The organism is Streptomyces sp. WAC05374, assembly GCF_004353505.1.
In the GTDB taxonomy this organism is placed as follows: Bacteria; Actinomycetota; Actinomycetes; order Streptomycetales; family Streptomycetaceae; genus Streptomyces.
This window is the reverse complement of the sequence record NZ_SMNQ01000013.1, coordinates 1-57,671: the sequence shown is the minus strand read 5'-3', so window position 1 is coordinate 57,671 and position 57,671 is coordinate 1. Positions and strand designations below refer to the sequence as shown.

At 69.4% G+C, this 57,671-nt stretch carries 50 protein-coding genes and 3 pseudogenes; 45 read left to right on the top strand and 8 right to left on the bottom strand.

Annotated elements, in window-relative coordinates:
• The first annotated feature begins 87 nt into the window (after positions 1-87).
• The 3 genes from E2B92_RS22925 (at position 88) to E2B92_RS22915 (ending at position 2,208) form a co-directional block, all read left to right on the top strand.
• Positions 88-895 (top strand): IS5 family transposase gene (locus E2B92_RS22925; RefSeq protein WP_126888030.1). Its coding sequence is split into 2 segments (ribosomal slippage): positions 88-432 and positions 434-895, totalling 807 coding nucleotides; the frame shifts between segments, so codons are not numbered across the junction.
• A gap of 486 nt (positions 896-1,381) precedes the next feature.
• A complete protein-coding gene (locus E2B92_RS33490; RefSeq protein ID WP_235023934.1) occupies positions 1,382-1,732 on the top strand; it encodes a Tox-REase-5 domain-containing protein in 351 nt (116 codons plus the stop codon).
• Positions 1,733-1,827: 95 nt separating this feature from the next.
• Complete coding sequence (locus E2B92_RS22915) at positions 1,828-2,208, top strand: hypothetical protein (protein ID WP_126888028.1); 381 nt, start codon at positions 1,828-1,830, stop codon at positions 2,206-2,208.
• An 89-nt stretch (positions 2,209-2,297) separates the two neighbouring features.
• On the opposite strand, the pseudogene tpg reads toward E2B92_RS22915, so the two are convergent.
• Positions 2,298-2,850, bottom strand: a pseudogene (gene tpg / locus E2B92_RS22910) (telomere-protecting terminal protein Tpg).
• Between the two features lie 1,377 nt (positions 2,851-4,227).
• Here tpg and E2B92_RS22900 point away from each other — a divergent pair.
• The gene (locus E2B92_RS22900; RefSeq protein WP_126883720.1) at positions 4,228-4,506 is read left to right on the top strand and encodes a hypothetical protein; all 279 of its coding nucleotides are present in this window, start codon (positions 4,228-4,230) and stop codon (positions 4,504-4,506) included.
• 729 nt (positions 4,507-5,235) lie between these two features.
• Here the strand turns inward: E2B92_RS22900 and E2B92_RS22895 are convergent.
• The 3 genes and pseudogenes from E2B92_RS22895 to E2B92_RS34175 form a co-directional block, all read right to left on the bottom strand.
• Positions 5,236-6,195 (bottom strand): tyrosine-type recombinase/integrase, encoded by a 960-nt coding sequence (locus E2B92_RS22895; RefSeq protein WP_327437499.1) that lies wholly within the window; start codon positions 6,193-6,195, stop codon positions 5,236-5,238.
• 198 nt (positions 6,196-6,393) lie between these two features.
• Positions 6,394-6,600 (bottom strand): helix-turn-helix domain-containing protein, encoded by a 207-nt coding sequence (locus E2B92_RS22890; protein WP_126883722.1) that lies wholly within the window; start codon positions 6,598-6,600, stop codon positions 6,394-6,396.
• 1,349 nt (positions 6,601-7,949) lie between these two features.
• A pseudogene (locus tag E2B92_RS34175) lies at positions 7,950-8,375 on the bottom strand (helix-turn-helix domain-containing protein); the annotation flags it as partial.
• A 276-nt stretch (positions 8,376-8,651) separates the two neighbouring features.
• On the opposite strand from E2B92_RS34175, the gene E2B92_RS22880 reads away from it, so the two are divergent.
• From E2B92_RS22880 to rpsB, 3 genes and pseudogenes are all read left to right on the top strand, one after another.
• On the top strand, positions 8,652-9,845 hold the full coding sequence (locus E2B92_RS22880) for a hypothetical protein (protein WP_126883723.1): 1,194 nt from the start codon (positions 8,652-8,654) through the stop codon (positions 9,843-9,845).
• 140 nt (positions 9,846-9,985) lie between these two features.
• On the top strand, positions 9,986-11,002 hold the full coding sequence (locus E2B92_RS22875) for a caspase family protein (protein WP_160159775.1): 1,017 nt from the start codon (positions 9,986-9,988) through the stop codon (positions 11,000-11,002).
• 130 nt (positions 11,003-11,132) lie between these two features.
• A pseudogene (gene rpsB / locus E2B92_RS22870) lies at positions 11,133-11,909 on the top strand (30S ribosomal protein S2); the annotation flags it as partial.
• Between the two features lie 1,298 nt (positions 11,910-13,207).
• On the opposite strand, the gene E2B92_RS22865 reads toward rpsB, so the two are convergent.
• Together E2B92_RS22865 and E2B92_RS22860 are read right to left on the bottom strand one after the other, a co-directional pair.
• A complete protein-coding gene (locus E2B92_RS22865; RefSeq protein ID WP_126883725.1) occupies positions 13,208-13,693 on the bottom strand; it encodes a TrmO family methyltransferase domain-containing protein in 486 nt (161 codons plus the stop codon).
• 75 nt (positions 13,694-13,768) lie between these two features.
• Entirely contained in the window at positions 13,769-15,157 is a 1,389-nt protein-coding gene (locus tag E2B92_RS22860) for a Tat pathway signal protein (RefSeq protein ID WP_126883726.1), read from the bottom strand.
• 243 nt (positions 15,158-15,400) lie between these two features.
• On the opposite strand from E2B92_RS22860, the gene E2B92_RS22855 reads away from it, so the two are divergent.
• The 28 genes from E2B92_RS22855 (at position 15,401) to hemC (ending at position 45,925) form a co-directional block, all read left to right on the top strand.
• Positions 15,401-15,988 carry an ATP-binding protein gene (locus tag E2B92_RS22855; RefSeq protein ID WP_126883727.1) on the top strand — a complete coding sequence of 196 codons (588 nt, stop codon included), beginning with the start codon at positions 15,401-15,403 and terminating at the stop codon, positions 15,986-15,988.
• 50 nt (positions 15,989-16,038) lie between these two features.
• Positions 16,039-16,719 carry an HAD family hydrolase gene (locus tag E2B92_RS22850; RefSeq protein WP_235023932.1) on the top strand — a complete coding sequence of 227 codons (681 nt, stop codon included), beginning with the start codon at positions 16,039-16,041 and terminating at the stop codon, positions 16,717-16,719.
• Positions 16,716-18,566 carry a hypothetical protein gene (locus E2B92_RS22845; protein WP_126883729.1) on the top strand — a complete coding sequence of 617 codons (1,851 nt, stop codon included), beginning with the start codon at positions 16,716-16,718 and terminating at the stop codon, positions 18,564-18,566. The genes E2B92_RS22850 and E2B92_RS22845 overlap by 4 nt, the downstream gene beginning before the upstream one ends.
• Positions 18,563-19,519, top strand: coding sequence for a thymidylate synthase (locus E2B92_RS22840; protein WP_126883730.1), 957 nt, complete (start codon positions 18,563-18,565; stop codon positions 19,517-19,519). Before E2B92_RS22845 ends, E2B92_RS22840 begins: the two co-directional genes overlap by 4 nt.
• Positions 19,520-19,527: 8 nt before the next feature.
• Positions 19,528-21,246 (top strand): carbamoyltransferase family protein, encoded by a 1,719-nt coding sequence (locus E2B92_RS22835; RefSeq protein ID WP_126883731.1) that lies wholly within the window; start codon positions 19,528-19,530, stop codon positions 21,244-21,246.
• Positions 21,243-22,295: a glycosyltransferase family protein gene (locus E2B92_RS22830; RefSeq protein WP_185923511.1), complete on the top strand. Its 1,053-nt coding sequence runs from the start codon at positions 21,243-21,245 to the stop codon at positions 22,293-22,295. Before E2B92_RS22835 ends, E2B92_RS22830 begins: the two co-directional genes overlap by 4 nt.
• 96 nt (positions 22,296-22,391) lie before the next feature.
• The gene (locus E2B92_RS22825; protein WP_126883733.1) at positions 22,392-22,904 is read left to right on the top strand and encodes a topology modulation protein; all 513 of its coding nucleotides are present in this window, start codon (positions 22,392-22,394) and stop codon (positions 22,902-22,904) included.
• 31 nt (positions 22,905-22,935) lie between these two features.
• The gene (locus tag E2B92_RS22820) at positions 22,936-23,781 is read left to right on the top strand and encodes a class I SAM-dependent methyltransferase (RefSeq protein ID WP_126883734.1); all 846 of its coding nucleotides are present in this window, start codon (positions 22,936-22,938) and stop codon (positions 23,779-23,781) included.
• Entirely contained in the window at positions 23,778-24,539 is a 762-nt protein-coding gene (locus tag E2B92_RS22815; RefSeq protein WP_126883735.1) for a phosphotransferase, read from the top strand. The genes E2B92_RS22820 and E2B92_RS22815 overlap by 4 nt, the downstream gene beginning before the upstream one ends.
• Positions 24,536-25,192 (top strand): histidine phosphatase family protein, encoded by a 657-nt coding sequence (locus tag E2B92_RS22810; protein WP_126883736.1) that lies wholly within the window; start codon positions 24,536-24,538, stop codon positions 25,190-25,192. Before E2B92_RS22815 ends, E2B92_RS22810 begins: the two co-directional genes overlap by 4 nt.
• On the top strand, positions 25,189-26,025 hold the full coding sequence (locus tag E2B92_RS22805; RefSeq protein ID WP_126883737.1) for a phosphotransferase: 837 nt from the start codon (positions 25,189-25,191) through the stop codon (positions 26,023-26,025). The genes E2B92_RS22810 and E2B92_RS22805 overlap by 4 nt, the downstream gene beginning before the upstream one ends.
• Before the next feature lie 31 nt (positions 26,026-26,056).
• Positions 26,057-27,058 carry an NAD-dependent epimerase/dehydratase family protein gene (locus E2B92_RS22800; RefSeq protein ID WP_235023931.1) on the top strand — a complete coding sequence of 334 codons (1,002 nt, stop codon included), beginning with the start codon at positions 26,057-26,059 and terminating at the stop codon, positions 27,056-27,058.
• 24 nt (positions 27,059-27,082) lie between these two features.
• Positions 27,083-28,204, top strand: coding sequence for an adenosylhomocysteinase (locus E2B92_RS22795; RefSeq protein WP_126883738.1), 1,122 nt, complete (start codon positions 27,083-27,085; stop codon positions 28,202-28,204).
• A gap of 4 nt (positions 28,205-28,208) precedes the next feature.
• Positions 28,209-28,775: an NUDIX hydrolase gene (locus E2B92_RS22790; protein ID WP_126883739.1), complete on the top strand. Its 567-nt coding sequence runs from the start codon at positions 28,209-28,211 to the stop codon at positions 28,773-28,775.
• A 21-nt stretch (positions 28,776-28,796) separates the two neighbouring features.
• Positions 28,797-29,567, top strand: coding sequence for a 3-deoxy-manno-octulosonate cytidylyltransferase (locus E2B92_RS22785; RefSeq protein WP_126883740.1), 771 nt, complete (start codon positions 28,797-28,799; stop codon positions 29,565-29,567).
• A 507-nt stretch (positions 29,568-30,074) separates the two neighbouring features.
• Positions 30,075-32,075 (top strand): ABC transporter ATP-binding protein, encoded by a 2,001-nt coding sequence (locus tag E2B92_RS22780; protein WP_126883741.1) that lies wholly within the window; start codon positions 30,075-30,077, stop codon positions 32,073-32,075.
• Positions 32,072-33,469: an MFS transporter gene (locus E2B92_RS22775; protein ID WP_126883742.1), complete on the top strand. Its 1,398-nt coding sequence runs from the start codon at positions 32,072-32,074 to the stop codon at positions 33,467-33,469. The genes E2B92_RS22780 and E2B92_RS22775 overlap by 4 nt, the downstream gene beginning before the upstream one ends.
• Positions 33,466-34,803, top strand: coding sequence for a protein-L-isoaspartate O-methyltransferase (locus tag E2B92_RS22770; RefSeq protein ID WP_235023930.1), 1,338 nt, complete (start codon positions 33,466-33,468; stop codon positions 34,801-34,803). The genes E2B92_RS22775 and E2B92_RS22770 overlap by 4 nt, the downstream gene beginning before the upstream one ends.
• Positions 34,793-35,707 (top strand): NUDIX hydrolase, encoded by a 915-nt coding sequence (locus tag E2B92_RS22765; RefSeq protein WP_126883743.1) that lies wholly within the window; start codon positions 34,793-34,795, stop codon positions 35,705-35,707. The genes E2B92_RS22770 and E2B92_RS22765 overlap by 11 nt, the downstream gene beginning before the upstream one ends.
• Positions 35,704-36,582: a class I SAM-dependent methyltransferase gene (locus tag E2B92_RS22760; RefSeq protein ID WP_312846031.1), complete on the top strand. Its 879-nt coding sequence runs from the start codon at positions 35,704-35,706 to the stop codon at positions 36,580-36,582. Before E2B92_RS22765 ends, E2B92_RS22760 begins: the two co-directional genes overlap by 4 nt.
• Positions 36,579-37,961 carry a phosphotransferase gene (locus E2B92_RS22755; protein WP_126883744.1) on the top strand — a complete coding sequence of 461 codons (1,383 nt, stop codon included), beginning with the start codon at positions 36,579-36,581 and terminating at the stop codon, positions 37,959-37,961. The genes E2B92_RS22760 and E2B92_RS22755 overlap by 4 nt, the downstream gene beginning before the upstream one ends.
• A gap of 44 nt (positions 37,962-38,005) precedes the next feature.
• Positions 38,006-40,381 (top strand): methyltransferase, FxLD system, encoded by a 2,376-nt coding sequence (gene fxlM / locus E2B92_RS22750; protein WP_126883745.1) that lies wholly within the window; start codon positions 38,006-38,008, stop codon positions 40,379-40,381.
• Between the two features lie 8 nt (positions 40,382-40,389).
• Complete coding sequence (locus E2B92_RS22745) at positions 40,390-40,965, top strand: AAA family ATPase (protein ID WP_235023929.1); 576 nt, start codon at positions 40,390-40,392, stop codon at positions 40,963-40,965.
• Positions 40,966-41,140: 175 nt separating this feature from the next.
• Positions 41,141-41,938 (top strand): hypothetical protein, encoded by a 798-nt coding sequence (locus E2B92_RS33035; protein WP_235023949.1) that lies wholly within the window; start codon positions 41,141-41,143, stop codon positions 41,936-41,938.
• 11 nt (positions 41,939-41,949) lie between these two features.
• Entirely contained in the window at positions 41,950-42,717 is a 768-nt protein-coding gene (locus E2B92_RS33030) for a PIG-L deacetylase family protein (RefSeq protein ID WP_327437500.1), read from the top strand.
• A 95-nt stretch (positions 42,718-42,812) separates the two neighbouring features.
• Complete coding sequence (locus E2B92_RS22735) at positions 42,813-43,865, top strand: NUDIX domain-containing protein (RefSeq protein WP_235023945.1); 1,053 nt, start codon at positions 42,813-42,815, stop codon at positions 43,863-43,865.
• A 266-nt stretch (positions 43,866-44,131) separates the two neighbouring features.
• A complete protein-coding gene (locus E2B92_RS22730; protein ID WP_126883749.1) occupies positions 44,132-44,761 on the top strand; it encodes a M15 family metallopeptidase in 630 nt (209 codons plus the stop codon).
• A gap of 204 nt (positions 44,762-44,965) precedes the next feature.
• Positions 44,966-45,925, top strand: coding sequence for a hydroxymethylbilane synthase (hemC, locus tag E2B92_RS22725; protein ID WP_126883750.1), 960 nt, complete (start codon positions 44,966-44,968; stop codon positions 45,923-45,925).
• Positions 45,926-46,184: 259 nt separating this feature from the next.
• Here the strand turns inward: hemC and E2B92_RS22720 are convergent, their stop codons facing one another.
• Both E2B92_RS22720 and E2B92_RS22715 read right to left on the bottom strand, forming a co-directional pair.
• Positions 46,185-46,592 carry an acyl-CoA thioesterase gene (locus E2B92_RS22720; RefSeq protein ID WP_106517271.1) on the bottom strand — a complete coding sequence of 136 codons (408 nt, stop codon included), beginning with the start codon at positions 46,590-46,592 and terminating at the stop codon, positions 46,185-46,187.
• A 93-nt stretch (positions 46,593-46,685) separates the two neighbouring features.
• Positions 46,686-48,185 (bottom strand): helix-turn-helix transcriptional regulator, encoded by a 1,500-nt coding sequence (locus E2B92_RS22715; RefSeq protein WP_235023928.1) that lies wholly within the window; start codon positions 48,183-48,185, stop codon positions 46,686-46,688.
• A 1,068-nt stretch (positions 48,186-49,253) separates the two neighbouring features.
• Between E2B92_RS22715 and E2B92_RS22710 the strand changes: the two genes are divergently transcribed.
• The 10 genes from E2B92_RS22710 to E2B92_RS22665 all read left to right on the top strand — a co-directional run bounded on the left by E2B92_RS22710 (position 49,254) and on the right by E2B92_RS22665 (position 57,512).
• Complete coding sequence (locus tag E2B92_RS22710) at positions 49,254-50,141, top strand: helix-turn-helix domain-containing protein (protein ID WP_126883751.1); 888 nt, start codon at positions 49,254-49,256, stop codon at positions 50,139-50,141.
• A 2-nt stretch (positions 50,142-50,143) separates the two neighbouring features.
• A complete protein-coding gene (locus E2B92_RS22705) occupies positions 50,144-50,860 on the top strand; it encodes a zinc finger domain-containing protein (RefSeq protein ID WP_126883752.1) in 717 nt (238 codons plus the stop codon).
• A gap of 159 nt (positions 50,861-51,019) precedes the next feature.
• Positions 51,020-51,661, top strand: coding sequence for a WhiB family transcriptional regulator (locus E2B92_RS22700; RefSeq protein WP_126883753.1), 642 nt, complete (start codon positions 51,020-51,022; stop codon positions 51,659-51,661).
• A complete protein-coding gene (locus E2B92_RS22695; protein ID WP_126883754.1) occupies positions 51,658-53,331 on the top strand; it encodes a hypothetical protein in 1,674 nt (557 codons plus the stop codon). The genes E2B92_RS22700 and E2B92_RS22695 overlap by 4 nt, the downstream gene beginning before the upstream one ends.
• Positions 53,328-53,519: a hypothetical protein gene (locus tag E2B92_RS22690; protein WP_126883755.1), complete on the top strand. Its 192-nt coding sequence runs from the start codon at positions 53,328-53,330 to the stop codon at positions 53,517-53,519. Before E2B92_RS22695 ends, E2B92_RS22690 begins: the two co-directional genes overlap by 4 nt.
• Before the next feature lie 88 nt (positions 53,520-53,607).
• Entirely contained in the window at positions 53,608-53,844 is a 237-nt protein-coding gene (locus tag E2B92_RS22685; protein WP_126883756.1) for a hypothetical protein, read from the top strand.
• Entirely contained in the window at positions 53,841-54,458 is a 618-nt protein-coding gene (locus E2B92_RS33485) for a hypothetical protein (RefSeq protein WP_235023927.1), read from the top strand. The genes E2B92_RS22685 and E2B92_RS33485 overlap by 4 nt, the downstream gene beginning before the upstream one ends.
• On the top strand, positions 54,455-56,197 hold the full coding sequence (locus E2B92_RS22675; RefSeq protein WP_126883757.1) for a relaxase/mobilization nuclease domain-containing protein: 1,743 nt from the start codon (positions 54,455-54,457) through the stop codon (positions 56,195-56,197). The genes E2B92_RS33485 and E2B92_RS22675 overlap by 4 nt, the downstream gene beginning before the upstream one ends.
• Before the next feature lie 75 nt (positions 56,198-56,272).
• Positions 56,273-56,749, top strand: coding sequence for a hypothetical protein (locus E2B92_RS22670; RefSeq protein ID WP_235023926.1), 477 nt, complete (start codon positions 56,273-56,275; stop codon positions 56,747-56,749).
• A gap of 76 nt (positions 56,750-56,825) precedes the next feature.
• Entirely contained in the window at positions 56,826-57,512 is a 687-nt protein-coding gene (locus tag E2B92_RS22665) for a hypothetical protein (RefSeq protein ID WP_126883758.1), read from the top strand.
• The last annotated feature ends 159 nt before the right edge of the window (positions 57,513-57,671 follow it).

The window sequence follows — 57,671 nt, the reverse complement described above, 5'->3', positions numbered from 1 at the left end:
GCTCGCCTGTTGCTACATGAACGGACGAAGCTCTGGCGACCTCTTGAGACAACGTTTCTTATGGCGTGATCGTTCGTTGAACCGTGCATGACGGATCTGGTTGAGCGTTTGGTGCCGGACGAGTTGTGGGTGTTGTTCCGGCGGGCGGTGCCGCCCACGGAGGTCAAGCGTTCGCAGGGCGGGGGCCGGCGTCGGGCGGGTGACCGTGAGGCCCTGGCGGCGATCATCTTCGTCGCGACGTCGGGCTGCACGTGGCGGCAGCTCCCGCCGGTGTTCGGCCCGGCTTGGCCCACGGTCTACCGGCGCTTTGCGCAGTGGAGCCGGGCCCGGGTGTGGGCGAAGCTCCACCGCCTCGTCCTCGACGAACTCGGCGCCCGTGGCGAGCTGGACTGGTCGAGGTGCGCGATCGACTCCGTCAGCGTGCGGGCGGCAAAAGGGGCCACTGACGGGACCGAATCCGACCGATCGCGGCAAGTTGGGGTCGAAGATCCATCTGATTACCGACCGGAACGGACTGCCGCTGTCGCTCGGCATTTCCGGCGCCAACATGCACGACAGTCAGGGCCTTGAACCGCTCGTGCGCGGCATCCCGCCCATCCGCTCCCGTCGCGGACCGCGCCGCCGACGGCCCGGCAACCTCCATGCCGACAAGGGCTACGACTACGACCACCTGCGCCGTTGGCTCCGCAAGCGCGGCATCCGCCACCGCATCGCCCGCAAGGGCATCGAGTCCTCACAGCGGCTCGGCCGACACCGATGGGTAGTCGAAAGGACCGTGTCCTGGCTGGCCGGCTGCCGACGCCTCCACCGCCGCTACGAACGCAAACCCGAACACTTCCTCGCCTTCGTCGGCATAGCCGCAGCCCTCATCTGCCACCGCCGCTTCACCAACTGAAACGACGTCTAAAGACGAGGGCCCGGTGAGCATTACGAGATCGTCCATGATCGTCCATAACGCCCACACCACGCCCTTGAAAAGCCGCTGGTCAGCCGCCCTACTTAACCGGCTCCAAAATCGCCACGCACTCCACATGGTGCGTCATCGGAAACATGTCACGTTGCGCCGACGCAAGAGAACGTGCAGGTCAGGACAGGTTTAGGGGTCCCGCCAGGAGGCTGTTGAACGCCCGGAGCGTCTAATGAGCGTCACAGCCGCCGAGCGAGGAGGCCGCACGTCGGGCTGCTCAGATGCAGGGCTCCAGACATCGACCCTGCGCCCCTGGCGAAGCTTGAGAAGACAGTCAACGCCTCCGAGGACTTCGCCAAAACATGCCCCAGAAAGGCGAGGGCTGCAACCCAGGCCGCCCTCTCCACGGAGCCCGTCGGCGTTTGCTGGGCTGATCTGACCGGGCCGGGTGAGTGGAAGGCCGAGAACGAAAGCATGAAGGCATCTGCCCTGGCTTACCAGGTTCGGATTACTAGTGTTCCCGCCGGAATGGTGTACCGGCTCACGGCGGACACGAAATCGGGATGGGTGAAGTTCGACGGGTTCAAGAACGGGACCCTGCTCGACGCGAAGCATGAATACCTCGGTCTCATCGATCCCAAGACCGGAAATTTCTACAAGTGGTATAAGAGTGCTGCTGAAGAGGCTCAGAGGCAGAACAAGGCATTCGAAAGGCACGGCATACCGATCGTCTGGCACTGCTCTGAGGCCGACGCGGTTCCCGCGTTCAAGGCGATGCTGAAGGCCGAGAGGATCACCAGCATCACGGTCGTGTACACCCCGTAACAGGACGCCCGTCGGACACCGGGGGTGGTGATCGCCGCTTAGGGTGAGGCGGTCACCACCCCCGTTCGGTACACAGAAGGTGGAAGGTCACACGTATGGGATACGGGATTTCACTGCACCGGTTTGTCGATGGCGAGCCCGAAACCCTGGACGAGCCGGTAGCCAGGGAGGTACTGGCACATCACGCCGCGAACGCGGACCAGGACGCCGAGGAGATACTGATCCGGGCAGGCGACGGCGGAGAGGCGGAGGTAACCCTGAGTGCCGACGGCATCAGCGTCCACCGCTTCCCATCCGGTGGAGTCTTGGACATCGTCGCCGAACTGGCCGACCGCCTCGGTGCCGCCATCGTTGCTCCGGACTGCGTACTGGTGAGTAGTGACGAGCAGCTCGCGGACCTCCCGGACGGACTGCGGGACATGGCCACTGTCGTCGCGATGACGGGCCCGGCCCTGCAGGGGGCGCTCGAAGGGTGACGTTCACGCCCGCCCCGCTGAACGGGCCGGGCGTGAAACCACTGAGATTCCGTCGCCGCAGAGGCATGGGGTGCTGCGCATCTTCACTGTCAGTAGGAGACGTCGAAGTAGTCGATGTCGGTGAGGGCGACCTCGAGGCCCGCGGCGCGGCGTCCGCCGTCCTTGAAGTACACCTCCTGCAGTCCTTCGGCGACGATGTCCCGCATCTGCTGGTCGGTGGCGCCCTGCTGTTGGGCGCCGAACAGGCGGCGGGCGTAAGCGGGGGAAGGTGGACGGTCAGCCGGCGCATCCGGCCGTCGTCGCGGTGCCGATCGGCGCGGTGTAGCCGAACCGGGCCCTCGTTTCGACGGTGATGCCGGTGCTGGTGGCGGCCTGCTTACGGTGGCGCCCTCGGACCTTCGGCTGCCAGCGGCCGCGGACGGCCGTCTCGATTCGGTCGGCGATGGGCCCCGGCGGGTGTTTGCGCTGACCGGTGCGGTAGCGCTCCACCGAGCGCTGGGTGACGCCGAGCTCGGCGGTGACGGCCTTGGTCGTCTTCAGCGACCCCAACAGGAAGTTGATGCGAGCTTTGAGGCCCTTGGGGGGTTCGCGGGTGAACGCCTCGAAGTCGGCCCGCCGGATAGCGTCCTCAATCTCGCCCACTGGTCAGCTCCCGTCCGTGAGCGGGCTGTGGCCGTAGCGCTGTGGGGTCAGGCAGGCGTCGGCGGCCGGGGCGAGGTCCGCGACCAGGTGCTCGCCCACGCCGGAGGCCGTGGTGCGGTCGGGTGTGAGGTAGCCGAGGATGCGCAGCTCGCCGACCGCCTTGCGGAAGGCGTCGCGGCCCTCGGCGCCAGGCGCTCGTCACGGGTGAGGGAGTTCAGTTCGCTGACCGTGGGCTCCTGGCCGGGGATGAAGCCGGTGGCGAGTTCGGCCAGGATGCCGCGGGCGCGTCAGGCCAGGCGCATGTCCCGCATCGCCCGTCCGAGCAGCGCCGGGTCATGGGCAGGCGGGGTGGTGGGGATGGGCCACTGCGGGGGCGTGGCGTCGGGGGTGGTCATCGGTTACGGCTCCTTCGATGCGGTTGAGCGTGCGCGCCAGCCTTGTCGTGGGGACGGCGCCATGCCGGTGTCGCCGGTTACGGGTCCTACTCGCCCTCGTCGAGGACGGCGTCGGAGCGTCGAATGAGCGTCACGCTCGACGCGCCACCGGTCTTCCTGCAAGAGCGGCATGCACTGCCTGAGACCTGCCGACCGAGCCCGCACCAATTGCCTGAGTGAGTCGTTGCTCTCATGCGGGACGTCTGGGCGCCCTCGCAGCACTCCCTGCCCGAAGTCGGCCGCGGGGAGGACTCTCCGCTGCTCGGACGCGCATGGCCGAACAAGAAGCTAGGGAGCGCTTCGTCGCCAGCTCCGTACGCGAGGAGGGCAGAGGGGGCGCGCGGTCTCCAGTAGCACTATGGGTCGCCCCATGGACCAGCGACCACGGTCAGGGCCGTATCGACAAGCGTCAGGCCGTCCCTTCGCGTCGTCCCGGGGGAAGAACTACTTGACTGAGTCACAGGGGCATCAGGCATACTCGCCCCTCCAGCCTTGTCGCTATGGATGACCCTAACTGCGCGGAGTATCGGGTTTTTCGATCCTCCTAGCTGTCCCGCGGCACAGTCGACGAGCTCATCGCCGCCTTCGCCGCCGCCGGTCTTGCCGACCGCGTCGGCTTCGGCGTCCGCGGCTGACCCCAGGTACGTCTCGGGCCCGCACGCCGGACACGACCGGGCCCCGGCCGGCAGAGACCCGCCGCGGCTGTCGCCCGGCGCCTGGCCCCGCCCTCACCGCTGCCCCCCCTGCGGACACACACGACGCGTCGCTCGCCCGCGCCGTGGCCGAGGCCGACGCCCTCGTCGTGGCCACCGCTCGATAGCCGACACCCCGGCCTCCCGGCGTCCCGAAGGTACGTACACATGGGCCACCCGCCCCTCACTCCCACCCGAACCCCGGCCATCACCGCTCCGGCCCCGCTGTTCCCGCGGTGCAGAAACGCACCATGACCGTGCTGCTCATCTCCCAGGGCCTCAGCGGTGTCGGCCTCGGCGCCGGGGTCACCGTCGCCGGGCTGCTGGCCGGGCAGATGTTCCACGACACCTCGCTGTCCGGACTGCCCATCGCCCTGCTCACCGCGGGCTCCGCCGTCGCCGCCGTCGTCATGGGACGCGTCTCCCAGCGCCTCGGCCGCCGCCCGGGACTGGCCGGGTACCTCACCGGCGCCCTCGGCGGAGCCGGTGTCGTCGTCGCGGCCGCGCTCTGCAGCCCTGCGCCGCTCTGACACCATCTGCCCAGGGGAAAGACGGCAGGGGCGGCAGAGGACCGTGCGGGCAGAAGCACCACTCGCCTGACGCTCCGTCGGGATCAGCGTCAAGACGTTTCCCCTACGCCCCGCAAAGCAGGGACAACACGTCCACCCTCGCGCACGACGTTTGCGAAGCAGTCAATCCCTCTCCCGGGTCCCCCGACACGTTCACGTCGTGCACTGGTGGAAACAGGTCGGCAGCCGTGGAGCAGACTGAAGAACCGGAGGTAACCGCAGCTCAGCGCCCTACTTCACCGGCTCCAGGATCGCCACGCACTCCACGTGGTGGGTCATCGGAAACATGTCGCATTGCGCCGACGTGAGAGAACGTGCAGGTCAGACCGGGTTTGACGGTCCCGCCAGGAGGCTATCGGAGGCCCGGAGCGTCAAATGAGCGTCACAGCCGTTGAGCGGTGAGGCCGTACTCCGGACTGCTGGGAGGCAGTACCCCAGCTGTCGCGCTCGGCGGGGCCCAAGGCTGGGCTGCGGCTCCAGAAAGTGGGACAGGCGCAGGTCGAGCGCAGCGTGCCCGCCTTATCTTGGCGGTCCCTTCTCATCCCGTCTAGTGGAGCAGGAGCCGTGCAGTACGCGTTGACGGAGGCGCAGGCCGTCTTACGCGGTGGAGCCGATCGACCAGCCCGTGACCCGGGACTACACCGCCAAAAAGACTTCGCCCTGTCCGTGGCGGACAGGGCGAAGCATCGTTTATGCGGCGACGGTCAACTGAGCCTCCAAACGCTCCCAGGCTCCGAGGACGGCCTTGTGTGCGTCCGGCTGCAGGTGGGCGTAGCGCTGGGTGGTCTGGAAGCTCTCGTGGCCCAGAAGGTGCTGGACCTCGTAGAGCGAGACTCCCTTCTGGACCAGCCAAGAGGCGCAGGTGTGACGCATGGAGTGCGGCGGATAGTGTGGGACGAGCTGCTGCTCACCATCACCGTCGAAGTAGTAGGCCCCTTCTACAGCCGGCCACCAAGTCTGCCGACGCCAATTGCCGTCGTCGAGGAGACGTCCCGCCCGGCCCTTGGTGACGGTGGTGAACACCACGGCATCACGGTCAAGCCCATGGATGTGACGTTCAAGTGCCTCCAGGACGTGGGGCGGCAGTGGAACCTCCCGGCGGCTCTTGGAGCTCTTCGGGTACTCCTTGATACCGCTCTTGGTATTGACCTCCACCACGAACAGTCGCGAGCGACGTTGATCGATGCGGTGCCGGTGAAGGCCGGACAGCTCGCCCCAGCGCAACCCGGTGTAGAAGCCGAGCAGGCACATCGTCCGCCACACGGTGGGCAGTTCGTCCAGGATGCTCTGTGCCTGATCGAGCGTGAACCACTGCGGCGGCTTTACCGCGACCTGGGGCAAGTCGATGCTGCGGCAGGGCGTCACCGCTATCACGTCGTCGTCGACGGCCGCACGCATGATAGAGGACGTCAAGTTGTAGGCGCGCTTTATCGCTGCGGCGCCGGCGCCCTTCTCGACCAGGGCGCGGATCCAGCTCTGGACGTCCATGCGGGTGATGGCCCGCATTTCCCAATCCGCCCAGTAGGGCATGACGTGGTGGTTGATGCTGGATGCGTCGCCCCGCAAGGTGTGGGGCTCGACCACACGTGCGTTCCACCAGCGGTCGTGCCAATCGCGGAATGCTATCTCGCCAGCCCGCGGGTCGCGCATGCTTCCGCGAGCGAACTGGGTCTCCAGCTCGACGGCCCAGGCCCGCGCCTGGGCCTTGAGGGGGAATGACTCGCTGAACCGGTCTCCTGCCCGGTTGCGTACGGTGGCCTGCCATTTACCGGACTTCAGCTTGCGCAGGTACGCGGTACTACTCCTTTATCGGTGACGGTGAGGAGGGGCCGGGATGTAAGTGAGAGATCAGCGGCGGCTGCGCGGGGAAGCGACCGACCTCCTCGTAATGAACTCCTCCAGCCCGTCAGCAGGGATACGGACGCGAGAGCGGCCCGTTCCGGTGCGTAGGTCGACGATCGGCAGTTCGCCGGCGGCAATGAAGCGGTAGACAGTGCGCCGGTCGACGTCCAATACAGCGGCGACGGCGGGTACGGACAGCAAACGGGCAGGCATGGGTGATTCCTTGAGAACGAGGCAAGGGCGACCAGCGACGGTTCGGCCGACCTGTCGGGCGGGCAAAGAATTGCCGCCTCGCGACGGGGTAGCGCTGTTCATTGCACAAGGCCGCAGACGAGTGCCGCTTCTGTTCTCCTCTCAGACTCGCGGCGCGGCCTTGTGTCCGCGACGGCTCCACCGCCAAGCACAGCCGGATGCGAACACCCTCAATGGTCACCAGGATCGCCGGTTTGGCTAACCGGCGATCGTGGTCTATGTTGCGGTCGCAGCAGCCAAGGAGCTGACTATTGCTTGCCCCTCCCGACGCCAACCGGTACGCCCTCAGGTGGCCCGTGGTCTCTGAGTCCTCGGCCAATTGCAGCGCGTGGTGGAGGGGCTGGTGTGTCGCCGCTACGACACGATCCAAGCCGCCGACCTGAGCTGCGGTGACTCGGCTTGCCGAGCGGGATGTTGCCTGGCGACATAGGCGAGAATCAGAAAATCAAGGCGGCAAACGCCCACCAGGAGAAGAACCAGGGTGGACAGCCGCACAGACCTGGGTGAGCATGCCAAAACGAAAGACTCCCGATCATTCCAACCGGTGGGCCACTCGCCAGCCGCGTGCTTCCGGGGTGTTGTACGTTGACATAGCTGCGGAGAGCGATCCAGTCTTTCTAGGTGTTCTCTCGTCTGCCGTGGGCGAATGCCAGCCCTCATAGCCTGGACACGCTCAGCAAGGCGGCAGTATCGGAACTCCGCTGATCGCTCACGCCATGGTTGCCCCTGTTCCCGTGCAATGTGCATAGCGCAGTCGACACCCTGCTCGAGCACAGAGAAGCGGCCATCCGACGGGCCAATAGCGGACGAAGGCCATTATGGGCTGCAAGCTCGGATACCTCGGGTGCCCTCTACAGCGTTCCGTCCATGGCTAGGCACTGTCTGCAGCGACCGGCGGAGGGAGTCGACACTCGTGAGTTCGACACGGCCTTGGAGTAGGGCGTCGTCACAATCGCGGACCAGGGCGCCGACCGCAGACCCCATCCAACGGGCCAGCAAGCCAATCGGCGAACGTGGTATCGGGTGGTGACGGCACGGAGTTCTTCGGCTACGGACCGGATTCCGTCGCTCATGAGAGGGTGCACGGCGCTTACCTCGCGCCCGCCCTCCCATATACCGAGCGTCTCGGCGTACGGAAGGGAACCATGGATATCCCTCGGACCGCCAACGGGCTACCTGAAGGTAGCGCGTGCCGCCGGTGCCACAGAGGTAGCCCCGCGCGCCGGTGACCGCCGCGAGGTTGGCGAGTCGCTGTACGGCTCCGCGCGGGCCGGCATCTGGCTGCTGTACAGGATCCGGCCTTTCCCCCCACCACGGGCCGCCGCGGGGCTTCCGCGCAGGGCCACACCTCCGGACCCACCCGGCGACCTCGTCGTCGTCCCGCTCGACAGCGCGACGGGCCGGAACCTGGCAGGACCAGCCGATACGTACCAGAAGCTTCCGCACGCCCCGGATCGTGTAGGTCAGGTGGAAGCGCCGGCCGATCACCGTCTTGACCCGCGCCAGCGTCCACCGCTGGCCCTCCCAACCATGCACGGCCGGCCCCTTGGCCAGCTCCGCCTGCAACTGTGCGAACTGCTTCACGCTCAGCCTCGGCAACGACGGCGGCCCCTGCGACCGCAGAGCCCGCGGACCGCCCTCGTCCCATGTCCAACCACTCCGCCGCCTGGAGCCGTAGACCCCGCACGAAACTGCTGACGTTCGGCGGCCAGCCCGCCCCCTTGTGGATACCGCATGCCTCGGGTCATACCGCAACAGACGACCAGCCGTCAGCCCATGCGCCACCACGAGTTCAACCGCAGGGAGCTCCGGGGCACAATAAATCGTCGGCAAAGCGCTGCCGTTGCATCGAACATGACGATCATCGAGCGATTGTTGAAGTCGAACCCTTTACGCATCTGCGTTCCAGCTCAGCCGGTTAGGTTTGCCCGACTGATCAGATCGTCGTACGCTGAAACCGGGCATTAGAGAGACAGCCAACTCTACACGCTGATAGCTGATGAGGAGGGGACATGCCTTTGGTTTTTGTGCACGGCGTAAACAATCGGCGGTCAGACCCCGGATACGCTAAAAGCGTTAGAGCCAGAGACTCTCTCTTCCGAAAGTCGCTGCTTGCCGACCTGGACATTCCGGCACCCGTGCAAATCTTCAATCCATACTGGGGTGATGCGGGAGCGACATTCGCATGGAATTTGGCTTGCGTACCGACCGGAAACGATAAGCTCACCTCGCTGGGTATCTCAGAAGGGCTCGACTTCTCCTCAATCGCAGCGGTAGTAGGGACACTTGCTGCCGAGGGCGAAGAAGACAGCGTACTTACCCGGATCGCAAAGAGTGGGCGCTTCGTCGAGGCATTGGACCTACTCTGGTCTGCCGCACTTTACACAGCAGACGACGAGGCAATGGACGGCCTAGCCGAACTAGCAGCAGCATCTGCTCAATTGGGGGCAAGTGACCCAAGTCCTGACTGGCTAGCCAGGGTCAACAACGATGGCCAGTTCGTCGAGTTCCTGATCAGCGAAGTCACGGCGCATTTGGACGCCGGAGATTCGGTAGACACGCCGGCAGAACAAGTTCCAGTTCCTCTTGGTGCGCGCTTCGAGCTCTGGGACAGAGTACGCCAGGGCGCGACAAGGCTGCGCGTGGAAGTTGGGGCATTCATAGGTAAGAGCGCCTGGAACACCGCACGCGACCTGGCGGTGCCCACTTTGACCCGCTTCATTGGCGATGTTCTAGTTTACCAGGCCAACCCCCAGTCAATCTTCCGGAAGGTGGTCCCCTTTTTCCGGGACGCCGCAAGTATGCGGACTGATAACGATCCACTGATCGTGATTGGGCATAGCCTCGGCGGCGTAATATCTTGTGACCTTTTGACTGGTCCCCTTAAGCACGAGATCAGCGTGGATCTCTTTTGTTCCGTCGGGTCCCAGGTTGGACTCTTCGAAGAAATGAAACTTCTTCAGGCCAGTCAGCATGACATCCCTGGTCGCGGTGGCGCCAAGGTCCCTCTACCTTCGAACATCACTCACTGGATTAATGTCTTCGACTACAACGACATACTCTCGTACAAACTGGGTGCACTCGTTGATGGTGTTGTCGACTACCCCTACGAGACGGGAGAGCTTCTTCAGGCTCACGGCTCCTACTTCACGCAGCCTGAATTTCATCGGCGCCTTTCGCTTCGAGTACAGAAAGAGCTAAGGTAGGGCGCCGCGAAAGGGCGGCTATGGCTACCATAATCGACCGCAATCCCTCACCCCCTGCAACTCATGTTTTCGTGATTGGCGTCGGGCAATATCGGCACCTGCCTGGCGGATCGAAGAAGCCGACTGGAGACACTCTAGGGATGCAGCAAATTGATATGCCCCCTCGTTCCGTCAGGTCCTTCGTCGATTGGCTGGTCGCCGACTACAGGAACGAGGACGCACCGCTGGGCTCTATCGAACTCCTCGCCTCCTCTTCCCCTGGCCCATTCCAGTATCGCGTACCCGGCGGCACGGCAAAAACCGTCGAAGCCGCAACGACGCCACGCGTGATGGACGCTTTTGAGCGATGGTACGAGAAATGCAATAAGCACGTCAACAATGTTGCCATCTTCTACTTCTGTGGCCACGGCGTGAATCGAGGAGTAAACAGCTACCTGCTACTAGAGGACTGGGGAGCGCACGCAAATAACCCCATGCACGAAAGTATCGACCTGCTTAGATTTCAAGCAGGGATGAAGCAGTGTCGCGCACAGACACAGTTCTTCATTAGCGACGCCTGCAGGGTGGCCCCCTGGGCAATAATGACCAGCGAATCGCAACTCGGGCAGCCTCTGATAGTGCCCGACAGCAGCAAAAGCCGGAAGAATCAAAATTCCACGATTGTTTACGCAGCAGGTGAAGGGCTCTCGGCATTCGGCGAGAAGAGCAAACAGACCTACTTTACCCGCGCCTTTATCGCCGCCCTAGAAGGGGCGGCAGCTGAGCGCGATGTCGATCGAAATGGGTGGCGCGTTAATAGTTGGAATCTTGTCGAGGTAACCTCCAAACTGCTTCAGTGGCGCCTCGGCGGGATTCAAAGCGCCTCCTTGGGAGGGGACTCCCGGAACACGCTTTTCACTATGCTGCATAAGACGCCCATGGTTCCCGTCGACGTAAAGTGCGAACCGCCCGCCGCATCCCGGTTTGCCGCCCTAACGCTTGCTTGCCCGCATTATTCTTTTGGCCGCTCACCTGAGTTGGGTACGTGGGAGTTGACGGCACCGATCTGCAACGACTACCTACTTGCCGCTACGTTTCGAGCGAACCGTTATCGCTCCTTCGATTTGGAGGTAGGGGTCACACCGCCCCTTCAAATATTTACAGTTACCGCGCAGTGATCATGGAATCGGGCTACCCGCTCGCAAACTTGCGGAGGAAACTCCACACAGGTGCCCGCCATTCGCTACCGTCTACGAACCACCTGCCACACTGTCTTGATGAGATGAGCGAACCTGGGGAGGTAAGCCCGTGGCCGTCGTCACGATGCGGGAGCTGCTGGAGAGCGGCGTCCACTTCGGTCACCAGACCCGTCGCTGGAACCCAAAGATGAAGCGCTTCATCTTCACCGAGCGCAACGGCATCTACATCATCGACCTGCTCCAGTCGCTGCCGTACATCGACCGCGCCTACGAGTTCGTCAAGGAGACCGTCGCGCACGGCGGCTCCATCATGTTCGTGGGTACCAAGAAGCAGGCCCAGGGGGCCATTGCCGAGCAGGCGACCCGCGTCGGTATGCCGTACGTCAACCAGCGCTGGCTGGGCGGCATGCTCACCAACTTCTCCACGGTCTACAAGCGCTTGCAGCGCCTGAAGGAGCTCGAGGCGATCGACTTCGACGACGTCGCGGCCTCCGGCCTCACCAAGAAGGAGCTCCTGATCCTTTCCCGCGAGAAGGCCAAGCTGGAGAAGACCCTCGGCGGTATCCGCGACATGCAGAAGGTGCCCAGCGCCGTCTGGATCGTCGACACCAAGAAGGAGCACATCGCCGTCGGTGAGGCGCGCAAGCTCCACATCCCGGTCGTCGCGATCCTCGACACCAACTGCGACCCCGACGAGGTCGACTACAAGATCCCGGGCAACGACGACGCGATCCGCTCCGTCACCCTGCTCACCCGCGTGATCGCCGACGCCGTCGCCGAGGGCCTCATCGCCCGTTCCGGCGTCGCCGCCGGTGACTCGAAGCCGGGCGACAAGGCCGCCGGCGAGCCGCTCGCCGAGTGGGAGCGCCACCTCCTCGAGGGCGAGGCGACGCCTCTGACATCAAGCATGTGCTCGCTCGACATCTGGTTCACGGCCGCAGGGGTGGAACCTGGCGCGCTAATTTCGATCGATCTCGTTAACATCGATCGCACAGTCGTGAAACATGAGTTCATCCACTCTGACGAGTTGACATCCATACAGGTCGGGCATTCTGGTCGTTACGAGGTTCGGGCTTCTCTCCCGGATGGGCGCATGTTTGCAACCATAGCGACAGCGCCGCAATCCGATCCTGTCGCTCTCGGCATGCCCCAGAGGTCGCTGACGGTCGCGCCCGAAGATAGCGGAGCTAAGCCTTCGTCCCTCGGCGACCTGTGGCTGTGTCTATGGGCTTGGGAGAACGGATCTTGGCATGCGCGTAGTGTCCGGACGGCCAAAATCCGTGAACAAAATTCGCAACTCATAGTCCAACTCGACTTGCCGCCGTTCGTGATTCATGCGGCACAGGTTGGGGCATCGGGCATCCCGGCACGGTGTGTGGTTCTTCCACCAACACGTAACCCGACACTCAAGGTGGGGGTGGCCGGAGCTACGGGAATCTCAGCTGGCTTCAATGCAGGCATGAAGATCAGTGGCCATTCTAGTGACCCATATGCCGAAGCACTGTGCGCGTACCGAACGGCTGGGCATTTGCGAACCGCTCAAGCGCTGGCAGAAAGGTGGTTGGACCAACTTAGCCATGAGAGGGACTGGCTCCACCGCGATAATGCCGCTGCGGCGGTGGCGGCTGGATACTTCCTAGTCCGGACTAGCCAAATCGTAAGATTGCAGTCATGGGTCGAAGAGTTTGCTCACCAAACCCCGTGGCTACCAGACTCCTCCATTCTGCACGCGGCATGCCTTGCATCGGCTGACGAGGCAAGATCTGATGAAATCAGATCTCTAGTACGCCAGGCTCTAGAGGCCGGTATTCCAGTTCATTCGGATGGTCTCCGGCTTCTTCTTGACCTATTGAAGGGAACTCAAGGCTGGGCCCTTACGGAAGGCGTGCGCCAATTCGGTCGGCGTCGGCTAGAACCATACATCGGTGCCGCAGATCCGGAATGCACTTGGACCAGCTTTAGGGGGGCCCCGGACGAACCAGCCACGGCGGCAGGGAGCACAGCAGACGGCAGCGCACATCCTGACCTCGAACTCCGCTTTTCCTTTCATGAGTATGAGCATGAGCCTGCCGCCACCGCTTCCGCTCCGCTCGAACAGCACAGCGCGTCTGATGCTCTCTGACGCTGGCTCCCTGCGGTTGAACTCGTGCTGGCGCATGAGCTGACGGCTGGTCGCCTGTTGCCTCAGCGTTCGGCGGCGTCCCTCCAGTAGTCCTTCAGCATCTCGCTGGGCCACGCGGGCTGGGTGACCGTGCCACGCGGCAGAAACTCTTCGAAGACCGCCACAAGGTCCACCACCAGGGTGCCATCGTCGGCATCGAGGTCGGTGACGTGCAGGTCCCGTCCGTCGACGCGGAGCAGTCTGGGGAACGAGGTCGCGAGCCGGGCAGGACGTCGGTGGTTGTGGTGCACGAAGGTTCCCGTGGCCGGCCACTCCGGGTTGTCCCGCGGGCTGCGCGCGTGGAGAGCGACGTCCTCGGGGGAACCGAAGTTGAAGAACCAGGTGACCTGGAGATGGGAGAACTCCTCGATCCCCTGCAGCGTCTCCTCCGGGTACTCCGGGCGCAGCCGAATGATCGACTCCACACCGCCCTTGAAGTCGTCGAGCCGCCCCTTGTGGCCTCCGACCACCTCGGCGATCACCGGCACCTCGATGGACTTTGTGGACACGGGTTCCCCCTTCTCCGCTCGCGGCACGGCAAGGCGGTCAACCACAGCATGCCCGCCTTCACCACCATGGCGCCGTCAGGCTACTCGTTCGAGTACGGCCTTGGCGCGCTCGTCGATCTCCGCCGCCACGCTGATTCCCCGATTGCGGAAGGGGGACAGCACTCGGCGCATGTTCACGGCTGCCTCGCGTGCTCTGCCCGACTGCACGCCTTCCATCGCGTCCAGGGCCTGTGCCCACGTGTGGCACGCGGCCTCCACGTTCCCCTGACGTGCCTGCACAGTGCCCATGTAGCCCAACGTCACCGCGTGGGTCCGGCTGAAGGTGTCGGCCTTCCTCGTCAGCACGCTGTTGTTGAACTCTCTAAGCGCTCCGTCGAGATCGCCGAGCGTCCACAGGGTGCGGGCGGTCTCGTGGGCAAGGGAAGCCCGCTGGAAGAACCACACCCGACTCGGATCCTCGTCGCCGACGTCCGCCGCAGTGAGGTCGTCCTCAGCCCGGAGAAGCGCTGCAATCGCGGCGCGCTTTTGCCCGTCGGCGGCCAGGCTGCGTGCCTGGACCACTCCGAGCAGCGCCCTCTCGCGGGGGGTCGCCAGGGTGTACCGCTTGCGCGCCACGGAGGCCGTGGCGAGATCGACGGCAAACCGTGGGTGGCCGAGGTCCGTTGCCTGATGGGCCATCGCCCGCAGGATATGGCCGGCCAACGGAGCGTCGTCCGCTTCCGCCGCGAGCTTCAGGGCCAACGTGAAGTAGCGCCGCGCGGACTCGTGGTGTGAGGCGTCGAAGCTCATCCAACCGGCGACGTACACCGCCTCGGCCGCAGCGGCAAGAAGGGCACGACGAGTGTCGTCGCTGGCGAACACCCCGCCGATATACCTGGCGACGTCGTCGACGAGGTACTGGTAGAGCGCCGTACGGCCATCCATGCCGCCGTGGCGCTGGTCTCTCCGAGAGAAGAACTCCGTCATCTCACGGACGGCACTGACTTCTGCGACCCCGATTCTCCGGCTCGTCGCCGGGGGGCGGGACTTCGCCCGCTGGGGTGCCTCGTCCCACCACTGCTGTCCGGGCAGGGCCAAGCCGCCCACCGAGTAGGCGGCGCCGGCCAGCAGTCGGCGGCGTTCGAGGTCCACGTCGCTTCTCCCAAGGTCTACCAGCGCAGTCAGCGTATCGACGTTCCACTCCGATGCCGTGACTGCACCCGTGTCTGGCACGGAGAGCCCGATTTCAGCCGGAGTGATGGGGCGTTGGAGCCGCCGGGACAACGTCTCGCACAAGATAAGGGGCGCTCTGCCCGAGGGCTGTGTTCCCCCCACCCACATGGCGATGTGCGACCGGCTGGTGCCCAGCAGTTCTTGCGCTCCTACCTCGGCCGCGACCCTCACGAAGGCAGCCGCCACCTTTGGCTGCGACCAGCCTGTTTCCGCGATTGCGTCGGCCAGCTTCACATTCCGCTCGCGCGCCATCGTCTACCTCGGTTCACCAAAACGATCTTTGACGGGTTTGACGGCCCCGGCAGCCGCCCGGAGATACCGCCGCGATGTGATCCGCGGTTCGCTCGTGGTCAACGAAACCACCAACTGCTCTTGTCCGGGAGGAAACCGGTGAAGACCAGCCACACGACTGGCGCCGATGCCCGGACCTCTTCGGGCGACGGGCGAGCACCCGCCTCGACGTCCGGAGTTCGGCACTTCGACCAACCCCCGCCGATGGCCGAGCTCGTGCACAACCTCCGCCGCTTCGACCGCTCCGACAGATCCGCCGATCGAGTCCTCCACGGGCTCAAGCACCGTTGTGAGAAGGCGAACATGGACCGAATCGAAAGCCTGGGCAGCGTAATCAGCGCCCCTGAACACCAGAAGAGCCTGACGCTCGCCGCAGATGACAGGGCTCCGGGCAGGGCACGGTCCTTCACCCGCCAGGCGCTGACGGCGTGGGGGGTGGAAGACGTTCTGGACCAGGCCGAGCTGATCGTCAGCGAGCTCACCACCAACGCCGAGCGTCATGGCCGAACTCCCGACGCCGACCGAGTCCTTCTCCCCAGAACGGACGGCGAACCCGTCGATGAGATCACGCTGACGCTCGTCCTCCAGGCCGGCGTTGTGGGGATCGAGGTCGAAGACAACTCCCCGGAGCCCCCGGTGCCTCAGATTGCCTCGCTCTACGCCACAAGCGGGCGGGGCCTGCACCTCGTGTCGGCGACGGCTGACGCCTGGACTGCCTGCCCCACGGAAGACGGACGCGGCAAGAGGGTGATCGCCCTCGTGAGGCGCCCCGAGTCGCCCATCACCTCCTGACCAACTCCCCTTGGAGACCCGTGATGCCATCCCGGTTTACGCCCCCACCCATGCCGCCCTCCGGCGGAACGAGGCTGGGCTTCGGCACCGAAGCCGTACGTGTGCTGCTGCTCGACCTGGATGGCGTGCTCGTCGACACCCGCCCAGTCATGGAAAGCGCGTGGCGCCAGGTCCGTGAAGACCACTGCCTGGACGTGCCGTTCGAGGAGTACGAGCGCCACCTGGGTCGGCCCTTCGCCGACATCATGGAGCAGCTCGGGCTCGCTGACGCCGAGCCGATCCACCAGACCTACTCGAAGGCATCGACGGACGCTTCTCACCTCGCCCGACAGTTCGACGGCGTCGCGGAGGTCCTGCACGCCTTCGCCGCTGCCGATTGGCGGATGGGGATCGTCACGTCCAAGCCGTTGAAGCGAGCCACTCCTCTGCTGGCCCAGCTCGGCGTCCCGTTCGCCACGGTGCGCACTCCCAACGGGGTGGGGCGGGGCAAACCCGCACCGGACCCGATCATGCTCGCCCTGATCGACCTCGGCGCCGACCCGGCCGACGCACTGTACGTCGGGGACATGGCGGTCGACCAGGAGGCGGCCCGCCGCGCCGGCGTCTCGTACGTGCACGCGGGCTGGGGCTACGGCACCCCGAGCTCCCCGGCCCCCTTCGTCGCCGAATCGCCGAAGGACCTGCTGCGGCTCGTGGACACCGGCCCGTTCCTCGAAGGGAGCCTGGTATGACGCCGCCCAAGCGCAGCGCCCTCGGCATCGCCCGGGTCGAGGCCGATGGCAAGCCCCTCTGGGCGCTGGTCGGCGAGGGCGCGCTCGCGACCATGAAATCCGACCGGATAGCCACGTCCGAATTGGAGGCCCTTCCGTTCGACCCGGCGGGAGCGGAAGCACGTGTTGACCAGGTGATGGAGGCCCTCGAAGCGTACGGCGCTGACCTCGCGAGGACGCCGGGAGGCGCGGGGTGGTTGTACGTCCAGCACGTGCCGGCGCGGCGCCTGGTGGCGCAGGTCGTACGCAAGCTGGCGGCGCTCAGCACCTGGGGGCCGTTCGCCAAGGCTCCAGGTCCGCTGAGGCTCGCGCCGTACGAAGGACTCGTCGGGCTGCGGTCGAGCAGCTCGCGGGAGTACCGGGCCTACACCGTCACCTGGTCGGGCATCGCCTATCTGCTCGGTGCCGCGGGCCCTCACAATCCCCTCCGCTCCGCTCAGTTACGCAACCTCCCTCCTCTCCTGGCGGCCGCAGCGGTGCCGGGTCAGGCTCCCTCGGAGCTGCCGCTGAGTGAAGTGGTGGCGCTGTCGTGGTCCTCCCGTCACGCGGCCACTCTGCTGCCGGTGCTGGAGGAGCTGGCCAGGAACGGACGCCCGAGCCTCGTAGTGGATTTGGCGACCGACCCAGCGGAGCGGTGCCCGGCTTCAGAAGTCGCGGGGGTGAACCTGTGCTCGCCGCCGACCGGTCTCTTCGACCTCTCCGGCGCCGTGGACGGTCTGAGGCGGCGGGACGACGGCCGCGTCGTTCGGGTCGATGAGCACGAGGTTCGACTGGACCGGCTGGTCCGTCTCGTGTCCGTACTACTGGAGACGAGCGGCGGATGCACGCAGCCCTCGTGGCGATCGGTGGTCCGGGCGGAGACGTGGCTGGACGGCGTCCTCACCGCAGCCCGGCCGCACACCGTTCTGGTCAGCAACGACACCAGCCCGCTGGGTGCACTGGCTGTACACGTGGCAGAGCGCCATGGCGCGAATGCGGTGCATGTCCAGCACGGAGCCTGGACGGCGGAGTCGGTCGCATGGCCTGCGCTACACAGCCGCGACATCGTCGTCATGGGTGAACGGGATCTCCCTCTCGCGAAGGCGTGGGTGCGCCACCCTGGCGCTGAGATCCACGTCCTGGGCCAGCCCCGCTTCGACGCGCTCGCCGGCCTCAGCCGCGAAGCCCAGCGGCGCTACCTGGAGGATCTGCTGTCACCCAGCCCACGGCGAGGCCCTGCCCGAATCGCGGTGTGGGCCTGCCAGCCCTTCGGACCCGACCGGCTCAAGGCCCATGCCGACCTCCTCCTGGACGGTCTGTGGAAGGCCGGCGACTGGGGACTCGTCATCGCGCCGCACCCGGCACAGAGCGTCGACGTCTTCGCCCCCGTGCTCCAACGGGACGGCCGGCCGCTCGTGGCTGTGGCCGATCCCCGGGTCGGCGCTCGCGGCTGCCTCGCCGGCGCCGACGCCCTGGCAAGCGCCTATTCGACGTGCGGCATCGAAGCCGCGCTGCTCGGGGTCCCGGTGCTCGAACTCGGCTCGCCCGACGAGCGCACGCTCGGCCTCTCCGACCACGGCCTCGCACGGCGGTGCAGTACCGCCGACGAGGTGGCCGACGCCCTCGTCGCACTGCGCGATCCGAGCCCGCCCGCCGACCGGGCGGCGACGGACGCGGTGTGCCGGTGGCGCGGCGACAGCGCCGCCCAGATCGCACGCCTAATCGCCCGGCGCGCCGACGGCGATGTCCTGCACTCCCACCATGTCCATCACGATGCCCGGAGCGCCGACTCTGGACGGCCGCAGGGTGAAGGAGCTTCTGCCCGATGACACATCTGACCGCCGACAGCGTCGCTGAGCTCTTCGTCGGCGCGGTCGCCCTGGCCAAGAGCGGCGAGAAGGTCAGCCCGCGGGACATGGCGACCCGCGAGGTCCTCGACGTCCACATGCGGCTGACCCAGCCGCGGGCCCGTCTGCTGTACGCGCCGCCGGCGCGTGTCATCAACCCGGCATTCGCGGTGGCGGAGACCGTCTGGCACCTATCCGGCTCGGACGCCCCGTGGATCTTCGATTACAACGCGCGTCTCCGGCAGTACGCGGACGACGGTGTCCTGCGTGGTGCGTACGGGCCGCGAATGCGGAAGTGGGCGGGCAACGTGGATCAGCTGCACCGCGTCGTCGAGATCCTCAAGGAGGACCCGGACTCGCGTCGGGCCCTGATCCAGCTCTACGACCCGGCCCAGGACGCCGCCGGGCACAAGGACGTGCCATGCACGCTGGGCTTCCGCTTCTACCTGCGCGCCGGCCGACTGCACATGTCGACCACCATGCGCGGTCAGGACGTGTGGATCGGCATGCCGTACGACCTGTTCTTCTACACCGTGCTGCACGAGCTGGTCGCCGGGTGGCTCGGCGTCGAGCTGGGCGAGTTCCACCACCACGTGGGATCGCTGCACATCTACGAGAACCACCTCGATCAGGCCGACGAGCTGACCTGCGTCACCGCGAGCGCCGTCATGCCGGACCTCACCACACCGTGGCGGGGCTTCGACGGCCTCCTGGACCAGGTCGAGGCGCGTGACGTGACCGGCCACCCGGGCTGGGACACGATGGCCGAGACGCTGCGGAGCTACCGCCTGTGGAAGGACGGCCTGCGTGAACAGGCGTGGCGGGCGGCCGACAAGATCGACGGGCCGCTGGGCCAGGCGCTGACCTCCTGGTACGGCGAGCTGAACCGCCGTGTTCCCACCTCGACCGCGCGTGAGACGGCGCAGACCCGGTGATGGCCGCCATGGACCGTGCGCCCTCGGTGATCCTCGGCCTGTGCTCGTACACGCACGACTCCTCCGCCGCTTTACTGGTGGACGGGGAGCTGATCGGCTTCGTCGAGGAGGAGCGGCTCTCCCAGCAGAAGCACACCAAGGACTACCCCCACCGCGCCGTCGACTGGCTCCTGGGAGAGGCCGGGCTCACCGTCGCCGCGGTCGACACCGTCGCCTACAACTTCCAGTCGGCCCGCTACCTCGCCGAGTCCCCGGCCGCCCTGCGCCTGGCGCTGTCGGCCACGACACGCAACCGGGCCCTTCCACGGGCGCGGGGCTTCGCCAAGGTGGCGCTGCGCACCCATCTGCGCACCCGCACGCTCGGCCGGCTATTCCCCGCCGCCCGCGTCTCGCCCGTCCTGCACCACCGCGCCCACCAAATGGCGGCCTTCGCCGCCTCCGGGTGGAACGAGTCCGCCGTTCTCGTCGTCGACAGCCTCGGCGAGCGGCAGACCACGACCATCGCCCGAGGACACGACGCGCTCCACCCCGCCACCCGCACCCTGGAGGCGATCAACGACCCCGCCTCCCTGGGTTACGTGTACGGCGCGGTCACCGAGCACCTCGGGTGGCGACGCGGTGACGAGGAAGGCACCGTGATGGCACTCGCCGCCCTCGGCGACCCGGAGCGGTTCCGGGACCTCTTCACCCGGGCCGTGCGCACCACGCCCACAGGCTTCGTGGTCGAACCCGCCTACTTCCCGCCGCGCGTGCTGACCTCGGGCTACCCGCGCACCTCTCGCCGCTTCATCGCGGAGACGTGCCCCGAGCGCCATCCGAGCGAGCCGCTCCAAGACGTCCACCGGGATCTGGCCGCCGCGCTCCAGGAGCGCACCGAGCAGGTGATGCTGCACCTGGCCCGCCGGGCTCGGATGATCACAGGATCGCGCCGTCTGTGCGTCGGCGGCGGAGTCGCCACGAACTGCGTGAGCATCGGCCGGATCATCGAGGACGGCATCTTCGACGAGGTCTTCGTCCCGCCCGCCCCCGGCGACGCCGGCACCGCGATCGGGGCCGCCATCGCCGTGCACACCGCCAGCCGAAATCGGCGGCCCTTGTCCGGTGTCGCGCGGGCCTGCTACCTCGGCCCCTCGTACCAGTACCAGGCCCTCGACCTCACGCCGTGGCCCAACCTCCAGCTGAAGACGCTGGGCGTCGAGACGGCCGAGTTCCTCGCCGACCAGCTCGCTCACGGTATGATCGTCGGCCTCTTCCAAGGCCGGGTCGAGGCCGGCCCCCGCGCCCTGGGGAACCGCTCGATCCTCGCTTCCCCACTGGAGCCCGGCGTCGTCGAGCGGCTGAACGCCACCGTGAAGTTCCGGGAGCCCTTCCGCCCCTTCGCCCCCATGGTCTTGGCCGAACGCGCCGAGGAGTTCTTCACCCTCGGCCAGCAGGCGCCGTACATGTCGATGGCATCCGGCGTGACCGACAAGGCGCGCGAGCGGGTGCCGGCCATCGTGCACGCCAACGGCACCTCGCGCCTTCAGACCGTCACCCGCTCGCAGAACCCGTTCATGCACGACGTGCTCAGCGCCTTCGGCCGCCGCACCGGGGTGCCGGTCCTGATCAACACCTCGCTCAACGTCAAGGGAAGGCCGATCTGCGGGACACCAGAGATGGCTCTGGACTGCCTGGTCAGCTCCGGACTGGATGCCCTGCTGCTGGAAGGTCGGTGGATCACCAAGTGAGGATCGGATACAGCTTCTGGGGATTCCTCGGCAACGGGATCACCGACACCCCCGACGGGGGCCGCAGCCACCGTCGCCCTCTGGTCGACGCCCTCCTCGGCGGCGGCCACGAGGTCATCTTCCTGCAGGCCAACCGCGACCTGATCGAAGCCGGCGACGACCTGGGCAACGCCTACACCTTCCACGGCGGCATCCCGGACATCGACGTGCTGTTCCTGGAGTGGCGTTGGGCGATCGACGGGCGCAACACCACCCCGTGCGGCACCGAGGGGCACACCTGCGACCTGCACCGACAAGCCGAACGCATCACCCGGTACACCGTGCGGCGGAAAACACCGACCGTGGTCTGGGACAAGGACCGCCAGCTCCGCCCCGACAGCATGTGGCGGGGTGCTCACCGGACCGCCGTCTGCGAGGCCGCCCTCGAGCCGACGCCCGGCGCCCACCGGCTGCTCTTCCCCGTCGATGACCGTCTACTCGCCGAGGCGGACCCGCTCGCGCTCGCCAAGAAGCCCCGAGACCTCGCCCTCGGCTACGTCGGCAACCAGTACGACCGCGACGACCACTTCAACCGCTTCTTCGCGCCGGCCGCCGCCCGCTTCGACCACCTGGTCGGGGGCAAGTGGACCAAGACCAGCCGCTGGCCGCACGTGCGGTTCCTCGGCAGGCTCCCCTTCCCGGCGGTGCACGCCGTGTACGGCAGGTCCCTGGCGACCATCCTCATGCTCCCCGAGAGGTACGCCGCCGTCGGGCAGATGACGCAGCGGATCTTCGAGGCCGTGCTCGCCGGCTGCCTGCCGCTCGCCCCGGCGGACATCCGCCACGTCGACCAGTTCGTGCCCGCAGAGCTGATCGTGCGATCAGGCCAGGACGTCTTCCAGCGGCTCTCGTATCTCCAGCGGATCGCCGGCACCCAGCAGCACGCGGACCTGATCGCGGCCTGCCTGGATCGCCTGGACCTGTTCCGCCTGAGCCGGCAGGTCGTGGCGCTGGAAGCCGCCCTGGACACGGCTGTCAATCCCGTCGCGGCAGAGCGGGGAGCGGCGTGATGCAGTTGACCACCCGGGCCATGGTGTCTGGATCATACGAACGTGTCGAAGCAGCCGGTCTGACTGGGCGGCCGAGCACCTCTACGCTGGAGCATCATGAAGAAGGTCGTCATCGTCGGCTGCGGAGGCAGCGGCAAGTCGTACGTGGCTCGCGAGCTGGGCAGGATCCTCGACGCCCCGGTGACGCACCTGGACGCCGCGTTCTACGACGACGAGTGGAACGAGCTACCCATGGAGAAGTTCGCCGCGCTTCAGCGGGAGCTGGTCGCGCGGCCGGCGTGGGTGATCGACGGGAACTACAACTCGACGCTGCAGATCCGGCTCGAAGCCTGCGACACGGTGGTCCTGATGGACGTCTCGACCGTGGCGGCGCTGTACGGGATCTTCTCCCGGCAGATCCGGCACGGCGCCGGGCACAAGGGCAACGGGGTGCACAACCGCATCCACTGGGGCGTGATCAAGTACGTGGCGACGTACCGCCGCAAGATGCGCCCGCGCGTGATGGCCAAGATCGAGGAGTTCGCCTCGGGCCGTGCCGACGTGGTGTTGCTGTCCAACCGGCGGCAGACGCGCCGCTGGCTGCGGAAGGTCGCCGCAGAGCACAGTTGAGCGCTCCGCGCCCCCGAGGGGAGGGCGCGGCATGAGCGGCGCCAACCCCTTCCTGGACCCCGCGCGTCAGGAGGAGCTGTACGGGCACGCCTCTCGGCTCGCTGGCCGCTCCAACGCGCTGATGCGGGCGAAGACCACCGGGCGCCCCGTACCGGACACGATCGTCGGACTGGTGCGCGCCCACCACGAGCGGCCGGACCGTCTCGGCCTGGTCCTGGACCTTGGCTGCGGGCGCGGCACGAGCAGCCTGACCTTCGCCCAGGAGCTACGGCCCCGGCGCGTCGTCGGCCTCGACGCCGCGCCGGCCCTGATCGAGCATGCGCTCCAAAGGGCCCGGCGGATGCCCGGCCTCCCGGCGAGCTTCCTTCAAGGCGACTTCCACCATCTCCCAGTGGCCGCCGGCTCGTGCGATGTCGTCGTCGCCGCGTTCTGCCTGTACCACTCGCCGCGCCCGCAGACCGTGGTCGCGGAGATCGACCGGGCGCTCGCGCCCGGAGGGCTGGCCGTGCTCGTCACGAAGGGGCTCGACAGCTACCGGGAGATGGACCAGCTGATCGTTGCCGCCGGCCTCGATCCTCGGGCCGAGGAGCACGAGAGCCTGTACGTCTCGGCGCACAGCGGGAACCTCGCCGGGCTGGCCGCCGTGTCGCTCGATGTACTCGCCGTGGAGGACGAGGAGCACAGCTTCACCTTCGACGGCCACAACCACGTGGCCGAGTACCTGGCCACCAACCCCAAGTACGACCTAGCGCCCGGTCTGTACGGCAATCCGGGCGCGCTCGCGGCGACCCTGCACGAGTTCGTGCCGGACCGGCCACTCACCACCCAGTCCCTCGTCACCTTCGTCGTGGCCCGGTCACGGGGAGGCAGGCCATGACCGTCCTCCGGTTCACCAAGCACTACGAGACCCCCGGCAAGGTGGCCTCGGCAGCCCGTCACCACGCCTGGCTCGCCGAGCACGCACGGCCGCTGCGTCTGCCGGTGCTGACGGTAGTCGGGCCGACGAGCCTGACGTACGAGTGGATCGACGGCCGCCCGGCGCGGCCCGAGGACCTACTCACCCTGGCCGGGTTGCTGGGCGACGCCCACGGCGCCGCCTGGACCAGCGATCTGCGGCCGGCCGCGCTGAACACGCCGCACCGCTTCCAGGACGGCACCGTGTTCAGCGACTACCTCGGTCCCCGGCAGACCGCCCTGCGAAGAAGGCTGGAACAGGGCTACCTGCCGGATTGGGTCGCTCTCCAGGCGATGCTGGCGCTGCTGGAGAAGACCGCCGAGGGGCAGACCGCGTTCTATAAGGACAGCAACCCCCGGAACTTCATCATCACCGAGGCCGGCGACGTCTACACCGTCGACACCGACGATCTCACGCTCGCCCCGATGGCGTACGACCTGGCGAAACTGATCGCCACGTTGATCCTGACGTACGGGCCTCTGCCGACCGAGTCCGTCAACGCGAGCCTGCAGGCGTACAACGAGGCCGCCGGACGCCACGACGCCCGGCTCGGCGCCACGGATCGCGAGCGGCTCGACGACTTCCTCGCCCTGCATGCCGTCCTGACCGCCCCGTACGCCGGGCGCAACGGCTACCGCCACAGCGGGGCACCCCACCCCTGCCCGGGAGGTTCCGCATGATCACCACCGAACTCGTCTTCGTCCGCCACGGCGAGGCCCAGTGCAACGTCGACGGCTTGGTCGGAGGCCCGCGCACCTGCACCGGGCTGACCAACCGCGGATACGCGCAAGTCGAGCAGGTGGCACTGCGACTCGCCGCCGAGCACCGCGACGAGCCGTTCGACGTGCTGTACGCCGGACCGCGCATCCGCCTGCGCCAGACCGGCGAGATCATCAGCCAGGCCCTCAGGATCCCCCTGTCCGTGGACGACCGTCTCGACGGTCCCAGCCACGGCGCCGCCGACGGCCAGCCCTGGACCGAAGTGAAGACCGCCGCCGATGGTGGACCGCACGCCCACCCAGATAGACCCTGGGCTGCTGAATCCGATACCTGGAACGGCTACCTGGAGCGGGCCGGTCGCTTCCTGCGGGAACTCATCGACCAACACGAGGGCGAACGCGTCCTCTTCGCCGCGCACGGTGAGACCGTGATCGTCGCCCACACCATGCTCCTGGGCATCCCACTCGGTGCCTCGGCCGGATTCACGATCTCCCACGGCTCCATCAGCCGCTGGCAGCACCACCTCAACCGCCTCGGCCAAAGACGGTGGATGCTCAACCGGCACAACGACACCGCGCACCTGGCCGCCTTAGCGCAGGAGGCTGCCTCGTGATCACGCTGTCCGACGACCCGCGCCTGAACCTGGCCCGAGGCGCGCTCGGGTCGGTGCGGATCGTGCACGATCCGACGCTCCCGCCCCGCGTCCTGCGCGTGGTCGATGCCGAGGGCAACGAGTTCTTCGCCAAACACCACAGCGAACGCGACCGGTACATCCGGGAGCTGCACGCCTATCTGACCTGGGGGGCCAACCTGATCGGCCACGTCCCCCGTGTGGTGGGCCGGCAGGACAGGACGTGCACCCTGCTGCTCACCGCTGTTCCCGGGGTACGGGTGGACTCGGTCGCACCAGGGTCACCCGAGGAGGAGCAGGCTCACTATGAGGCCGGGCGCGTGCTGGGCAAGCTGCACCACGCCACCTCGGTAGCGCGTACCGGCGCTGTAGGCACGGAACTCGCTCAGCGGCTGCGCAACTGGACCGCCCGCGCAAACCGGGCGGGCCTCATCTCCGCGATCGAACGCGACCGTCTGAGCCACCACGCGGACGTCCTGACGAACACGCTCATGGACAGCGCTGTGTGTCACCTCGACTACCAGCCGCGGAACTGGATCCTCGGCGACGTTTTCGGGCTGTGCGACTTCGAGCACATGCGCCGCGACGCCCGCATCCGGGACTTCGCCCGGCTCGAGTTCCGCCGGTGGCAGGCCGCCCCCAACCTCCGCACGGCCTTCTTCGCCGGATACGGAAGGCCACCGAACGACACCGAACAGCGGCTGCTGGAGTCCTTCGGCGCCATCGAGGCCGTCACCGCCCTCGTCCGCGGACACGAGCAGGACGACCTCGCCCTCAGCACTCACGGCCGCACCGTTCTGGCCCGACTCCCCTGAACCACCCGCTCCTCGATCCCTGGAGACCTCCGTGTCAGAGTTCTCGTCCCACCTCACCACCGCCGTACCACGTCGGGCGGTGGTGACCGGCGCCGCCGGGTTCATCGGCTCGCACCTCGCGCACGCGCTCGTCGAGGCCGGCACTGTCGTCATCGGCGTCGACCGGCGCGACCCGGCCGCCGACCCCGCGGCCGCTGCCAACCTCGCCGTCCTGCACGGCCTCCCGGGCTACATGCACGTCACCGCGGACCTCCTCAGCTGCGCGATCGAGCCGCTGTTCGTCGACGCGAACGCCGTCTTCCACCTGGCGGGCATCCCCGGAGTACGCCCCTCCTGGGGGCCGAAGTTCAGCGAGTACGTCGCCTCCAACGTCCTGGCCACCCACCGCGTTATGGAAGCCGCCGCCCGGATGGGCGTCCCCCGGCTTGTGGTGGCCTCCTCCTCCAGCGTCTACGGCCCCACCGACGGCGGTCCGAGCGTCGAGACCGACCGGCCCCAGCCGGCCTCCCCGTACGCGGTCACAAAACTTGCCGAGGAGCAGCTCTGCCTCGCGCACGCGACGCAGGCCCAATGTCCCACCAGCGTCGTCGCCCTGCGGTACTTCACGGTCTACGGCCCCCGGCAGCGCCCCGACATGTTCACGCACCGCGCCCTCAAGGCCGCCCTGACCGGTCAGCCGCTGCGCCTTTACGGGGACGGTCACCAGCGCCGGGACTTCACGTACATCGACGACGCGGTCGCCGCGACCATCGCCGCGGCCACCATCCCGACGGCCAACGGGGTGATCAACGTGGGAGGCGGTTCGAGCGCTTCCCTGCTCGAAGTGATCAACATCGCGAACAGCCTCACCGGGCGCGAGATCCAGGTTCACCAGGAGAACCCGCGGAGCGGCGACGTCCTTACCACCCGCGCCAACCCGGGTCGTGCTCACGAGGTCCTGGGCTGGCAGCCCCAAGTGGGCCTCCCCAACGGCATGCGGGCTCAGATGCAGGCGCTGGCCGCCGAGTCCGCCGCGTACGGCCGCGCGGCATAACCAGCGGGATGAGGAGGAGTTGCAGTGGAGAGTCCTGAGAAGGCCCGGCTGGACGCCTTCTTCCAGCAAATCACGACACGGTTCCCCGCCAGCGATTCCGTCACCACACTGGTCATCACGCACCTCCTGTCCGAGCGGCCGGCGTTCCTCCGCGCGATGGCCGCGACGTCCACGGTCGCCGCCGTCCTGCCCAAGCCCAGGTCCGTCGACGAGCCGACGCTGGAGCAGGTCCGACGTGCCTTCACCGTCCATGACCTCAGCCGAGAGCTGTTCGCCGACTCGACCAGGGCATTGGAGTACCTGGAGGACACGGCCGGCGGCCGGAACGTCGTCCTGGTGGATATCGGTGGCTACTTCGCGCCCTGTCTCGACACCCTCGTGGAGAAATTCTCCGGCCGCGTCCTCGGCGTCGTCGAGGACACCGAGAACGGACACCAGAGGTACGCGGCGCTCGACCACCTGCCCTGTCCCGTCGTCTCGGTGGCCCGCTCCCCGCTGAAGGACTGCGAGGACCACCTCGTGGGCCGGTCCATCGTCTTCTCCACCGACGCCCTCGTACGTGCCCGCGGCGACATCCTGACCAGCAGAAACGCCTGCGTCATCGGCTTCGGCAAAGTCGGCCGGGCCATCGCCCAAACCCTGCGAGCTCAGGATCTGCGCGTCACCGTGCACGACACCGATCCGGTCAAGAATGTGCAGGCGCACTCCCAGGGCTTCCGTACAAGCACATCGACGGCCGAGGCACTCCAGGACGCGGAACTCGTCCTGTGCGCCACCGGCAACCTCGCACTCCGCCACGGCGACTTCGCCGCCCTGCGCAACGGGGCCTACCTCGCCTCGGTGACGTCCTCGGAGGACGAACTCGAACTCGGCAGCCTCCACGGCCTCTACCAGCGCACTTCGATCGGCGAACACCTGACGCGCTACGAGATCACCGGCCACTACTTCTACGTCCTCGCCGACGGCGGCGCCGTCAACTTCGTGCATGGGGCCGCCGTCGGCACCTACATCCATCTCGTCCAAGCCGAGATACTCGCCGCCACCGCGGCCCTCAGCCACGGCCGCTTCCAGCCCGGCCTGCACGACATGCCCGCACCCGATCGCCAGGCCATCGCCAGGACCTGGCTCGACTCCTTCAACAGGTGATCCCATGTCCCCGTCCCTCAACCACATCCGCGCCACCGCAGAGGCGTACCTCGACCGCTACCCGGACGAGCGAGACGTCCTAACAGCGCTCTTGGCCGCTCTCGACGGCGACGACGATCCGACCAGCCGCAAGACGTTCCCCACGCACGTCACGTGCAGCGCCATCGTGATCGACGTCGGCGACCGGGTGCTGCACATCCACCACAACGTGACGGGCAAGGCCCTCGCGCCCGGCGGCCACAACGAGCCGGGCGACCAGGACCTGCCCGGTGCCGCTCTACGTGAACTATTCGAGGAGACCGGTATCCCTCGTGACGCCGTCGTCCCCCTCCCGGGCTTCGAGACCGTGCCGCTGGACATCGACGTGCACGACATCGCCGCGAACGCCGCGAAGGGCGAGCCGGCCCACCAGCACGTGGACTTCCGCTGGGCCTTCGTCCTCCGGACCCAACACACCGTGACACTCCAGGCCGAAGAGGTCGGCGGTTACGAGTGGCGCTCCTTCGAGGATGCCGCATCGCCGACCGTCCGCGCCAAGCTGGCCCTCCTCCCTCGCCCCACCCGTTCCTGACACCCACAATGGGAGTACGCCGTGGCCGCCACCACCGCCGCACCGCCGAGCACCGCGCCCCGACGCCACATAGCCGTCATCCCCTGTCGCTGGGGAGCCTCCCGCTTTCCGGGGAAGCCCCTGGCACAGCTCGGGGACAAGCCGCTGCTGTGGCACGTCCACCAGCGCTGCCTGGAGGCGAAGCGCCTCGATGGCGTGGTAGTCGCCACCGACGACGAACGCATCGAGGCGGCGTGCCAGGAATTGGGCATCGAGTGCGTGCGCACCGGAGAACACCTCACCGGCACCGATCGCGTCGCAGAGTGCGCGGAGCGCCTGCCCGCCGGTGCGTACATCAACGTCCAAGGCGACGAGCCGTTCATCTCGCCCGTCGCGATCGACGCCGTTTCGGAAGCCCTGGAACACCTGGTGCCGGGAACGCTCGCGGTGAACGCATATACGGAGCTGGACGACGTCGGTGCCGTCCTGGACCACAACGTCGTCAAGGTCGTCGTCGACGCCGAGAGCAATGCCCTGTTGTTCTCACGGCAGCCTATCCCCTACCCGCGCGGGGACCGCCCGAAGTACCTGCGGCAGCTCGGACTCTATGGCTTCACCGGAACGGCCCTCAGCCTGTTCCGGCACCTCCCGCAGGGGCCGCTGGAGCGCACCGAAGGCGTGGAGATGCTGCGCTTCGTCGAACACGGCCACGGTGTACGGATGCTCCGCGTCATAGACGACGGTCTCGCGGTCGACACACCGGAGGACCTCGCGAGGGCCAGCATGCTCCTACACTCCCAGCCGGTCCGATGACTGGCCAGTCGCCGCTACTCCTTGAGCCCGCAGGAAGACGTTGCCGGTCCGTCACGGCAGCCCTGGGCGCGGGGCCTCGAAAACCCAAGCGTCACACGCGTACCCAACATCGGCGTGTCGGCCACCGGTCGATCGGTGGGCCTCCAGGCCGAACAAGGATCCGTGGGCCCTACATGCGACGTCGAGCGCTCCATCTCGGGGTTCAGGCAACGGCTCAAACACGCGTGTTCGATATCGGGTCCACCTCGTTGACCTCGATGTCGTCGTACAAGGCCCACAGATCAGGGATGGAGGACCGCAGTTGAGCACAGCAGGCACACGCGAGTTCAACCAGGACGGCAAATCTTCTCCTCCGCTGCCAGCGAGGATCCAGTGCACGCGGCAGTACTCCGCTAACTCCCTCGCTCCGGCCTCCCTCCGCAAGCGCTGCGCCCAGGTGCCGAAGGGGCCGCACCGCATCATCGGGATGTCCTGGCGTATCGACAGCCCGGATACGAGGTGGGCGGCATGAGCGAGCCCGCCGATGCAGCAACCAGCAGCGTTCCCGGGCCGCGGTCCGCCCCGCTCCCCCTGCCGCCGACGGCCGTGTCCGCCGGCCCGGAGGACGGCGACATGACCGATGCGATGGAAGAGGCGTACTGGTCCGTCCACGACGGCGCCGCCGCCAGCGCCACGGTGCGCCAGGTTCTGGCACGCCTGCCCAGGATCACCGCCCTCATCGGGCGACTCGCCTGGCAGGCGGACCGCGCCTCCACCGTCACGGCCGTCGTCTGCCAGCTCGCCTCGGCCGCGATGGCCGCCTTCGGGCTGATCGCCTCGGTCGGAGTCCTCCAGCACCTGTTCGCCCAGGGCCCCACGCCCGATCGCGTACGCGCGGCCATCCCCCAGATCCTCCTCGTCGCGGGTTTCCTCGCCGCCCGTGCCCTGCTGGAGGCCGCCGTCTCGCTGGCCCAGGCACGCGTCACCCCGAAGATCCGCACCGCGCTCGAGTGCGAGTTCCTGAGCCTCACCGCGCACGTACGACTCGAGGCCGTCGAGGACGCCGACTGGCACGACGAGGTGCACCGCGCCAACGACCGCGGCCTCTTCTACGCCCGGATGATCGTCGGACAGGTCGTCTCCCTGGCCTCCGCGGCCCTCGGCCTCATCGGCACGGCCGGCGTCCTGAGCATCCTCCACCCGGCCCTGCTCCCGCTGTTGCTGCTGTCCGTCCTGCCGGTGGGGGCTGCCGCAGTGCACAGCGCGCGGGCCCGCTTCCACTCCTTCAAACGCTGGAACGCGCTGCAACGCCGCGTCCGGGTCTTCTCCTGGCTGCTGCTCGACGTAGACGCGGCCGCGGAGCTGCGCTCCGACACGGCCCAGGACGCCCTGCTGGACGAGCACCGCCGCCTGACCGTCAAGATCGCCGAAGAGGACACCCGCCTGGGCGTGAACGCGGCCCTGATCAACCTCGCCGGCCGCGCGGTGGGCGGAGTCGGCACCGGCATCACCTACGCCGCGCTCGCCGCCATGCTGATCGCCGGGTGGCTCCCCCTCGCCGCAGGCGCCGGCGCGGTCCTGGCCATCCAGTCCGGACGGTCCTCCCTCACCCAGCTCATCGAGATCGCCCACCTCGTCTACGAGCACGCCCTGTGGGTTGACGACCTCCTCGCCGTCCAGGAGAGCAGCCGCCGTCTCCTTCCCCGGGCGGCCGAGGCACGGGCGCCGGAGAAGGTGCGCGAGATCACCGTCCAGGACGTCCACTTCACCTACCCCGGCAAGGACACCCCGGCGCTCGACGGCGTCTCCTTCACCCTCCGCGCCGGGGAGACGGTGGCGTTCGTCGGCCTCAACGGATCGGGGAAGTCGACCTGCGCCAAGGTGCTGGCCGGTCTGTACGAGCCGCAGAAGGGCAGCGTGACCTGGGACGGCATCGACGTACGGGAGATGGACGCCAAGTCGGTGCACCGGCAGGTCGCCTGTGTGCTGCAGGACCCGGTGCGGTTCCCCTTCAGCGCGCTGTCGAACATCACCGCCGGAACCGGCACACTCACCGAGGCCGAGCCCCAGCGGGCCATGGCCGCCGCGCGGGCCTCGGGGGCCGACGGGGTCATCGCCACTCTTCCCGCCCAGTGGAGGACGCTGCTGTCCAAGCGGTTCAAGGGCGGACAGCAGCTCTCCGGCGGTCAGTGGGCGAAGATCGCCGTCGCCCGGGGCCTGTACAAGGCGGCGCCGCTGCTGCTCCTGGACGAGCCGACGGCGAGCATGGACCCGCCGTCCGAGCACGCCGTGTACGAGGCCGTGCTGCGCGGCCGGCTGCGTACCGACCAGATCACGGTGCTGATCTCCCACCGGCTCGCCAGCGTCGTCGACTGCGACCGCATCCTCGTCTTCGACAGCGGCCGCATCGTCGAATCCGGGTCCCACGACGAGCTGATGCGCAGGGGCGGCGACTACGCCGCCATGTTCACCTTGCAGGCCAGCGGCTACCGGTCCAGCACCGCCACGGCCGAGGAGGCGGGCCGGTGAACCCCTCCGCCACCACTCCCCCGCTCACCGGGCCCGGTGGCCCCTCGTCCACGTCGTTGTGGCGACACCGCGACTTCCGGCGGTACCTGACCGGCCAGACCGCCGGCGTGGCCGGCAGCTCGATCAGCTCGATGGCGATCCCGGTGCTCGCCGTACTCGAGCTCGACGCGACGCCCGGCCAGGTGGCCTGGCTGGCGTTCTGGGGGCAACTGCCGCCCGCGCTGCTCGCTCTGCACGCCGGTGCGCTCGCCGACCGGCACTCCAAGCGACGGCAGATGATCACCGGTGACCTGGTCAGCGCTACAGCGCTGGCGACGGTACCGGTGGCCGTGGCCCTCGACGCACTGACCCTGGCGCAGCTCATGGTCGTCGCCGCGGTTCAGGGTGCCGCGGGCGTGGTCCACGACGCGGCGGCGATCAGCCTGCTGCCGACCCTGGTCGACCGGTCCCTGATCCAGCGGAGCAACAGCCGCATCGGGAGCCTGTTCGCGATCGCCGCGACCGGCGGCAGCAACCTCGGCGCCGCACTGACCGCGCTGCTCGGCCCGGCCCGCGCCCTGCTCGGAGACGTCGGCTCCTACCTCCTCAGCGCCTGGTGCACCGCCCGCATCCAGGCCCGCGAGACCACCCCGACGCGGACCGGGCGGCGCCGACTGCGGACGGAGATCGCCGAGGGCCTGCGATACGTGCGCGACGACCACCGGCTGAGCGTGCTCACCTGGGTCAACGCCACCACCTCCCTGGCACTGGCCGCGCTCAACACCCTGTGGGCGCTGTACCTGCTGCGGGTCCTGGAGATGAGCGCGACCGCCTTCGGCGTGGTCCTGGGGATCGGCGCCCTCGGCGCGGCCGCCGGGGCGCTGTCCGCGCCCGCCGTCGCGCGGCGGTTCGGACCCGGTCCGATGATGCTCGGCGCGCTCGCGCTCACCCCGCTCACCCAAGTCCCGCTGCTGCTGGCCTCCCCGGGCCTCGGTTGGGAGCTCGTCATCGGCGCCGCCCTGTTCCTCCAACTGGCCTGCGCGGGGGCGGCGGGCACCACTCAGCGGTCGATCCGCCAGATCATCACCGAGGACAGCATGCAGGCCCGGATGCAGGCCGTGAGCACCTGGCTGACCTCTGCCGCCCGGCCGTTGGGCGCGTTGCTCGCCGGTGGGCTCGGCACGTGGGCCGGAGTACGCCCCGCGCTGGTCACCGGAGCCTGCCTGCTCGTCGTACCGCTTGTGGTCCTGGCCCGTTCCCCGCTGCGCGCCCTGCGACAGATGCCGGCCCCTCCGCCGGCACCGGAGAGCACGGGCCACACCACGGGTCAACCGCCTGCCGCAGCCGGGCCGACTGTGCCCGCGCCGGGGTCCGCCTCCGCCGCGGAGGGATCGATGGACGGAGGTATGCCGTGACGCAGCCCATCACCGGCGGTACGGAAGCGGGGCCGACCGCCAGCGCGCTCTCCGAACCGTGCACAGCAACGCCTTCCGCCGCCGCGCCGGATCCACAGGTCGCGGCCGCACGGGCGGAGATGGTCGCCAGCCTCGAAGAGGCCGGTGACCTTCGCCCCGGGCCCGTGCGCGATGCGCTCCTTGCCCTGCCGCGCGAGACGTTGATGCCGCAGCGGTACGTACGGCGCAGCGTCCCCGACGAGCCTCCGCGCTGGGAGCTGCTGGACTGGGAGCGGCCCGACGACCGGGAGGAGTTGCTGGGTCTTCTCCACAGCGGGGACAGCGTGTCCATCCAGCACGAGGGCGAGCCGATCCTCGGCCGGGCCGCTGGCGCCCGGTCCGGGGGCTCCATGACGGCGATGTCGAGCACGATGGGCATGACCGCCGACCTGCTTCAGCGCCTGGGCCTGCGCCGAGGGCAGCGGGTGCTGGACGTCGGCACCGGTGCCGGCGTGACCGCCGCCGTGGCCAGTTTCATCTGCGGCTACACCGGCGTCGTCACCCTCGATATCGACCGGCACGTCAGCGAGGCCGCCCGCGCGCGTCTGATGGCCTTGGGGTACCGGCCTGCTGTGGTGACCGGGGATGGTCTGGCTGGCTGGCCCGAGTTGGGCCCGTACGACCGGATCTTCGTGTCCTTCGCCGTGCCCCGGGTTCCGCCGGCCCTGGTTGCCCAAGTCGCGCCAGGCGGGCGTGCGCTGCTGACGCTGGGCACCTCCTCCCCGTCCTGGCCGGGCCTGGTCGTGATCACCAGGACCTCGACCGGCGTTGTAGAGGCTGAGCTGGTCGCGGTGGAGTTCGGGCACCGCGGCGGCGCCGGTTTCGACCGGCTGTTCCTGTCCGCCGCCTTCCGCAAGAAGATCGCCCTCTCCGAGGGCGGCCGGACTCGGCGCAGTCGGTTGGAGCCCCCGGCGGACACCAACCGAGGCATGTGGCTGGCTCTGGACCACCTCCACCCCGGGCTGGTCCGCGACTTCAGCGCGGACGACCTGACGATCGGCGCGCCGCGGTGCGGTTCCTGGATGCGGGCACGCCGCGTCGGCCATCGGCGCTGGGAGGTCACCGCCGTGGGGCCACGCGACATCTGGGCGAAGATCCACGACGTCGCTGACCGCTGGCGCGCGGCCGGCTCACCGCACACCTACCGGCTTCAGATCGACGCCGACGGCGCCCAGCGGGTGACCAGCCGCTGCGGCGCCCTGTCCTGGACGCTGACCGACGTCTCGCACCCCGATGCGGAGGCGGCAGGCGAGCCTGACCCGCACTCCGAGAAAGGCGACAGCCATGCACGTTGATCCCGCAACGGCTACCAGCACCGCCATCATCCTCACCAACAGCCACGGGCAGTACCTGCTGCACTTGCGGGACGCGCACAAGCCGATCTGCGATCCGGGCACGTGGTCACTGATCGGAGGAGGGCCCGAAGGTCAGGAGACTCCGAACGAAGCGATCGTCCGCGAGCTGCGCGAGGAGGCCGGCCTCGTCATCCCCGACCTGAAACTCTTCACCACGGTGAGCGCCTCGGGGCCCCACGTCACCGAGGGTCGGATCCAGGTCTACGAGGGCCGTTGGGACGGCGACGCCGACCGGCTGCCGGTCACCGAAGGCATCATGTTCCGCTGGTTCGACGTGGACACCATGGTCCACCTCTCCATGTGCCCCTGGGCGTACGAGGCGATCCTCGCCCACCACGCTGGGAACGCCTCCTGCGAGATCGCGCCGGTACCCGCACAGCGCCCCGTGGCATCGCGGGGCGGTGCGCGTGCCGTGAAGAATGTGATCGGTGCCCACCTCTACCTGGAGCGCGACGGACGCACCCTGCTGGGACTGCGGCATCCCGACGCCGCGTACGCCGCCGATCACTGGCACGCGCTCGCCGGACACGTCGAGCGGGAATCGGTCCGGTCGTGCCTGGTCCGGGAGGCGGCCGAGGAGGCCGGGCTCGTCATCAGGCCCGCAGACTTGGACCTGGTGCACACGGTCCACCTTCTCGACCACGCCGGTGCCCAGCCGCGCATCGGGCTCTTCTTCCGGGCGACGGCGTGGCGCGGAGAGCCGGAGGTGCGCGAACCGGACCGGTGCGTCCGCTGGGAGTGGTGGCCGCTCGACGGCCTGCCGAGGCCGATGGTGCCCTACACCCGCGCGGCCATCGACGCTATCCGCGCCGGCTGCTCCTACTCCGAGATGGGGTGGGCGTGAACAACGAACCGCTGCCAGTGCCTGACCGGCGCGAGGAACCCTCCGCCGGCCCGGAGCACTCGGGCGAGGCGCTGTTCGGGACGGCGGCGGGCGAGTACGCCCGCTACCGGCCGGGCGTGCCGGACGGAGCCGTACGCCTCCTCGCCGCGACCTTGCACGGGGTGCCGGCGCCCGTCCTGCTGGACCTTGGGACCGGCACCGGTCAGGTCCCCCGCGCGCTGCTGCCTGTCGTCCCGCGCATGGCGCACGTAGACCTGGTCGACGTCAATCAGCAGATGCTCACGCAGGCGATGGCCGAGCTCGAACCGCTCCTCGGAGCGTGCACGGTCTCCGCGTACGCCGGCGAGGCGCACACTTTCGCCCCTCGGATTCTGGGCCAACGCCCTGATCTGGTCACCTGCTGCCGGGCGTTTCACTGGATGGACCGCACCGCCGTCTTGAAAATGGCGGACCGAGTGGCCGCCCCGCATGCCGCCGTTGCCGTCATGGGTGACGGGAGCCTGTGGACCCATGGCGCCGACTGGACCGTCGCGTTGCGCGCGCTGATCCAGAACTACCTCGGCGAGGGACGGCGCGCGGGCACCCGCGGGACCTATACCGAGCCCGGCCGCTCCTACGAGGACGACCTGGCCGCCTCGGCGTTCAGCGACGTGAGCGAACACCGCTTTCCCCTCACCCGCGCCTGGACCCCCGAGTCGGTCATCGGATACCTCCGCAGCACCAGCTTTGCCCGGCCTGCCCTCTTCGCCGACCGGCACCAGGCATTTGAGGCCGAGGCACGCAGGCTTCTCGACGCACACGCCCGCAGCGGGACGCTGCGCGAGGAAGCGGTGTTCACGGTGCTGCTGGCCCGCCGGCCCGGGACCGCGTCATGAGCGGCGGCGAGCAGCGGCACCGGGAGCCGGTCGACGTCCACCTGCTCCTGCGCCGCGACGGCGCCGCCGGCCCCGAGATCCTGCTGTCCCGCCGCGCCGGGCAGGTCTACGCCTCGGGCCTGTGGCACCTCCCCTCCGGGCACCTGGACGGCCCGCACGAGGACGTCGTCGACGCGCTGATCCGTGAGGCGCGCGAGGAGACCGGCGTCGTCATCGACCCGGCGGAGGTGCGCTTCGCGGTGACCGTCCATCACCGAAGCCCCGGCGGCGGGGTCCGGACCGGGGTGTTCTTCGAGGTCCGCACCTGGCAGGGCATGCCCACCGTCCGGGAGCCGGCCGTCTGCGACGCGATGGACTGGTTCGGTCTCGACGCGCTGCCGGAGCCGATGGTCGCGTACTGCCGTGCCGGACTGGACACCTACCGGGACGGCCAGGCGATGGCCGTGCACTTCCAGCAGCCCGGCGATCCGATCGCCTACGACCCCGACCTCGACCGGCGCCGGCCCGTCCCCGCCGCCGGTACGGCCGGGCCGGGTGCCCGGCTGCGGGAGTTCACCGAGCGTGCCGTCGGTCGCATCGCCGACTGGAGGGACGTGTCCTGGGCGCGGGAGGGCAGCCAGGTGTGGCGTGCTGTCGGCGCCGAGGATGGGGTGTGGTTCGTCAAGGTCCACCAGAACGATCGCTTCCACCAGAGGGAGGTGTCCGCGTACCGCACCTGGGTCCCCGGCCTGGGCGTGGCCGCGCCCCGCCTGGTGGCCGCCGACGAGGCGCTGAGGGCCATCGTCATCACCGCGGTACCGGGCCGCTCCCTGCACGGCGCCGTCCACCCACCGGCAGAACAGCGGCGGATCTTCCACCGCATCGGCCGGCTCGCGGCAGCCATCCACCACAGCGCACCTGCCCGGCCGGCAACCGGCGACACCTTGCCCCTGGGGAAGTGGGAGCGTCACCTCGACGCCGCTCGCCCTCACCTCGCCCCCGGAGACGAGGAGTTCATCCGGGCGATGGTGGTGAAAGCCGCGGGGCTGCCTCCCCTGGAGGCGGGGCCCACGCATGGCGACTTCCAACTGCGCAATCTGCGCTGGGACGAGGCCAGCGGAAGCCTTTACGTCATCGACTTCGAGCGCAGCGAAGACGGCCCGGCTGTACGGGACTTCGTGCGCCTGTCCGACGCCTGGGCGGGCCGGCCGGACCTTTACGAGGCCGTGATGGACGGCTACGGCCGCCCGTTCACCCCGGCCGAGGGGGAGCACCTGGCCGTCCTGGACGCCCTGGACGCCCTCTCCGGCATCCAGTACGGCGCCGCCCACGGCGATCCGGAGCTCGTCGAACGCGGCCACCGCACCCTGGCACGCCTCCGCGCCACAAGCCACCCGTGAACACCGCCTTATCCACCGCACCCGACCAGTTGAGGAGCAACACCGTGGGGTACACCGCTCGCGAGGAGTGGCAGCAGCACTACGCCGACGGGAAGAACTTCCGGCAGCTCGGTGACGCCGAGCGGGCTGTGTTCGCCGAGCACACGCCCGTCCCCGAAGGCGGCGGGCGGGCGCTCGACGTGGGATGCGGCACCGGCGAACTGGCCGCCTACCTCGCGTCTGTCGGCTACGCGGTGGACGCCGTCGACTTCGTCGGCAGCGCGATCGCCCGGGCCCGCGAGGAACACCCGGAAGTGGAGGGAGTGCGCTGGCTACAGCTGGACATCGAGAACGACGACCCGGCAGAGCTGCACCAGGAGGGATATGACCTGATCAGCCTGCGCCTGATGTATCCCTTCCTGCGCGACCGCAGCCGCGTCCTGCACGCCCTCGGCGAGCGGCTGCGACCCGGCGGCGCGCTCGTGGTCATCACTCCGGTGGCCGAGCACACCCCCGAGGAGCGGCGTGACATCGCCCTCGACGAGGACGAGATCGGCCTGCTCACCGCCGGATGGAAGCAGGTCGTACGGCTGGAAGCGGACGAGCTCGCCGTCCTTGTTTTGCGCGGCTCCTGCCACAGGGACACCGCCGCGGTCGAGAGGCGGCAACCACCCACTGGTCACGCCGTGACTGGAGCCCTCGCGATCGTCACCGATGCGGCTGGGCGGGTCCTACTCGGCCGCTCGCGTCGGGGCATGTGGGAGCTGCCCGGCGGCAAGACCTCCGGACCGGAGGACTTCGCCGCGGCGGCGGTCCGCGAACTCGGTGAGGAGACCGGCCTGACGGCTTTGGCCTCGGACGCGTATGTGGTCACGATGCTCGTCGACGACAGCCACGGCGTGCCCCGGCTCACGGCCGTTGTCCGTATCACCGCCTGGTCGGGAACCCCCACCAACCAAGAGCCGAAGTTGTTCGACCGATGGGAGTGGCATGACCTGCACGCCCTGTCTTGCGTCGGCGATGTCTTCACCCCTGCCGCGCAGGCCCTGGACGCCATCTGGCCCGGGGTCATCCCCGACCTGCCGCCCGTCCACGCCTACCCTCTCGCCGTCGACCAGCCGCCTGTGCCCGGCGAGTCGGCCGAAGCCGCCCGGCTGCGCCACGAGATGGCCGAGACGGTCATCGCCGGCGGCTGGGCCCCCTCCGAACAGGTTCAAGAGGCGCTGCGGACCGTGCCCCGACACCGCTTCGCCCCGGAAGCGAACCTCGCCACCACGTACGACGGCGGCGACCGGGCCGTGATCACCCGGCGCGACGAGACCGGAGCGGCGATCAGCTCGGTGTCCGCGGCCTGGCTCCAGGCCGACATGATCGAAAGCCTGCACCTTCAACCGGCCGCGATCGTGTTCGAGGCGGGATCCGGCGGCTACAACGCCGAGTTGATCGCCCACGTCACCGCACCCGACGGTCGTGTGGTCACGGTCGACATCGACCCGTGGGTCGTGCGCCGCACCCACCGGTTCCTCACGGAGGCCGGCAGCGGACGCGTCACCGTGATCGAGGCCGACGCCGCCCTCGGCGCACCGGCCCACCTCGTGCCGCGCGGCGGCTTCGACGGCAGCGTGATCACCTACAGCTGCTGGGACATCGCCCCGGCCTGGCGGGACCAGTTGGCTCAGGGCGGACGCCTCGTGCTGCCGCTGGAGATCGGCGGCTACACGCGGGCGGTCACCTTCGAGCGGCGCGGGCAGGTGCTGGAGGCCCGGCACTTCACGCACTGCGGATTCGTCCGTGACCAGGGAAAGCAGGGCCGCACCGTTCCGGTCGTCTCCCTTCTCGACGGCTCCCTGACGCTCCGCTTTGAGCACGGCACCGCCGCCGAGACGGCGGACCTGGAGGAGGCGCTGCGCGGGCCGCGGCACGAGGTCGCCACGGGGGTGACCATGCGCGGCAGGTTCTACTTCGGCTCGCTCCAGCTCTACGCGGCCACCACCCTCAAGGGGTTCTGCCGCCTGGCCTCGCACGAGGAACCGGAGGCGGGAGTCACGCAGATCGCGAAGGGCAGCGACGCCCCGGCGATCGTGGGCGGCGCGTCGCTCGCCTACCTGCTCCACGTCAAGACGCGGCACGGCCAGAGCCCTAGCGAGTGGGAATCGGAGTGGGTGGTCCACGCCTTCGGCGAGCAGGGCCCCCAACTCGCCGAGCGGATCGCGGACATGGTGCGGGCCTGGGACCGTGACGTGCGCACCGAGGACGGCAACGGCGCCGACCCGGCCCTGACCGTCCACCCCGTCGGAACCCCCGACCATCTGCTGCCCGCCGGCGACGTCCTGGACAAGGCGTTCTCCCGGCTGGTGTTCCGGTGGCCGGGCCGGAACGGACACCTCCCGGCCCCCGCGCGGCCCACCGACGCGATCGCCGCGACCACGGGACAGGCATGATCGTCTGGTTGAACGGTCCGTTCGGCGGCGGGAAGACCACCCTCGCCGCCGGGCTGCGCCGCGCTCTGCCGGGCGCTGTGGTCGCTGACCCGGAGGCCGTCGGCGACCTGCTGCGCAGCACACTCGCCGGCCACACCCTGCACCCCCGGGACTACCAGGATCTTCCCCTGTGGCGGCAGATGGCCGGCGTCTTCGTCGCCGGCCTTGTTCGGCACACGGGCGGCCCCGTCATCGTGCCGATGACGGTCCTCAACCCGGGGTACGCCGAGGAGCTCTTCACCCCGCTTCGAGAGGCCGGCGGTTTCCACCACCTCGTCGTGCACACCGCCCCGGCAGCACTCCAGGAGCGGATCACGGCCGGCTGGGAGTTCCCCGGTGACGCCGCGCGCAGCGAAGCCGTACGTGCCTACCGCCGTCGGCGCGTCCCCGACTACCAGCAGGCCGCCACCGACTGGCTGCACGCCGACGGCCACGTCATCGACACCAGCGCTCTCACACCCGAGCGCACCGTTCAAGCGGCCTTGGCCCAGCTGCACCTCACGGCCCCCGCACGGCCCCGACCAGCGGAGACACCAGAAGCATGATCTTCACCATCCACGCCATCCCGGCCTCAGGCGGGGGCGACCGGCACCCCTGCGCGCCCCGTCCTCGTCGAGCGCGCGGAGCGTGGTCGTGAACACGGCGGCGGCCAGCCACTCAGCCGGTTCCCCGTCCACGGCGGTGTTCGTGCCGCCGCGCGACCGCGATGATCACGTCCGGATGCGTCGCGCCCACGCGGCCGCGGCCCGCGCGCTCAAGGTGACGGCCACCGGCCCGGACGTGTGGGGCTGGCAAGGCCGCACCCTGGGCCGTAAGGCCGGCCGGTGGTGGCTTCGCCTGGTGTGCGCGCCGCAGGACAAGCGCAACCTCCGCCTATGGGAGGGAACGGCCACGGCCCACCAGGCGCTGCCCACTGCCGTGCCAAGGCCGCGGCTCCATGACGTGCTCGAATGGGCCGCCCACGGCCACGCCTACCGCGCGGAGCTGTCCGAGTACGTGCCGCTGCCCGCCCTCCAGACCGGCGGCCCGGTGCTCACCGCGGACCTCGATCTGCCGTCCTCGTGGTGGGCCGACCTCCGCCTGGCTCTGGAGGCGACGTCGACCGTCGTGACCGCCCGGCAGGCGGTACGGCAGCAGTGGGTCGACAAGAACCTCACCCAGTTCCTGGGCATCTCCGCGCTCCAGGTCAGCGCCTGGACCACTGGACACGCCGATCTTCACTGGGCGAACCTCGCCGGCCCGCCGCTGGTCCTGCTCGACTGGGAAGGTTGGGGCCGGGTTCCCGTCGGTTTCGACGTCGGGCTCCTGCACGCCTACAGCCTCACCCGGCCGGCCACCGCCGCCAGGATCCGCCGCGAGTTCGCCCACGTCCTGGACACGCCCGCCGGCCGGACGGGGGAACTTGTCGCGCTCGCCCAGCTCCTCCAGGTCGCCGGTCGGGGCGGCCACCCGGACCTCGCTCCCCACCTCGTCCGCCACGCCGAGTGCCTCACTGGCACCCCCGTCCCCGTACCGTGACCGCCCCGGAGATCCCCGTGCTGCCCAGCCTGCTTGCCGTCTTCGCCCACCCAGACGACGAGTCCCTCCTCGCCGGGGGCGTCCTCGCCCAGCATCACGCCGCCGGGGCCCGCACGGCGGTCGTCACCGCCACCTGGGCCCCCGACAGCCGCAGGGCTCCGGAACTCGCCGACGCCCTGGCCGTTCTGGGCGCCGGCACCCCCCGCCTGCTCGGCTACAACGACGCCCGCGACCCCGAGGCCGCCCCCGGTCGGCCACGCCTCGTCGACGCTCCCCTCGACGAAGCAGTCGGCCGCCTCGTCGCCCACATCCGGGATTTCCGGCCCGACATCGTCATCGGACACGACGCCCTCGGCCAGCTCACCGGCCACCCCGACCACGTACGCGCCCACCAGATCACCCTGCTCGCCGTCGAAGCCGCCGGCCTTGCCCACATGCATCCCGACGCGGGCCCGCCTTGGCAGCCGGCCGCGCTGTACGCCGCCACGCACCCCGAGTCCGGCGTCGGCCTGCTCCGCCCCCTGCTCGAAGGCGCGGGCAAGGCCGTCCTTTCGGTGCCGGACACGTACGTGACCACCAGCGTCGACGTCACCCCCTGGGCCGACATCAAGTGGCGCGCAATCCTCGCGAACCGCGGCGAGGTCGCACGCGAACGGCCCCTGCCCGGCATCCTCGCCCGCCTCCCCGAGGGAGACCGCATCCAGATCATCCAGACCGAGTACTTCACCCGGCTCATCCCCGGCCCGATGAAGGGCGACCCGGCCCAGCTGACCACCTGACAGCCCGCCCGCGCGCCCTTCACCACGAGCGAGCACCCACCGATCGGAGAGAGATGACGACGACTTCCGCACCCGACGAACGTCCCAGCGTGGCGATGAAAGAGGAGGCGTACGGGGCGCTGCGCGCCTCGGCCGCCCTGTGGGCCGGAACCTCCGTGCTGATCACCGACAAGCGCGGGCAGGTCCTGCTCCAGCGCGTGACCTACCGCTCCACCCGTCTGCTGCCCGGCGGCGCCGTCGACAAGGGCGAGTCCCCCGCGCAGGGCGCCGCCCGCGAGCTGGAGGAGGAGCTCGGCGTCACGGCGCCCGTCACCCGCGGGCTGGCCGTCGACTGGGTTTCCCCCGCCGGCCGCAGGACGCCCGCCGCCATGAAGTTCCCCGGCGAACTCCTGCACGTCTTCGACGGCGGCGTCTGGGACGAGGACCAGATCGCGGCGATCCGGCCCGCACCTGGCGAGATCGACGGCATCGAGTTCGTCGAGCCCGCCGAGCTTCCCGCTCTGATGTCTCCGGGCGACGCCCGGCGTGCCCTGTCCGCGCTCCGCGCCCGTATCAGCGGCGCCGGTGCCGCGTTTCTGGAGGACGGGCTCCCGATCACCCCGACCGTCCTTGACAGGGTCGGAGTCCTGCGCACTGCCCGAGCCCACCACCATCTCCTCTTCCATCCCATCCCCGTCCCCAACGGCCTTACAGTCCGCCAGTCCTGGGTCTGGGCCTTCGCCCCAGACGGGCGGGTCCTGGTGCTCCTGGAGCCGGACACTGGCGCCGCCTGTCTGCCCGGCGGCACTCCGGAACCCGCGGACCGCGCAGACCCCGAGAACACGTTGCTCCGTGAAGCTCGCGAGGAGGCCGCCGCCGAGCTGGCCGGCACCCGGTACCTCGGGTACCTGTCCGACCCCGGCGAGCCCTGCGCGCGCGTCCGCTACGCCGCCGCCCTCGCGAGCCTCGGACCGGCCTCCGTCGATCCGGCCACCGGCCGCACCTACACCCGGATCCTGGCCACCCCGGAGCAGGCCCTGCAGTTCTTCGACTGGGGGCCATCCGCAGCCGAGCAACTCCAGGCAGCCCACCACGCCCGCTCCCTTCTCGGCATCCCCAAGGCCGCCCACCAGCCCGTCACCGAACTCGCCGACCCCACCGCCTGGTAGCTCAGCACCGCCCGAAGCGAAACAGCCGAATCGAGGAACCCCATGCCCGACGCCGCGGCCTCGGCCGACCAGCCATCCGCGCACCGGCGCCCGCTCAGGAAGAGACGACCCCACCAGGGCACCGGTCCCGGCCCGAACGGCCGACACCACCGCCCCACACGGCGAGGAGAAACACCCCGCGAGGCGCGCGGGTCCGTACGCAGCCGACGAATCAAGGAGTCCTGGTGAACACGAACCCGCGGGATGCCGCCAGTCCCCTCATCTTGATGAGCGACCCGCGCGTGGCCGCCGTCCCCGTCGCGGACTGCGGCGAGCCGCTCGTCGACGTCCGCAGGAACCTGTTAGTCGACGACCGCAGGGCCGACCCGGCAGGTGCCTTCGCTCAACTCCGTCAGGGAGTTCTCGACCGGCTCCTGTACGCCCAGGCTCTCCTGCCCGCCGACCTGCGCCTGCTCTACGTCGAGGGCTACCGCCCGCCTGACCTGCAACGGCGCTACTTCGAGGAGTACGCGGACGAGCTGCGTACGGCCAACCCTGCTTGGTCGCAAGATCAAGTGCACGAGGCCGCAAGCCGGTACGTGTCTCCACCGGAGATCGCGCCGCACAGCGCCGGCGCCGCCGTCGACCTCACCCTCGTGGACGCCAACGGCACCGAGCTGGACATGGGCACGCGCGTGAACGCGAGCCCCGAGGAAAGCAACGGTGCCTGTTACACGGGCGCGAGCTCAATCAGTCCCCAGGCCCGTACGAACCGAATGACGCTGGTCAACGTGCTCTCCGCCGCCGGGCTCGTGAATTACGCGACCGAGTGGTGGCACTGGAGCCATGGCGACCGGTACTGGGCGCTGATGACGAAGCAACCAGTCGCCCTGTACGGACCGCGCGACCTGCCCTGATCAGGCCGAGCCGTGTGGGCTGGCACACTACCCCGCTACCGCAGACGGGACCGGAGCCGCCGCGCCCCATGCGGTTCGCCGACCTCGCCTTAGACCAGCTCGGGAACAGCCAGACTCGGGGAGCCCGCGCGTCACCTCGCGCCACCGCGTCCCGGCGCAGCCACGCTGGCTCCCCTCAGCCCTTCCGTCTGAAAGTGATCCGCAATGACATCCAGCACGACCACCACCCGGTTTCGGATGGGAACTCGGCCCAGCCCCATGGCCATGGAGCAGACCGGCCGGGTCGAGACGGCCTTCCGAACCCTGTACCCGCACATCGACCTCGAGGTCCTCAGAATCACGTCTCAAGGGGACCAGCACCGAGGTCCGCTGGCCGAGATCGGCGGGAAGGGCGCATTCACCCGCCGGGCCGACGAGCATCTTCTCGACGGCCGGGTCGAAGCCACCATCGCCTGCGCGAAGGACATCCCTGGCCCCCACGACCGGCCCTCCGGGATCACGATCGGAGCGGTCCTGCCCCGCGAGGACGTCCGCGACGTTCTCGTCCTGCCCGCCGGGCGGCCACCCACCACCCTGGACGCACTGCCGCCCGGTACCCGCGTGGGCACGAGCGCACCCCGCCGAGCCGCACTCCTCAAGGCCCTCCACCCGCATCTGGTCCCCGTACCGATCCGCGGGAACGCCGACACCCGGGTAAACGCGCTCGACGCCGGGGCCTTGGGGGCGGATGCGATGATCGCCGCCCTTGCCGGGCTTCGGCGCCTCGGCCTCGCGGACCGCGCCTCGCAGATCCTGGACCCCACGGTATGGCTGCCCGCTGCCGGCGCCGGGATCGTCGTCATCGAGCACCGCGCCGACGATCACACCACCAGCCAGCTCCTCGCCCCGCTCACCCACGGCCCCACCCGCGTCCTCGTGGACGCAGAACGTGCCACCCTCGCCACCCTGCGGGGCGGCTGCCTCACCGCCGCCTCCGTTCACGCCACCCTCGACGAGGAAGCCGAGTGCGTCACCGTGCACGCCGTCGTCCTCGACCCAGTCGGCGGTGCGCCCCTTCGCACCGTCACGTGCGGCCCTGCCTCCGACCCCACCGCTGTCGGACGCCGGGCGGGAGAGCAGCTCCTGGACGCCGGCGCCGCCCGACTCGTGGGAGTACGGCCATGAGCGGCGCGACACGGTCGAGGAGCAGCCAGGCCGCGGGGCGCACGGCGGTGTTTGTTCCGCCGAGCGACCGTGACGACCGGGTGCGGATGCGGAGGGCACATGCGGCCGCGGCCCGGAAGTTGGACCTACCCCTCGGTGGCTCCAGCCGGTCATCAGCGAGCCGCACCTGGCCCGGGGACGGCGGAGCGGCGCCCCGCTGTGCAGGGCGAGGCACCGCGCGTACGGGCCGACGGCGACCCGCTGATCAGAGGACCTGGGGTCAGGATTCCGTGTAACGAGCGAGAAACTCCAGCTCGGCTTCGGAGATGCGCCGCGGTCGGCCGGTGTCCAGGTCGTACGCGGCCATCTTCGTCACGGCTTCCGCGTACGTGCGCTCGGCGTCCCGGATGGCGTATCCGAGTTCGAGCCGAGCCCCACGGCAGCTGATGACCCAGACCTGCACGTCGACCGGCTCCTCGCGGTACGTCAGCGGGGCGCGGTAGTCGACGACAGACTGGCTGACCACGAAGGCTCGCTGGCGCCGTCCGGCTTCGTCCGCCGGCAGCATGTCCTGGAACATGCGCGTACGCGCCTCCTCCAGGTAGGTGAGGAACAGCGAGTTGTTGACGTGCCCGTAAGAGTCCGCGTCCGCCCAACGCAGCGGCAGCGGATAGGTGTAGGTGTTCACGAAGAGGTCTTTCTGTGCGAAGGGCTAGGTGCGACAGCGACTGCACCAGCTGGGCGCTTGCGCGCCATTCGGTTACACGGCGGGCCTCGTGGCCTAGGATTCTTGGCCAGCGCCCTGGGCGCCGAGCTCGCCGGTGCCACTCTCCTGGATCGACTGCAGGACGTCGCGGAGCACGCGCTGCTCGGTGTCACGCTCGTGGAGAAGCTCCCCGATGCGGGCGGTTGCCGCCGCGCTGTCGGCCGGCAGTGCGGCGCGGACCAGCTGACGCATCTCGGCGAGGCGGGCCCCCTGCAGGACGCCCCTGGGCACGCGGGCGACCACCGTGGCCGGCGAGACGTGAGTGACGGACCAGATCCCGATCGCCTCCTCGACAGCCCACACCACGGTGCGCTGGTCGGGGGCGAGGGTCAGCTGGACATCCCTGCCCAGAACCTGGCTGATAGCCGGCAGCGGTACGCCGTCCGCCCCTGCAAGGGCCGCCGCCTCCTCGGCGGTTGAGACGACTGTCCGGGAGGCGAGTGCCGCCGCTTCCCGGCGCCAGCGGGTGGCGGCATCCTCGGCCGCGCGGTTTTCCGCGTGTCGCCGCGCGATGGCCACATCGTCCTGGTTCGCCGTCGTGGCGGCCCAGGCGTCGCGGGTGCCTCCCAAGGCGTCCCGTTCGTCGTCCCCTCCACCCTCGACCCAGGTGATCACGACGAAGCGGCAGTCGGGCATCGACGCCGGGTAGAGGACATGGCTCACGACCTCGACGGTCTCCCAGTCCAGCGTCGGTATGTTCATCCGGAAGACGTGGCCATCGCGCGTCTCGCCCATGTCGTGCTCGGTCTCCCACACCTGCCGCACGTCGACATCCCTTTTGACGTCGTCGATCAGCCGGCGCAACTCTGCATCATTCGGCCTGGTGGCCTGGGCGAATTTCAAGATCTTTACGTACGCTGACGCGTGCTTGTCCCAGTCCTGGTACTGGGCACGGGCCTCCGGTTCGGTCAGGGCCCAGCGAATCAAGTTCGCACCCGGCTCCATCACCCATGGCCACCACTCGGCCATCGCAGTGTTGAAACCCAAGATGTTCCAGTGCTGGTCACACAGGTACGCGGGGCTGGGCATCTGCCGGTCGATGAGCAGGCGCAGCGCCTGCTGCAGCTCGGGCTGCCCGGAACCGCTCGGCGGCACCAGGGCGGAACCGATGTTGTAGAGCACCAGCGCATGACGCTCGTCACGGTCCAGGTTGAGCAGCGTCGCCAGGGACTCAACCTGCTCCCGGGTCAGCCTGGGCGGGATCGCGCCACGCTCGATCTTGCGGTACGTCCGCTCGCCCATGTCCAGGGCCTTGGCCGCCAGCGTCTGGTTGACCCGTGCGTTCTTGCGCCATCTCCGCAGCAGTGCGCCGAACCCCATGAACTGGCCGGCCACTGGCTGCTCGACATCGTCCCCCGAGGTCACTTCGCCCCCCGAGCCGGCGACCTGACCCGGGACCTCCTTGTCCGCAGCCTCGTCGCTGCCGGGGCCTTGTTCATTTGTGACCACGAAAAACCTGCCTTTACGCCTCTGCGGAGACTCCCATTTCCGGGCGCGCAAAAGGGTCCAGTGCATGCACCGAACCCCCGCCCCACCATCTCCCGACAGGAACCATACGCAACATTTAAGCGATCTTGATTGCATGTGGCATGGGGCACAAAGGGGCACCCCTGCACTGGTTTAACGTCGAACCAGATGGAGGCGACATCGCGTACGTTCGCACCCGAATCGGACGTCGCTCTTGATCAACAAACGGGCCGCCAGGAAAACCGGCAAAAGGTTGCCGATTTTCGTCGGACCGCCTCGCGTTCGGTCTAGACCACATTATCTAATGCCTTATCAGATCCACCCCTAAACGCCACTCCCCTTATGCGGCAAGCGACTTACGGGCACGTAGGCCGGAGACCAGGCACCAGCCACCGCGACGACGTTTGCGACCAAAGCGGACAAAAGAGCGCCGTTGACTGCCCTGATGACGCTTGGCTTAAATCGCTCTGGCCAGCAGGTTCAACAAGGCGTTGTGCAAGAGACACGTGGGGGCACCGTGACGCTCACCTCCGAGACCCGGAGCGAGCAGTCGGCTGCCCGGCCTCGCCCGCCGCCTCCATCCATGGCGTCTGTCGAGCGCTCCGAGGGATCGCGGCAACGATTCTCCGGCAGCCTTGGCGACACGTGCGAGCGACAACCTGGCGTCTCGCCTCGTCACGCTCTGCGACTAGTACAGAGATTAAGAACCAACTCTCGATCTTGTCGCAGGCCCGTGCGTATGTTCGTCGTCCCCCGGGCAGCCCTGCCCGGCGCGGCGAATGCGAGGAGCGAGCGGCACACGGACCGGCCATATAGGTCCGTAAACAGCGGCGGCGTCCGAGAGCGAACTCCCGGACGCCGAACGCCTGACGGCATAACCGCCCCGGCAAGGGCGGCGATTGCCCACCATCACCACGCTGATCCCATTCCACCGGGCGCGTCAGCGTGGCAACACTGCAAAGGGGATTCTTGCATGCCTCCTGCCCTGCGCAAAAGGCCCTTCCGCCTGGCCTGCGCGGCAGCCACCTCCGGACCGGCGCCTTCCTGCCCCGAGCCGGAGCACACCGCCCCGGCTTCGGTAAGCCAACGGCCCCGCCTCGCGCGCGGGAGCGGCCGATGAGCAGCGAAGCCCGTGAGTGGGTGTGGGAGCACAGCTCCAGCCGGGGAACTGCACGCCTGGTCCTGCTGTCGATCGCCGACCGGGTGGCCGACGAACAGTGCGTCTCCTGGGCGTCGCTGTCCAGCCTGGCCAAGCGCACCCGCGCCTCCGTCTCCACGGTGCGCGAAGCCCTCGGTCGGCTGGTCGACGACGGTGAGCTGGAGCAGCTGGACGACCTCACCGGCCCCCAGCGCAGCACGGTCTACCGCCTGACCCTCGCCGCGAAGGCCCTGGCACGAGCCATGGGAGAGCAGGAGGACGCCGACCAGGCGTCGGCGGACGGTCCGGAGGCGAGCCCGACACTCCGGCTCTCGGCCCTGCGGCGGTACGGAATCCGCCCGCGTGAGGTACCGGAATCCCGCGAGACGGTCCGGAAACCGGCAGTAGCGGAAACCGGCAGGTCCCGACGGAAACCGGCACCTCGGCATACCGGAAACCGGCACAGCGATGTACCGGAAACCGGCACACAGAACCGTAGTGAACCGGATTTGAACCGTAGGTACAGCAGTGGTGCCGCCGTCCTCTCGGCTACCGAGTGGCAGGTCGACCCAGCCACCCACGCCTGGGCCCGCCAGCAGGGACACCTCGATCGCCTCGGCGAGCAGGGTCTGCATGCAGCCGATGCGAAGTGGCGCGCCCACCGTGCCGCCTTCGAGCCGCGGACAGCGGGGGCCTGGGCTGCCGACTGGCGCTCCTGGATCGCCCGAGAGCACGCCCCCAGCCGCCCGAGCCTCTACGCCGTGCCCGGCGGAGGTTCCGGTGCACCGGGCGGCATGACGCGGGCCGAGGCCCACACCGCCGCCCTTCTCGCCGCCCTCGACGAGCCGACCGGAACGGAGGGCTGACCATGGATCGCCGCGAAATCGCAGCCCTGCTGGCCTACATCGGCCGGCTCGACCCCCGAACCATCCGCACCGACCAGGGCGAGGCCCGCGACCAGCTCGCCCAGTGGCACGAGCTGCTCGGCGACGTGCCGATGGCCACGCCGCACGGCTGGGATGCCCGTGTCGCCGCCCGGCAGCACATCCGCACCTCGCCGTACCAAATCCTGCCCGCGGACGTGGCTCGTCCCTGGGAGAGCTACCGGCGCGACCGCCTGGCCCGGCACTCCGACCCCACGCCGTCCGTCGACCCGGACGACCAGGCCGCCTGGACGGCCGAACTGGCCGGGGCTCGCCGCGCCGTCGCCGCCGGCCTCGCGCAGCCCGCGCAGGCCCGGGCGATCACCAGCGGTCGCGACGGGGTCGACCCGAAGCTGGAGGCCCGGCTGCGGGCGATCGGCTCCTGCATACCGCCCGCCGCCCGAGCTGCCCTCGCGCCCTACCGGCCCGCCCGTGCCGCGCGTGAGGCGGCCGTCGCGCAGGGCCAGCCCGACGCCCTGAGCGTTCGCTGCGAGTGGTGCCTGGCCCAGCCCGGTGAGCCGTGCCGCCGCCGAAGGATTGGCCCCGACGGCGGGGCACGCGGGACCGCCCCGCGCGCCACCCCGCACCCCGGCCGCCTCGACCTCGCCGCCGCACAGCAGGCCCAGCAGGCCGAGCAGGTCCGGCAGCCCGCGATGGCCTGACCGGCACGCAAGGCCAGTGCACCCGTCTGGGGCACCGCCGAAACACCATCGTCCCGCCTCGGCTGCGGCGCACCTCCCTGCGCCGCAGCCGGTACCCGACGCCGCGTCCGCCCAGCGCCGGCCCCGACCGGCCGACGCGGCAGCACATCGGAGACACCCTTGCGCCACATCACCACCCACCACGCGCCGGCCACCGGCCTGCGCGGCATCGGAGACACGAGCTGGCAGAACCGAGGAGCGTGCCACGGCATGGACCCCGAGGACGCCGACGCCGTGTTCTTCCCGCTCCCCCGGGACCACGAGGCCATCGCCGAGGCGAAGGAGCTGTGCGGCTGGTGCCCGGTGCGCCGCGACTGCCTCAACTACGCCCTGGAGAACGTCCTCAAGGAGGGCATCTGGGGCGGGCTCACCGAGGCGGAGCGGCGCCCCTGGCACGACGGACTACCCCAGCGCCTCGACTACAGCCGCGTGACCGCGTTCTTCAACGGTCGCGACGTGCACCTGACCGAAGCGGAGCGCCAGGTCGTCATCGACCACGCCTACGTCCGGGGCTGGCGCCCCGACCGGCTCGCCGCCGCGCTGCAGATCAGCCACAAGCACGCCCGTGACCTGCTGCGGCAGGCCGCCAACAAGATCCTCGACCGCGACCGCACCTACGGCGTGCCCCGGCCGAAGAAGAAGCGGAAGAAGACCGCCCCGACCACTGTCGGTACCGCATCCACCCAGCCCGGCACACGGCAGCCGGTGACCCGTCCGGTGGCGTCGGCCTCGGCGCACGCCCCTCTCGGAAAGGCCGCATGACCCATCCCGTCCTGTCCCTCGGTGCCGCTCCGGACCCGTCTCTCCTCCTCGCGATCGGCGTGCCCGCCGCCCTTGTCCTGATGCTGACTGCTTGGGCGATGCGGCGGCGGGACACGCGCCCGCAGAAGCGTCTCGGCAGTCCGGCGGTCAAGGTCGCCGCGTTCGCCGCGCTCGGCTGTACCGCCTACAGCGCGGACACGAGCTGGCGCTTCGCCGCCGACTACCTCAACATGGCCGGCACCGCCGAACGCGCCGCGATGTTCGCCGCAGCGGAGCTCGCTCTCTTCGCGACCGCGCTGATGGCTCGGCAGAACCTGGTCACACAGGGCGCGCCCGGCCTACCCGGCACGCTGGTCTGGGTGATCACAGGAGTGCAAGTGATCCCCGCCTTCGCTGAGAGCGGCCCCGTCGGCGGCACCGTCCGCGCCTTCGTCGGCCCGATCATGGCGGCGATGCTGTGGCACCTCGCCATGGGTATCGAACTGCGCCTGCGCACGCCGGGCGCCGCGTCCCGCGGGTTGATTGCCACCTTGGGGCGGGAGGCACGCGAACGCCTGCTGTCCCGCCTGGGCATCGCCGCCCGGGACCGCGACGCCTCGCAGATCACCCGTGACCGGGCCACCACCCGTGCGGTCGCCCTCGCCGCCCTCCTCGCGGAGCGCACGCCCGAGCAGCAGCGGAGCTGGCGCGGCCGACGCCTCACCCGGCGGCTGTCGAAGGCCCTCGGCAGGGCATCGGTCGGCACCGACGCCCTCCAGCGCGCGCAGCTGCTCGACCAGCTCGCCGCCCGCCGGCACGCCCTCGCGCTCGCCACGGTCCCGCTCCCCTCCCCCTGGTCCGCGCCACGTGGCAGTGCCACGGTTGCGACGGTCCCCTCGCCGGGGATGCCGAGCACGGCGGTCCTCGCGGCCGGTCCCCACGGTCACGCCGAACTGATCGGGGACCGGGGACCGCGTGAGGAGGGGGGACCGGTCCCCGTAGCCAGGGAACATGACGCGGGGACCGAGAGCGGCGACGCGGGGACCGAGCCCGTTGAGGACCGGGGACCGACCCACACCGACACCGACTCCGAACCCGCCAAGACGGAGCCCACCGAACAGGACGGTGACGCGGGGACCGGCTGCCCACCGGTCGAAGTGCCTGGTCACGCCCAGGTTTGCGACCGGGGACCGAACGGCGCCGAGTCGAGGACCGACCCGACCGGGGACCGGGGACCGACCGACACCGACACGGGGACCGACCCGACCGGGGACCGGGGACCGACCGACACCGACACGGGGACCGACCCGACCGGGGACCGGGGACCGACCGACACCGACACGGGGACCGAGCCTGCTGGGGACCGGGGACACAAGGTCCCCCTTCGCCGGAAGCCGACCACGAAGGCCAAGGTCAAGGTCAAGGGGAACCGGAGTGGCCGGTCCCGAAGCCCGCAAAGCCAGCGTCCGCCACGTGAGCCGGAGCAGTCCGTGGACCAGCTCGTCCAGCAGGTCCGCCCCCACGTCCCCGCACTACTCGCACGGGACGGCAACGGGGCCGTCACCCGGGTCCAGCTACGGGAGATCCTCCGACGCGAGGGCCTCAAGGGCGGCCGGAACGACCGGCTGAGCCTCGTCCTCCAGCAGCTGCGGAGCGACGACACCATAAATACAAGGAGCACCGCCCGATGAAGACCTGCCACCAGTTCAACACCGTCCGCGCGGAGTACCAGCGGGAGATCGGCTACATGATCGCCCACTCCAAGCGGCACGAGGGCAGGCCGGCGGCCAAGTCCAGCGCGAAGCAGGCTGCATCGGCGAAGCAGCGGATGGCCCGGGCGCTCAACAGCCACGTCGCGCGCTGCCCCGAGTGCGGCTGAGCCGACAAAACCCCAGCTCAACGCCCCTACTCGCAGATAGGTGGTCCGGCTCCCCGCCGGACCACCGCCCCGCTCCAGGAAACACACCGTGATACCGCGCTCCGTTCGCACATCCGAGCCCACGATCGCCGAGGCCGGCGCCTGGGCGGACGTCCTGGTCCGCCGACGCCTCCTGTACGCCGCGGTCCTGGCCCCGACCGGCCAATGGCTCGTCCAGTTCCAGCCCGACGGACCCGTCCGCGTCCTCACCGGGCCGGCCGACATCGTCGAACTGGCCGCAACCATCCAGCACCGCATCCGCTCCACGAGGCCCGACTCCCGATGACGCACCCGATCCAGAACGGCAACACCCCGGCACCTGCGAGCGACTCCAACACGGTCTCGCGGCGAGCAAGTTGGGGCGGAAGTAGTACTTCCGCCGAGTCCACCCCCGAGGGGGCGGAAGAGGACCTGCACCGGGGGGCGCAGGTCCTGGGGGCTTCGACCGAGGGCGGATCGAAGCCGGAGGAGGAGCGCAAGCCGAATCGTCGACCTCGTGAGCGACCTGCCCGTCAGCGTCCACGTCAGCCGCCCGAGAAGAAGCGCCGCCACCTGCGTACGACCCGCTTCAACGATGCCGAGTTCGCCCTGATCGCCTCCGCCGCCGCCCACTGCAACCTGACCGTCGGCGGCTTTCTCGCCCGTGCCGCGCTCGCTGCGGCCCGGGATCTCGACCGAACGAACGCCGAGATCGCCACCGAACGCGATGTTCTGACCGCCCTGTTCGACAGCCGGCGCAAGCTCGGCTGGGCCGGCAGCAATCTCAACCAGGTGACGAAGGCCCTGAATTCCGGTGCCGATATCTCCCCTCAGCTAGAGGCAAGCCTCGCGGCCGTGCGGAGGGCCGCTGACGCAGTGCATGCCGCCGCGACCGCCGTCCTCGAACAGCAGGCAGCATGATCCCGAGCGTCAACGCGCCCGGCGACCGGACCATCGGCCTGCTCGCCTACCTCTACGGCACCGGCAGGCACGAGGAACACGTGGACCCCCACCTCGTGGCCTCCTTCGACGGCATGGCCCCCGACCCCGGCCGCGACCCGAACGCCACGCTGAAGGCCCTCCAGCAGCTCCTGGACCAGCCCGTCCAGGCGCTGCCGACGCACGCCCGACCCGCCAAGCACGTGTGGCACACCTCCGTCCGCACCGCGCCCGGCGACCGGACCCTGTCCGACGAGGAGTGGGCCGAGGTCGCCCGCCGGATCGTCGCCGCTACCGGCATCGACCCCGGCGACGGACAGCCCGGCTGCCGCTGGGCCGCCGTACGGCACGCGGACGACCACATCCACATCGTCGCCACCCTCGTGACCGAGGACGGCCACCGCCCCGACGACTACCGCTCCGGCGCCCGTGCCCAGGCCGAGGCCCGGCTCATCGAGAAGGAACTCGGCCTCCACCAGGTCGCACCCGGCGACGGCACCGCCGCTCAGCGGCCCACCAGCGCCGAACGCCACAAGGCCGAACGCCAGGGCCGCGAGCGCACCGCCCGTGAAGAACTGCGCGAGACGGTACGGCGCGCGGTGGCCGGCGCAACCAGCGACGAGGAGTTCTTCGACCGGCTCGCCCGTGACGGCCTCCTGATCCGTAAGCGCGTCGCGCCCTCCGGGGACCTCCTCGGATACAAGGTCGCCCTGCCCGACGACCGGAACAAGGACGGCGAGCCGGTGTTCTACCCCGGCGCGCGCCTCGCCCCAGACCTCTCACTGCCCCGCATCCGCGAACGCTGGTCCGCCGACACCCAGAACGGCCCGGCTCCCCGGCAGAAGGACGGGGTCCGTACGGGGCCAGGTACTCCGGCCGCGGCCCGCCGCAGGACGGCATCGGCCGCGTGGCAGGCCGTGCTCATCGTCGAGCACGGCGAGGACGCAGTCGCCGCCGCCCACATCGCCGCAGCGGGAGAGGTCCTGGACGCCCTCGCGAAGACGTCCGCCGCCCACACCCGCCACGAACTGCGAGACGCCGCAACGGCCTTCGAACGGGCTTCGCGCTCCCACGTCCGCGCCGTACGCGGGCACGACCGGGCCCTGCGGCAGGCTGCCCGCGACCTCGTCCATGGCGGCCCGGCCCTCGGCCGCGGCGAGGACGGCGCGAGCACCGCGATGGCGATCGACATGCTGTTCTTCCTGATCACCGCCGCCGTGCACTGGCATGCGAAGAAGGGCCATGCCCAGCAGGCCGCCGCAGCCGCACGGGCCGCCGAGCACCTTCGCGCCGCCTACCAGGCCGCCGCCGCCCAACCCCTCGGCGTGCTCTACCAGCGAGGCCGCCGCCTGAACCGGCCCCTGCTCCAGCGGCAGACGGTGGTGCTGCACGAAGCGCTGCCCGGCCTGGCCGAACGGATCCTCGCCGAGCCAGGGTGGTACGCGCTGGCCGCGACCATCGCAGACGCCGAAGCCGCCGGCCACGACCCGGCCACCCTCCTGTCCGACGCGGTCACGCGCCGGGAACTCGACACCGCGGACTCGGTCAGCGACGTGCTCGTGTGGCGGCTGCGGCGGATGGCCGACCTGCCCGGCGACCCATCGGAACTGCCCGCGAACGGCACCACGGGTGGCCCGGCCACGACACGCAGGACAACCTCCCGGCCGTCTGCACCTGGCTCACGGCGCGGCGGGAAGGATGTGGCGGGCAAGACGCGGTGACCCCCAGCCTCTGACCCGCTGGAAGCCGACTGTTGACTCTGTGAATTGAAGCTCCCGGGGGCGTAGGGGACGATCATGACGGAAGCAGGACGAGGCGAGGGAGACATCAGGGTGTTCCACCGGATACGCCGCCGGGTGGCGGACAGCGAGGCGCAGCGCCGATTCTTCGAGCTGTCGGCGCAGCTGCAGGACCAGGTCCCGCCAGTAATCGGCGGGCCGTCGGCCGGGCCGGAGCGCAGCGAGCCGGCTGCCGCGGTGGACGACTTCCTTCCGCCGGAGCTGCGCGTGCCCAGCCACGACCAGCTCGACGGCAGGATGATGCCGTGGGCGCAGCCGCTCGTCCTCGACGGCGAGTTGGTCACCTGCACTGCGTGCGGCGCGTACCGGGACTGGCTCATCCTCTCCACCCACGGCGAGATCTGGCTGCGCTGCCGGGCCGGACATCAGCAGCAGGAGAACCGTCTGGACACCGCCTGGTACAACCGGAGCGCCGGGCCGGCGGACGCGACGCACGCCACGTTCGAGGACTGCCTGCGCCACCTCGGCCACTGACCCCTACCCCTACGACCCCACGGGCCCGAGGCCCGCACTGACCACCCGTCGCCAAGCACCAAGGGGTCAGTTCCGTATGCGCGTTCGCGTCGCCACCACCGCCCTCGGCATCACCGCCGCCCTCCTCGCCGTCCCCGCCTGCTCCACCGGCACGAAGCCCGACACCACCCCCTCCGCCCGGACGGAGAAGCCGGCCGACACCGCCCAAAGGACCGTCACACTCTCGTCGGCCACGCTCGCGTCACGCCTGCTCGACGAGAGCGACCTCGGCAGCGGCTACCTGCGCAAGCCGGAGCGCACCGCCCACCACGACGACGTCACCGTCATCGGCTGCCCGGCCCTGAGCGAACTGGGCGGCGACGCGGCCACCGGCGGTTCACTCACCTTCCCGCGCAAGGCAAAGGCCACCTTCACCTACGCCGGCAGCAGTTCCGAAATCTCCGAGGAGCTGTACAGCGACAGTGCGAACAAGCTGTCCGACGGCATCGGCCAGATCTTCGACGCCATGACCGGCTGCCCCACCTATCAGGTCGTCGCGGGCGGTACCCCGATCGACATCACCTCGCAGAAGCTGACCGCACCCCACGACCGCGGTGACGAGCAGTGGAGCCAGCTCCTGACCTTCTCCGCCGGAGGACGGAACACCGTGGTGAAGCAGGTCGCGATCCGCGACGGCAGTCTGCTGCTGATCGTCTCCGGTTCGCCGGCCCTCGTCGACCGCCACCTCGACAAAGCCCTCGCCAAGGCCACGGCCACGAGCTGACCGAACCAGACACACGGATGCCCCCGCCCCTCTCGGACGCTGTTGGTTAATCCGGGGCCTGCGTGACGACGGCCTGTATGACCCGTTGGGGTTGTGCAGGCCGTCGTCGTGCTTCAGGGGTGGGTTCGTGTCGTTGCATGGGGTGGAGTTGGCGGAGAT

Excerpts from the sequence above, each read along its gene's own strand:
- E2B92_RS22665 (WP_126883758.1), top strand. The coding sequence starts at position 56,826 with ATGCGCGTTCGCGTCGCCACCACCGCCCTCGGCATCACCGCCGCCCTC.
- E2B92_RS22845 (WP_126883729.1), top strand. The coding sequence starts at position 16,716 with ATGACGCCGCCCAAGCGCAGCGCCCTCGGCATCGCCCGGGTCGAGGCC.
- E2B92_RS22895 (WP_327437499.1), bottom strand. The coding sequence starts at position 6,195 with ATGCGCGACCCGCGGGCTGGCGAGATAGCATTCCGCGATTGGCACGAC.
- E2B92_RS22675 (WP_126883757.1), top strand. The coding sequence starts at position 54,455 with ATGATCCCGAGCGTCAACGCGCCCGGCGACCGGACCATCGGCCTGCTC.
- E2B92_RS33485 (WP_235023927.1), top strand. The coding sequence starts at position 53,841 with ATGACGCACCCGATCCAGAACGGCAACACCCCGGCACCTGCGAGCGAC.
- E2B92_RS22790 (WP_126883739.1), top strand. The coding sequence starts at position 28,209 with ATGTCCCCGTCCCTCAACCACATCCGCGCCACCGCAGAGGCGTACCTC.
- hemC (WP_126883750.1), top strand. The coding sequence starts at position 44,966 with ATGACATCCAGCACGACCACCACCCGGTTTCGGATGGGAACTCGGCCC.
- E2B92_RS33035 (WP_235023949.1), top strand. The coding sequence starts at position 41,141 with ATGCGTCGCGCCCACGCGGCCGCGGCCCGCGCGCTCAAGGTGACGGCC.
- E2B92_RS22875 (WP_160159775.1), top strand. The coding sequence starts at position 9,986 with ATGCAGCAAATTGATATGCCCCCTCGTTCCGTCAGGTCCTTCGTCGAT.
- E2B92_RS22915 (WP_126888028.1), top strand. The coding sequence starts at position 1,828 with ATGGGATACGGGATTTCACTGCACCGGTTTGTCGATGGCGAGCCCGAA.
- E2B92_RS22825 (WP_126883733.1), top strand. The coding sequence starts at position 22,392 with ATGAAGAAGGTCGTCATCGTCGGCTGCGGAGGCAGCGGCAAGTCGTAC.
- E2B92_RS22835 (WP_126883731.1), top strand. The coding sequence starts at position 19,528 with ATGGACCGTGCGCCCTCGGTGATCCTCGGCCTGTGCTCGTACACGCAC.
- E2B92_RS22900 (WP_126883720.1), top strand. The coding sequence starts at position 4,228 with ATGACCGTGCTGCTCATCTCCCAGGGCCTCAGCGGTGTCGGCCTCGGC.
- E2B92_RS22850 (WP_235023932.1), top strand. The coding sequence starts at position 16,039 with ATGCCGCCCTCCGGCGGAACGAGGCTGGGCTTCGGCACCGAAGCCGTA.
- E2B92_RS22710 (WP_126883751.1), top strand. The coding sequence starts at position 49,254 with ATGAGCAGCGAAGCCCGTGAGTGGGTGTGGGAGCACAGCTCCAGCCGG.
- E2B92_RS22730 (WP_126883749.1), top strand. The coding sequence starts at position 44,132 with ATGAGCGACCCGCGCGTGGCCGCCGTCCCCGTCGCGGACTGCGGCGAG.
- E2B92_RS22855 (WP_126883727.1), top strand. The coding sequence starts at position 15,401 with ATGGCCGAGCTCGTGCACAACCTCCGCCGCTTCGACCGCTCCGACAGA.
- E2B92_RS22880 (WP_126883723.1), top strand. The coding sequence starts at position 8,652 with ATGCCTTTGGTTTTTGTGCACGGCGTAAACAATCGGCGGTCAGACCCC.
- E2B92_RS22815 (WP_126883735.1), top strand. The coding sequence starts at position 23,778 with ATGACCGTCCTCCGGTTCACCAAGCACTACGAGACCCCCGGCAAGGTG.
- E2B92_RS22670 (WP_235023926.1), top strand. The coding sequence starts at position 56,273 with ATGACGGAAGCAGGACGAGGCGAGGGAGACATCAGGGTGTTCCACCGG.
- E2B92_RS22765 (WP_126883743.1), top strand. The coding sequence starts at position 34,793 with ATGCACGTTGATCCCGCAACGGCTACCAGCACCGCCATCATCCTCACC.
- E2B92_RS22715 (WP_235023928.1), bottom strand. The coding sequence starts at position 48,185 with ATGCACTGGACCCTTTTGCGCGCCCGGAAATGGGAGTCTCCGCAGAGG.
- E2B92_RS22705 (WP_126883752.1), top strand. The coding sequence starts at position 50,144 with ATGGATCGCCGCGAAATCGCAGCCCTGCTGGCCTACATCGGCCGGCTC.
- E2B92_RS33490 (WP_235023934.1), top strand. The coding sequence starts at position 1,382 with ATGAAGGCATCTGCCCTGGCTTACCAGGTTCGGATTACTAGTGTTCCC.
- E2B92_RS22780 (WP_126883741.1), top strand. The coding sequence starts at position 30,075 with ATGAGCGAGCCCGCCGATGCAGCAACCAGCAGCGTTCCCGGGCCGCGG.
- E2B92_RS22860 (WP_126883726.1), bottom strand. The coding sequence starts at position 15,157 with ATGGCGCGCGAGCGGAATGTGAAGCTGGCCGACGCAATCGCGGAAACA.
- E2B92_RS22755 (WP_126883744.1), top strand. The coding sequence starts at position 36,579 with ATGAGCGGCGGCGAGCAGCGGCACCGGGAGCCGGTCGACGTCCACCTG.
- E2B92_RS22690 (WP_126883755.1), top strand. The coding sequence starts at position 53,328 with ATGAAGACCTGCCACCAGTTCAACACCGTCCGCGCGGAGTACCAGCGG.
- E2B92_RS22890 (WP_126883722.1), bottom strand. The coding sequence starts at position 6,600 with ATGCCTGCCCGTTTGCTGTCCGTACCCGCCGTCGCCGCTGTATTGGAC.
- E2B92_RS22840 (WP_126883730.1), top strand. The coding sequence starts at position 18,563 with ATGACACATCTGACCGCCGACAGCGTCGCTGAGCTCTTCGTCGGCGCG.
- E2B92_RS22735 (WP_235023945.1), top strand. The coding sequence starts at position 42,813 with ATGAAAGAGGAGGCGTACGGGGCGCTGCGCGCCTCGGCCGCCCTGTGG.
- E2B92_RS22820 (WP_126883734.1), top strand. The coding sequence starts at position 22,936 with ATGAGCGGCGCCAACCCCTTCCTGGACCCCGCGCGTCAGGAGGAGCTG.
- E2B92_RS22695 (WP_126883754.1), top strand. The coding sequence starts at position 51,658 with ATGACCCATCCCGTCCTGTCCCTCGGTGCCGCTCCGGACCCGTCTCTC.
- E2B92_RS22810 (WP_126883736.1), top strand. The coding sequence starts at position 24,536 with ATGATCACCACCGAACTCGTCTTCGTCCGCCACGGCGAGGCCCAGTGC.